Annotated in this window: 51 protein-coding genes and 1 pseudogene (1 of these 52 running past the window's edge); 17 read left to right on the top strand and 35 right to left on the bottom strand. The window is 70.1% G+C overall.

Translation table 11 applies throughout. The annotated features are described in order from the left end of the window. The 6 genes from tkt to pgl all read left to right on the top strand — a co-directional run. Window positions 1-1104, top strand: the 3' portion of a protein-coding gene (gene tkt / locus ACIHFD_RS42270) for a transketolase (protein WP_364260248.1). The gene continues 1005 nt to the left of window position 1, outside the view; only the last 1104 of its 2109 coding nucleotides appear in the window; the start codon falls outside the window, past its left edge; it ends in the stop codon at window positions 1102-1104. A 7-nt stretch (window positions 1105-1111) separates the two neighbouring features. Then, window positions 1112-2203, top strand: coding sequence for a transaldolase (gene tal, locus ACIHFD_RS42265; protein WP_397371717.1), 1092 nt, complete (start codon window positions 1112-1114; stop codon window positions 2201-2203). Further along, on the top strand, window positions 2203-3816 hold the full coding sequence (locus ACIHFD_RS42260) for a glucose-6-phosphate isomerase (RefSeq protein WP_397371779.1): 1614 nt from the start codon (window positions 2203-2205) through the stop codon (window positions 3814-3816). The genes tal and ACIHFD_RS42260 overlap by 1 nt, the downstream gene beginning before the upstream one ends. Window position 3817: 1 nt before the next feature. Continuing rightward, entirely contained in the window at window positions 3818-5413 is a 1596-nt protein-coding gene (gene zwf, locus ACIHFD_RS42255) for a glucose-6-phosphate dehydrogenase (protein WP_397371716.1), read from the top strand. A gap of 70 nt (window positions 5414-5483) precedes the next feature. After that, window positions 5484-6398, top strand: a complete 915-nt coding sequence (locus ACIHFD_RS42250; protein ID WP_355200619.1) for a glucose-6-phosphate dehydrogenase assembly protein OpcA — start codon at window positions 5484-5486, stop codon at window positions 6396-6398. 33 nt (window positions 6399-6431) lie between these two features. Next, window positions 6432-7205 carry a 6-phosphogluconolactonase gene (pgl, locus tag ACIHFD_RS42245; RefSeq protein WP_397371715.1) on the top strand — a complete coding sequence of 258 codons (774 nt, stop codon included), beginning with the start codon at window positions 6432-6434 and terminating at the stop codon, window positions 7203-7205. 79 nt (window positions 7206-7284) lie between these two features. Here the strand turns inward: pgl and add are convergent, their stop codons facing one another. Continuing rightward, window positions 7285-8310, bottom strand: a complete 1026-nt coding sequence (gene add, locus ACIHFD_RS42240) for an adenosine deaminase (RefSeq protein WP_397371714.1) — start codon at window positions 8308-8310, stop codon at window positions 7285-7287. On the opposite strand from add, the gene ACIHFD_RS42235 reads away from it, so the two are divergent. Continuing rightward, window positions 8251-9156 carry a class I SAM-dependent methyltransferase gene (locus ACIHFD_RS42235; protein ID WP_397371713.1) on the top strand — a complete coding sequence of 302 codons (906 nt, stop codon included), beginning with the start codon at window positions 8251-8253 and terminating at the stop codon, window positions 9154-9156. The genes add and ACIHFD_RS42235 overlap by 60 nt on opposite strands. Here the strand turns inward: ACIHFD_RS42235 and ACIHFD_RS42230 are convergent. The 3 genes from ACIHFD_RS42230 to ACIHFD_RS42220 all read right to left on the bottom strand — a co-directional run bounded on the left by ACIHFD_RS42230 (window position 9145) and on the right by ACIHFD_RS42220 (window position 11410). Further along, window positions 9145-9720: a TetR/AcrR family transcriptional regulator gene (locus ACIHFD_RS42230; protein ID WP_350739974.1), complete on the bottom strand. Its 576-nt coding sequence runs from the start codon at window positions 9718-9720 to the stop codon at window positions 9145-9147. The two genes, ACIHFD_RS42235 and ACIHFD_RS42230, sit on opposite strands and share 12 nt — an antisense overlap. A gap of 11 nt (window positions 9721-9731) precedes the next feature. Continuing rightward, window positions 9732-10601, bottom strand: a complete 870-nt coding sequence (locus ACIHFD_RS42225) for an oxidoreductase (RefSeq protein ID WP_397371712.1) — start codon at window positions 10599-10601, stop codon at window positions 9732-9734. Between the two features lie 62 nt (window positions 10602-10663). Next, window positions 10664-11410, bottom strand: a complete 747-nt coding sequence (locus ACIHFD_RS42220) for a hypothetical protein (RefSeq protein WP_397371711.1) — start codon at window positions 11408-11410, stop codon at window positions 10664-10666. Between the two features lie 72 nt (window positions 11411-11482). Between ACIHFD_RS42220 and ACIHFD_RS42215 the strand changes: the two are divergent. After that, a pseudogene (locus ACIHFD_RS42215) lies at window positions 11483-11899 on the top strand (Clp protease N-terminal domain-containing protein); the annotation flags it as partial. Between the two features lie 174 nt (window positions 11900-12073). Here ACIHFD_RS42215 and ACIHFD_RS42210 read toward each other — a convergent pair. After that, complete coding sequence (locus ACIHFD_RS42210; RefSeq protein ID WP_350739966.1) at window positions 12074-13093, bottom strand: GNAT family N-acetyltransferase; 1020 nt, start codon at window positions 13091-13093, stop codon at window positions 12074-12076. 262 nt (window positions 13094-13355) lie between these two features. Here ACIHFD_RS42210 and ACIHFD_RS42205 point away from each other — a divergent pair, with 262 nt between their 5' ends. Further along, on the top strand, window positions 13356-14960 hold the full coding sequence (locus ACIHFD_RS42205) for an amidohydrolase (protein ID WP_397371710.1): 1605 nt from the start codon (window positions 13356-13358) through the stop codon (window positions 14958-14960). 61 nt (window positions 14961-15021) lie between these two features. Here the strand turns inward: ACIHFD_RS42205 and ACIHFD_RS42200 are convergent, their stop codons facing one another. The 5 genes from ACIHFD_RS42200 to gap all read right to left on the bottom strand — a co-directional run bounded on the left by ACIHFD_RS42200 (window position 15022) and on the right by gap (window position 18994). Further along, entirely contained in the window at window positions 15022-15366 is a 345-nt protein-coding gene (locus ACIHFD_RS42200; RefSeq protein WP_350739960.1) for an RNA polymerase-binding protein RbpA, read from the bottom strand. Window positions 15367-15440: 74 nt separating this feature from the next. After that, window positions 15441-15671: a preprotein translocase subunit SecG gene (secG, locus tag ACIHFD_RS42195; protein WP_185076999.1), complete on the bottom strand. Its 231-nt coding sequence runs from the start codon at window positions 15669-15671 to the stop codon at window positions 15441-15443. A 99-nt stretch (window positions 15672-15770) separates the two neighbouring features. Beyond that, on the bottom strand, window positions 15771-16553 hold the full coding sequence (tpiA, locus tag ACIHFD_RS42190) for a triose-phosphate isomerase (protein WP_397371709.1): 783 nt from the start codon (window positions 16551-16553) through the stop codon (window positions 15771-15773). A gap of 7 nt (window positions 16554-16560) precedes the next feature. Continuing rightward, entirely contained in the window at window positions 16561-17760 is a 1200-nt protein-coding gene (locus ACIHFD_RS42185; protein ID WP_350739954.1) for a phosphoglycerate kinase, read from the bottom strand. A 229-nt stretch (window positions 17761-17989) separates the two neighbouring features. Further along, the gene (gap, locus tag ACIHFD_RS42180) at window positions 17990-18994 is read right to left on the bottom strand and encodes a type I glyceraldehyde-3-phosphate dehydrogenase (RefSeq protein WP_364260276.1); all 1005 of its coding nucleotides are present in this window, start codon (window positions 18992-18994) and stop codon (window positions 17990-17992) included. Between the two features lie 273 nt (window positions 18995-19267). Here gap and ACIHFD_RS42175 point away from each other — a divergent pair, with 273 nt between their 5' ends. Beyond that, complete coding sequence (locus ACIHFD_RS42175) at window positions 19268-19822, top strand: hypothetical protein (protein WP_397371708.1); 555 nt, start codon at window positions 19268-19270, stop codon at window positions 19820-19822. A gap of 701 nt (window positions 19823-20523) precedes the next feature. On the opposite strand, the gene whiA is transcribed toward ACIHFD_RS42175, so the two are convergent. The 7 genes from whiA to ACIHFD_RS42140 form a co-directional block, all read right to left on the bottom strand. Further along, entirely contained in the window at window positions 20524-21504 is a 981-nt protein-coding gene (gene whiA, locus ACIHFD_RS42170; RefSeq protein ID WP_350739945.1) for a DNA-binding protein WhiA, read from the bottom strand. A gap of 70 nt (window positions 21505-21574) precedes the next feature. After that, complete coding sequence (gene yvcK, locus ACIHFD_RS42165; RefSeq protein ID WP_397371778.1) at window positions 21575-22438, bottom strand: uridine diphosphate-N-acetylglucosamine-binding protein YvcK; 864 nt, start codon at window positions 22436-22438, stop codon at window positions 21575-21577. A 323-nt stretch (window positions 22439-22761) separates the two neighbouring features. Beyond that, entirely contained in the window at window positions 22762-23628 is an 867-nt protein-coding gene (gene rapZ, locus ACIHFD_RS42160) for an RNase adapter RapZ (protein WP_355384327.1), read from the bottom strand. A gap of 82 nt (window positions 23629-23710) precedes the next feature. Then, window positions 23711-25639, bottom strand: a complete 1929-nt coding sequence (uvrC, locus tag ACIHFD_RS42155; protein WP_397371707.1) for an excinuclease ABC subunit UvrC — start codon at window positions 25637-25639, stop codon at window positions 23711-23713. An 87-nt stretch (window positions 25640-25726) separates the two neighbouring features. Then, entirely contained in the window at window positions 25727-26173 is a 447-nt protein-coding gene (locus tag ACIHFD_RS42150) for a Rieske (2Fe-2S) protein (RefSeq protein ID WP_192785735.1), read from the bottom strand. Window positions 26174-26218: 45 nt separating this feature from the next. Continuing rightward, on the bottom strand, window positions 26219-26692 hold the full coding sequence (locus ACIHFD_RS42145; protein WP_350739937.1) for a Rieske (2Fe-2S) protein: 474 nt from the start codon (window positions 26690-26692) through the stop codon (window positions 26219-26221). A 142-nt stretch (window positions 26693-26834) separates the two neighbouring features. Beyond that, window positions 26835-27242, bottom strand: coding sequence for a Rieske (2Fe-2S) protein (locus ACIHFD_RS42140; protein ID WP_397371706.1), 408 nt, complete (start codon window positions 27240-27242; stop codon window positions 26835-26837). 526 nt (window positions 27243-27768) lie between these two features. On the opposite strand from ACIHFD_RS42140, the gene ACIHFD_RS42135 reads away from it, so the two are divergent. After that, window positions 27769-28500 (top strand): DUF2306 domain-containing protein, encoded by a 732-nt coding sequence (locus ACIHFD_RS42135; RefSeq protein ID WP_397371705.1) that lies wholly within the window; start codon window positions 27769-27771, stop codon window positions 28498-28500. A 440-nt stretch (window positions 28501-28940) separates the two neighbouring features. On the opposite strand, the gene uvrA is transcribed toward ACIHFD_RS42135, so the two are convergent. Next, entirely contained in the window at window positions 28941-31781 is a 2841-nt protein-coding gene (gene uvrA / locus ACIHFD_RS42130) for an excinuclease ABC subunit UvrA (RefSeq protein ID WP_364260285.1), read from the bottom strand. Window positions 31782-31997: 216 nt separating this feature from the next. Here uvrA and ACIHFD_RS42125 point away from each other — a divergent pair, with 216 nt between their 5' ends. Both ACIHFD_RS42125 and ACIHFD_RS42120 read left to right on the top strand, forming a co-directional pair. Further along, entirely contained in the window at window positions 31998-32792 is a 795-nt protein-coding gene (locus ACIHFD_RS42125) for a maleylpyruvate isomerase family mycothiol-dependent enzyme (protein ID WP_397371704.1), read from the top strand. Then, window positions 32789-33445 (top strand): MBL fold metallo-hydrolase, encoded by a 657-nt coding sequence (locus ACIHFD_RS42120; protein WP_350739922.1) that lies wholly within the window; start codon window positions 32789-32791, stop codon window positions 33443-33445. The genes ACIHFD_RS42125 and ACIHFD_RS42120 overlap by 4 nt, the downstream gene beginning before the upstream one ends. A 262-nt stretch (window positions 33446-33707) precedes the next feature. Here ACIHFD_RS42120 and ACIHFD_RS42115 read toward each other — a convergent pair whose 3' ends face one another. From ACIHFD_RS42115 to ACIHFD_RS42055, 13 genes are all read right to left on the bottom strand, one after another. Then, entirely contained in the window at window positions 33708-33983 is a 276-nt protein-coding gene (locus ACIHFD_RS42115) for a hypothetical protein (RefSeq protein ID WP_350739919.1), read from the bottom strand. Window positions 33984-34020: 37 nt separating this feature from the next. Continuing rightward, complete coding sequence (gene pssA, locus ACIHFD_RS42110; protein ID WP_350739917.1) at window positions 34021-34845, bottom strand: CDP-diacylglycerol--serine O-phosphatidyltransferase; 825 nt, start codon at window positions 34843-34845, stop codon at window positions 34021-34023. After that, on the bottom strand, window positions 34832-35473 hold the full coding sequence (locus ACIHFD_RS42105) for a phosphatidylserine decarboxylase (protein ID WP_350739914.1): 642 nt from the start codon (window positions 35471-35473) through the stop codon (window positions 34832-34834). Before ACIHFD_RS42105 ends, pssA begins: the two co-directional genes overlap by 14 nt. Window positions 35474-35581: 108 nt before the next feature. After that, entirely contained in the window at window positions 35582-36565 is a 984-nt protein-coding gene (locus tag ACIHFD_RS42100) for a TerC family protein (protein ID WP_397371703.1), read from the bottom strand. 177 nt (window positions 36566-36742) lie between these two features. Continuing rightward, entirely contained in the window at window positions 36743-37822 is a 1080-nt protein-coding gene (locus ACIHFD_RS42095; RefSeq protein ID WP_397371702.1) for a glycosyltransferase family 4 protein, read from the bottom strand. Between the two features lie 139 nt (window positions 37823-37961). After that, complete coding sequence (murJ, locus tag ACIHFD_RS42090) at window positions 37962-39575, bottom strand: murein biosynthesis integral membrane protein MurJ (protein WP_397371701.1); 1614 nt, start codon at window positions 39573-39575, stop codon at window positions 37962-37964. Window positions 39576-39648: 73 nt separating this feature from the next. Next, window positions 39649-40512 (bottom strand): hypothetical protein, encoded by an 864-nt coding sequence (locus tag ACIHFD_RS42085; protein ID WP_397371700.1) that lies wholly within the window; start codon window positions 40510-40512, stop codon window positions 39649-39651. A gap of 1 nt (window position 40513) precedes the next feature. Beyond that, the gene (locus ACIHFD_RS42080; protein WP_397371699.1) at window positions 40514-41491 is read right to left on the bottom strand and encodes a copper transporter; all 978 of its coding nucleotides are present in this window, start codon (window positions 41489-41491) and stop codon (window positions 40514-40516) included. Then, entirely contained in the window at window positions 41488-42684 is a 1197-nt protein-coding gene (steA, locus tag ACIHFD_RS42075; protein WP_397371698.1) for a putative cytokinetic ring protein SteA, read from the bottom strand. The genes ACIHFD_RS42080 and steA overlap by 4 nt, the downstream gene beginning before the upstream one ends. Window positions 42685-42757: 73 nt before the next feature. Continuing rightward, entirely contained in the window at window positions 42758-44467 is a 1710-nt protein-coding gene (gene recN / locus ACIHFD_RS42070) for a DNA repair protein RecN (protein WP_350739897.1), read from the bottom strand. A 105-nt stretch (window positions 44468-44572) separates the two neighbouring features. Continuing rightward, the gene (locus tag ACIHFD_RS42065; RefSeq protein ID WP_397371697.1) at window positions 44573-45472 is read right to left on the bottom strand and encodes an NAD kinase; all 900 of its coding nucleotides are present in this window, start codon (window positions 45470-45472) and stop codon (window positions 44573-44575) included. Continuing rightward, complete coding sequence (locus ACIHFD_RS42060) at window positions 45469-46281, bottom strand: TlyA family RNA methyltransferase (protein ID WP_350739891.1); 813 nt, start codon at window positions 46279-46281, stop codon at window positions 45469-45471. The genes ACIHFD_RS42065 and ACIHFD_RS42060 overlap by 4 nt, the downstream gene beginning before the upstream one ends. Further along, window positions 46278-46439 (bottom strand): hypothetical protein, encoded by a 162-nt coding sequence (locus ACIHFD_RS42055; RefSeq protein WP_397371696.1) that lies wholly within the window; start codon window positions 46437-46439, stop codon window positions 46278-46280. The genes ACIHFD_RS42060 and ACIHFD_RS42055 overlap by 4 nt, the downstream gene beginning before the upstream one ends. Before the next feature lie 128 nt (window positions 46440-46567). Here ACIHFD_RS42055 and ACIHFD_RS42050 point away from each other — a divergent pair, with 128 nt between their 5' ends. Continuing rightward, window positions 46568-46915 carry an SCP2 sterol-binding domain-containing protein gene (locus tag ACIHFD_RS42050; protein ID WP_397371695.1) on the top strand — a complete coding sequence of 116 codons (348 nt, stop codon included), beginning with the start codon at window positions 46568-46570 and terminating at the stop codon, window positions 46913-46915. A gap of 880 nt (window positions 46916-47795) precedes the next feature. Here ACIHFD_RS42050 and ACIHFD_RS42045 read toward each other — a convergent pair. After that, on the bottom strand, window positions 47796-48767 hold the full coding sequence (locus tag ACIHFD_RS42045) for an HAD-IIA family hydrolase (RefSeq protein WP_355200585.1): 972 nt from the start codon (window positions 48765-48767) through the stop codon (window positions 47796-47798). A 789-nt stretch (window positions 48768-49556) separates the two neighbouring features. Further along, window positions 49557-49979 carry a tetratricopeptide repeat protein gene (locus tag ACIHFD_RS42040; RefSeq protein WP_350739880.1) on the bottom strand — a complete coding sequence of 141 codons (423 nt, stop codon included), beginning with the start codon at window positions 49977-49979 and terminating at the stop codon, window positions 49557-49559. Between the two features lie 120 nt (window positions 49980-50099). On the opposite strand from ACIHFD_RS42040, the gene ACIHFD_RS42035 reads away from it, so the two are divergent. Beyond that, window positions 50100-51860 (top strand): DUF1015 family protein, encoded by a 1761-nt coding sequence (locus ACIHFD_RS42035; RefSeq protein WP_397371694.1) that lies wholly within the window; start codon window positions 50100-50102, stop codon window positions 51858-51860. A 431-nt stretch (window positions 51861-52291) separates the two neighbouring features. Here the strand turns inward: ACIHFD_RS42035 and ACIHFD_RS42030 are convergent, their stop codons facing one another. Further along, window positions 52292-52711: a single-stranded DNA-binding protein gene (locus tag ACIHFD_RS42030; RefSeq protein ID WP_397371693.1), complete on the bottom strand. Its 420-nt coding sequence runs from the start codon at window positions 52709-52711 to the stop codon at window positions 52292-52294. A gap of 110 nt (window positions 52712-52821) precedes the next feature. Here ACIHFD_RS42030 and ACIHFD_RS42025 point away from each other — a divergent pair, with 110 nt between their 5' ends. Next, entirely contained in the window at window positions 52822-53757 is a 936-nt protein-coding gene (locus tag ACIHFD_RS42025; protein ID WP_350739871.1) for an MBL fold metallo-hydrolase, read from the top strand. Between the two features lie 584 nt (window positions 53758-54341). On the opposite strand, the gene ACIHFD_RS42020 is transcribed toward ACIHFD_RS42025, so the two are convergent. Further along, window positions 54342-55475: a hypothetical protein gene (locus ACIHFD_RS42020; RefSeq protein ID WP_397371692.1), complete on the bottom strand. Its 1134-nt coding sequence runs from the start codon at window positions 55473-55475 to the stop codon at window positions 54342-54344. On the opposite strand from ACIHFD_RS42020, the gene ACIHFD_RS42015 reads away from it, so the two are divergent. After that, the gene (locus ACIHFD_RS42015; RefSeq protein WP_397371691.1) at window positions 55413-57152 is read left to right on the top strand and encodes a hypothetical protein; all 1740 of its coding nucleotides are present in this window, start codon (window positions 55413-55415) and stop codon (window positions 57150-57152) included. The genes ACIHFD_RS42020 and ACIHFD_RS42015 overlap by 63 nt on opposite strands. The last annotated feature ends 519 nt before the right edge of the window (window positions 57153-57671 follow it).

Raw genomic sequence — 57671 nt, 5'->3', positions numbered from 1 at the left:
TGGCGGCTGGCCAACCCCGAGCGCGCCGAGGAGTTCGACCGCATCTCCCAGCGCGAGCTGCCCAACGGCTGGGCCAGGGCGCTGCCGTCGTTCGAGACGGGCGCGTCGATCTCGACCCGCAAGGCCTCCGGCGACGTGCTCAGCGCGCTGGCGCCGGTGCTGCCGGAGCTGTGGGGCGGCTCGGCCGACCTGGCGGAGTCGAACAACACCACGATGAAGGGTGAGCCGTCCTTCATCCCCGAGGAGTTCCAGACCAAGGAGTTCCCCGGCAACCGCTACGGCCGCACGCTGCACTTCGGCATCCGCGAGCACGCCATGGGCGCCATCCTCAACGGCATCGCCCTGCACGGCGGCACCCGCCCGTACGGCGGCACCTTCCTGGTCTTCTCCGACTACATGCGCCCCTCGGTGCGCCTGGCCGCGCTGATGAAGCTGCCGGTCACGTACGTGTGGACGCACGACTCCATCGGCCTCGGCGAGGACGGCCCCACCCACCAGCCGATCGAGCACCTGTGGTCGCTGCGCGCGATCCCCGGCCTCGACGTGGTGCGCCCGGCCGACGCCAACGAGACGGCGTACGCCTGGAAGGCCGTGCTCAAGCACACCGACCGGCCCGCCGCTCTGGCTCTGACCAGGCAGAACCTGCCGGTCGTCGAGGGCACCAGCGCCGAGGGCGTGGCCCGCGGCGGTTACATCCTGCGCGAGGCCTCCGACGGCCAGCCCAAGGTCATCCTCATCGCCACCGGCAGCGAGGTGGAGATCGCACTGGCGGGCCGCGAGCTGCTGGAGGGCAAGGGCATCCCGACGCGGGTCGTGTCGATGCCGTGTGTCGAATGGTTCAAGGGGCAGGACATCGCATATAGGCAGACGGTTCTGCCTTCGTCGAACCGGGCTCGGGTCGCGATCGAGGCCGGCATCGCGCTCGGCTGGCACGAGTTCGTCGGCGAATGCGGCGAAGTGGTCGGTCTCGAACACTTCGGTGCCTCCGCCCCGTACAAGACTTTGTACGAGCTGTTCGGGCTGACGGCGGAGCGCGTGGCGGCGGCGGCACATGCGAGCCTGGCCAAGCTTGGTCAGGAAAAGGGCGAGACGACGGGAAACTGAAGAAGACATGAGCGAGATCCTCAAGAACCTGTCCGGCCAGGGCGTTGCCATCTGGCTCGACGACATCAGCCGTGAGCGACTGCGCACGGGCAACCTGGAGCAGCTGATCCGCGAGAAGAGCGTCGTCGGGGTGACCTCCAACCCGACGATCTTCGCCAACGCGCTCAGCAAGGGCGACGCCTACGCCTCCCAGCTCCACGACCTCGCCGTACGCGGCGTGGAAGTGGGCGAGGCCGTGCGCGCCATCACCACCTACGACATCCGCTGGGCCGCCGACGTGCTGCGCCCCGTCTTCGACGCCACGGGCGGCGTGGACGGCCGCGTGTCGCTGGAGGTGGACCCGCGCCTGGCCCGCGAGACCGAGAAGACGGTCGCCGAGGCCCGGGCGCTGTGGTGGATGGTCGACAGGCCCAACCTGTTCATCAAGATCCCGGCCACGGTCGAGGGTCTGCCCGCGATCACGCAGGCGCTCTCGGAGGGCATCAGCGTCAACGTCACGCTGATCTTCTCCCTCGAGCGCTACCGCGCGGTCATGGACGCCTGGCTCGCCGGCCTCGAGGCGGCGCAGGCCAAGGGTCTCAACCTCGCCACGATCGAGTCGGTGGCCTCGTTCTTCGTCAGCCGCGTCGACACCGAGATCGACAAGCGGCTCGACAAGGCGGGCAAGCCGGAGCTGAAGGGCAAGGCGGGCATCGCCAACGCGCGCCTGGCGTACGCGGCGTACGAGGACGTGATGAACTCCGAGCGCTGGCAGCGCCTGCGCTCGGCGGGCGCCCGTCCGCAGCGGCCGCTGTGGGCCTCGACCGGCGTCAAGAACCCCGACTACTCCGACACCATGTACGTCGACCAGCTCGTCGCCCCCGGCACCGTCAACACGATGCCGGAGAAGACGCTCGACGCCACGGCCGACCACGCCAACGTCACCGGCGACACGGTCCGGCCCTTCTACGAGCAGGCCTGGAACACCATGGCCGCGCTCAAGGAGGCCGGCGTCGACTACGACGACGTGGTGAAGGTGCTGGAGGACGAGGGCGTCGAGAAGTTCGAGGCGTCCTGGAACGAGCTGCTCGAGAGCGTCACCAAGAACCTGGTTCCGTGATGGAGGTGCTCTACCGCGAGGAGGGGGTGGCCTCGGCCGCTTCCTCCGTCGCGGGGCGCCTCGTCGCCGACGGCGTGCCCGCGCGGCTCGCCGCCGGCGACCCCACGCTGTGGGGTGAGGACGCCGAGCGGGAGGCGGCGGTCAGGCTCGGCTGGCTGACCCTGCCCCGCTACTCTCGCGAGCTGCTGCCCGTGCTGGGCGGGCTCGTCGAGCGGGCCCGCGCCGCGGGCCTGACCAACGTGGTGCTGGCCGGGATGGGCGGCTCGTCGCTGGCGGCGGAGGTCATCTGCGCGACCGCCGACGTGCCGCTCACCGTGCTGGACACGACCGACCCGGGGCAGGTGCGGCGCGCGCTGAGCGAGCAGCTCGACGCCACGGTGGTGGTCGTGGCCGGCAAGAGCGGCTCGACCGTGGAGACCGATTCCCTGCTGCGGATCTACGAGCGGCTGTTCACCGACGCGGGCCTGGCCCCCTCCGGCCGCGTCGTGGTCGTCACCGACCCGGGCTCGCCGCTGGAGAAGCGGGCCGTGGAGGCCGGTTACGAGCTGGTGCTCGCGCAGCCGGACGTCGGCGGCCGTTTCTCGGCGCTGTCGGCGTTCGGGCTGGTGCCCAGCGCGCTGGCGGGCGCCGACGTGGCGCGGCTGCTGGACGAGGCCGGGGAGGTGCTGCCGCTGCTGTCGCGCGACACCGGCAACCCCGGGCTCGACCTGGGTGCCGCGCTCGGCGGCGCGGCGCTGGCCGGGCGCGACAAGCTGCTGCTGGAGGACCAGCTCTCGGCCATCACCGGGCTGCCCGACTGGATCGAGCAGCTCGTGGCCGAGTCCACCGGCAAGCAGGGCAGGGGGCTGCTGCCCGTCGTGGGCGCCGACGCCAACGAGAGCGGCGACGAGCTGGTCGTCGCCATCGAGACCGACGTCGGGGACGTGCGCGTGGACGGGCCGCTGGGCGCGCAGTTCCTGGTCTGGGAGTACGCCACCGCCCTCGCGGGGCTGCTCCTGGAGATCAACCCGTTCGACCAGCCGAACGTGGCCGAGTCGAAGGCGAACACCGCGGCGCTGCTGGCCCTGCCCGACCTGCCGACCGGCGCGCCGTCGTTCGTGGACGGGCCCGTCGAGGTGTACGGCGCGGCCACGGCCCGGGACCTGCCCGGGCTGTTCGCCGAGTTGCTGAACGCGATACCGGCGGACGGCTATCTGTCGATCATGGCCTTTCTGGACCGGATGGCGGCCTTCGACGCCCCGGTGCCCGACGGGGCCGACTTCGAGCAGATGACCGACGCCTGGATGATGGCCGACCCGGCGACGCTGCGGGCGCTGCTCGCGCTGCGCACGAACCGGCCGGTGACGTTCGGGTGGGGCCCGCGCCTGCTGCACTCGACGGGGCAATACCACAAGGGCGGGCCGCAGAACGGGGTGTTCCTGCAGATCACCGGGGCGGTGGCCGAGGACGTGACGGTCCCCGGCCGGCCGTACACGCTGGGGCGGCTCCAGCTGGCCCAGGCGCTCGGCGACCTGGGGGCGCTCGAGACCCGCGGACGGCCCGCCGTACGACTGCATTTGACCGATCGCGCGGCGGGTGTCGCGCGTTTGCTCGCAGCAGCACAGGAGGCTTGACATGACTGACCCGGCAGCACCCGTGGAGGAGGCCGTCGCGGCCGCCGTCGCGGGCACGGCCACCACCGAGGAGGTGGCCGCCGCCAACCCGCTGCGCGATCCGCGCGACAAGCGGCTGCCGCGGGTTGCGGGACCCTGCGTGATGGTGTTGTTCGGCGTGACGGGTGACCTGGCCAAACGCAAGCTGTTGCCGGCGATTTACGACCTGGGCAACCGGGGGCTGCTGCCGCCCGGCTTCTCGCTGGTCGGCTTCGCCCGGCGCGATTGGAAAGACCAGGATTTCGCCCAGCTGACGCACGACGCCGTCAAGGCGCACGCCAGGACGCCCTTCCGCGAGGAGGTCTGGAAGCAGATCCGCGAGGGCATCCACTTCGTGCCCGGCGAGTTCTCCGACGACGGGGCGTTCGACGCGCTGGCCATGGCGCTGGCGGAGATCGACGAGACCCGGGGCACGGGCGGAAACTACGCGTTCTACCTGTCGGTGCCGCCGAAGTTCTTCCCCGTGGTGGTGGAGCAGCTCAAGCGGACCGGGCTGGCCGACGCGCCCGACGGGTCGTGGCGCCGCGTGGTCATCGAGAAGCCGTTCGGGCACGACCTCAAGTCGGCGCACGAGCTGAACGAGATCACCAACTCGGCCTTCCCGGAGAGCTCGATCTTCCGGATCGACCACTACCTGGGCAAGGAGACCGTCCAGAACATTCTGGCGCTGCGGTTCGCCAACAACCTCTACGAGCCCATCTGGAACCGCGGCTTCGTCGACCACGTGCAGATCACCATGGCCGAGGACATCGGCATTGGCGGGCGCGCGGGCTACTACGACGGCATCGGCGCGGCCCGCGACGTGATCCAGAACCACCTGCTCCAGCTCCTCGCGCTGGTCGCCATGGAGGACCCGACCTCGTTCGATGCCTCGGCGCTGCGGCGGGAGAAGGAGAAGGTGCTCAAGGCCGTGCGGCTGCCGGCCAACCTGGCGCTGAACACGGCGCGGGGCCAGTACTCCGCCGGCTGGCAGGGCGGCGAGAAGGTCGTCGGCTACCTGCAGGAGGAGGGCATCTCGCCCGAGTCCACGACCGAGACGTACGCGGCCGTCAAGCTGGAGATCGCCAACCGCCGCTGGGCGGGCGTGCCGTTCTACCTGCGCACCGGCAAGCGGCTGGGCCGCCGGGTGACGGAGGTGGCCGTGGTGTTCCAGCGAGCGCCGCACCTGCCGTTCAGCAAGGACGACACCGAGATCCTGGGCCAGAACGCGCTGGTGGTGCGGGTCCAGCCGGACGAGGGCATCACCGTGCGGTTCGGCTCGAAGGTGCCGGGGACCGCCATGGAGGTCCGGGACGTCTCCATGGACTTCGCCTACGGCGAGTCGTTCCTGGAGTCGTCTCCGGAGGCGTACGAGCGGCTGCTGCTCGACGTGATGATCGGCGACCCGCCGCTCTTCCCGCACCAGCGGGAGGTCGAGCTGTCGTGGACGATCCTCGACCCGATCGAGGAGTTCTGGGCCACGCAGGGCCAGCCCGAGCCTTACGAGTCCGGTTCGTGGGGGCCGCCGTCGGCGGACGCGATGATGGCCCGCGACGGCCGCGTGTGGAGGAGGCTCTAGTGATCGAGCGCAGCGAGAGAACAATCGGACACAGCACGACAGTCGTCGCGAGTCCGACGAAGGAGGACTCGTGACGACCTTCATGCTGTCGGACACGACGGCTGGGAAGATCTCGGCGCAGTTCACGCATCTGCGCCACCAGATGGGCGCGCCCGCCATCGGCATGGTGCTGACGCTCGTGGTGGTCTGCGAGGAGCGCCACCAGTACGACGCGCTGCGCGCGGCCACCGACGCGGCCCGCGAGCACCCGTCGCGCATCATCGTCGTGATCAACCGTGAGGCCGACGAGCCGATCAGGCTGGACGCGGAGCTGCGCATCGGCGAGTCCACGCCGGGCGAGGTCGTGGTCCTGCGCCTGTACGGCGAGCTGACCCAGCACGCCGACTCCGTGGTCAGCCCGCTCCTGCTGCCCGACACGCCCGTCGTGGTGTGGTGGCCGGGCGCGGCGCCCGACGTCCCGGCCAAGGACGCGGTCGGCGCCCTCGCGCAGCGCCGGATCACCGACGCCAGAGGTTTCGACGACGGCGGCGTCAAGTCGCTGGTGACCAGGGCCAAGGGATACTCCCGCGGCGACACCGACCTGTCCTGGGCCCGGCTGACGCCGTGGCGCAGCCTGCTGGCGGCCGCGTTCGACCAGCCGGTGGGCAAGGTCCGCAAGGGCGTGGTGGAGGCCTCTCCCGGCAACCCGAGCGCGCCGCTGCTGGCCGCCTGGCTGTCCGACCGGCTCGGCGCCCCGATCAAGGTCGTCGACTCCTCCGGCCCCGGGCTGACGGCCGTGCGCCTGCAGCTCAACGACGGCGACCTGGCCGTGGTGCGGCACGACGCCCGCCTGGCCACGCTGTCGCGGCCGGGCCAGCCCGACCGGAACGTGGCCCTGGCCCGGCGCCAGACCGCCGAGCTGATGGCGGAAGAGCTGCGCAGGCTCGACCCCGACGAGATCTACGAGGCCGCGGTCAAGCGGTTCGCACGCACGTACAAGGGATGACGTGGGACCGCAGTGGCTGAGAAAGTAGTACCTGTGAGCGTTCCCAGCGTGGTCGTCCACCGCGACGCCGATGTCCTGGCCAATGCCGTGGCGGCACGGATCATCACCCGCCTGGTCGACGTGCAGTCGGCCAAGGGGTCGGCCTCGATCGTGCTCACGGGCGGCACGGTCGGCATCGCCACGCTGGCGGCGATCGCCGCGACCCCCGCCCGTGACGCCGTCGACTGGCGCCGGCTGGACATCTGGTGGGGCGACGAGCGCTTCGTGCCCTCCGGCGACAAGGAACGCAACGAGACCGGCGCCCGGGAGGCCCTGCTCGACCACGTGGACGTCAACCCGGAGCGGGTCCACGTCATGCTCGGCCCCGACTCGGGCCTGACGGCCGAGGAGTCGGCCGAGTCCTACGCGGCCGAGCTGCGCAGGGCGGCCCGGCCGGAGGACCACGGTCCCGTGCCCGGCTTCGACGTGATGCTGCTCGGCATGGGGCCCGACGCGCACGTGGCGTCGCTGTTCCCGGGCATGCCCGCGCTGTACGACACGCGCGCGGTGGTGGCCGTCCACGGCGCGCCGAAACCGCCGCCGACCCGCATCTCGCTGACGCTGCCCGCCATCCAGTCCTCGCGCGAGGTCTGGGTGGTGGCGGCCGGCGAGGAGAAGTCGGGCGCCGTCCGGCTGGCGCTGTCGGAGTCGGGGCACGTCCAGGTGCCCGCTTCGGGTGCCAGAGGGCGGGCGCGCACGCTGTTCCTGCTGGACCGGGCGGCGGCGAGCAAGATCCCGCCGGAGCTCGGGCGCATCTCGTCCCCCTGAGGCCGTGATTCCGGACCCTGATTCCGGGCCCTGATTTCGGACGGGGCGGGGGCCGCGCGGTTCCCGCCCTGTGCCGTCCCTACCCGGCCAGCTGGTCGATCTCCTCGATCAGCGCCTGCTTGCGCTCCTCGGCCAGGTACGACGCCCGCACGCCGTTCCTGGCCAGCTGGGCCAGCTCGGACGTGCCGAAGCCGAAGGCGCGGGCCGCGGCCCGGTACTCGTCGGCCAGCGTCGTGGCGAACATGGGCGGGTCGTCGCTGTTCAGCGTCACGTACAGGCCCTCCTCCAGCATCCGCGGCAGCGGGTGCCCGGCGAGGTCGGCGACCTGGCCGGTGCAGACGTTCGAGGTGGGGCAGACGTCCAGCGGGAGCTGGGTGTCGCGCAGGTGGGCGACCAGGCGCGGGTCGGCGAGGCAGTTGATGCCGTGGCCGATGCGTTCGGCGCCGTAGCCCTCGATGACCTCCCAGATCGTCTCGGGGCCGGACATCTCGCCGCCGTGCGGGACGCTGTGGAGGCCGGCGGCGCGGGCTGCCGAGAACGCCGATCGGTACGCGTCCCGATATTTCGGGCGCTCCTGCTCGATGCCGCCGATCCCGAAACCTACCAGCGCGGCGGGAGGTTCCTGGAGCGCGTGCTCCACGGTCACCTTGGCGGCCTCCTCGCCATACTCGCCGGGGATGTCGAAGATGTACGCCATCTCCACCCCGTGATCGGCCAGCGAACGGGCGGCGGCCAGGTCAAGGGCCTCCGTCACCTCGCGCATGGGCATGCCGACGATGTGGTGGGCGTACGGCGTCACCTGGAGCTCCACGTAACGGGCGCCCTGCGGGGCCAGGTCGCGGGCCAGGCCTAGGACGAGGGTCGCCACGTCCTCCGGCTCCCTGACGAGCGCGTTGACGGCCCGGTACACCTGGGCGAAGTGCGGGAAGTCGCGGAAGGTGTAGAAGCGGCGCAGCTCCTCCTCGCTGGTGGGGACCGTGCTGCCGGGGTGGCGGCGGGCGAGTTCGAGCACGGTGGGGACCGAGGCCGAGCCGATCAGGTGCACGTGGAGCTCGACCTTGGGGAGCTCGTCGATGAAGGCGTCGATGGTGGCGTCGATGGTCATGGCGACGACCATACGAGCGATATTTCCCGAAAAAATAGCCTTCATGGGGAAATCTCACAGAAGAATGTCAGGATCGGCGGCTGGGATAGGGTTGAAGGCGTGACCAACGCCGAAGCGTACGATCGCGGCTTCGCCCAGCTGAGCTCCCACACCGTCGGCCCCCTCCTCGACCGGGCGTGCGCGCCCCGGCTGCTCGACATCGGCTGCGGCACCGGCGTGGTCACCTCCGCGGCGCTCGCGTTAGGCGCCGAGGTCACGGCCGTGGACGCCGATCCCGGCATGCTCGAGCTGACCGCGCGCCGCCACCCGTACGCGACGATCCGCCAGGCCACACTCCCCGAGCTCCCCTTCGACGACGGGGAATTTGACGCTATAGCCGGAAATTTCGTCATCAATCATGTGCCCGACACGGCCAGGGCTCTCAAGGAGCTCCACCGCGTGCTGCGTCCCGGCGGCACCATCGCGCTGACCTGGTGGAAGTCCGACGAGATGACCGCCACCAACGTCTTCGCCGACGCCATCGCCGCCGCCGGGGTCCCCTACGAGCCGCCGGCCCGGCCGTTCACCGGCAATGACACGCCGCGGCGCTTCACCGAGCTGCTGGAGGCGGCGGGGTTCGAGGCGGCGGCGGTCGATCCGGTGCGCTGGCACCACCGGGTCGACCTGGCCACCTGGTGGGACGACATCGTGCAGGCGGGCGGCCCGCGCTTCGCGATGATCGCCAGGCAGCCGCCGGAGACCTTCGAGCGGATCAGGGCCTGCTACACCCGGCTGGCGGCCCCGTACGAGCGGGAGGGCTTCCCCGTGTGCGCCTACCTGGCGCACGCCGCCCGGTCAGGCCTTTGACCAGGCGGTCACCAGCGGCATCAGCACCCCGTCGACCGACTCGGCCACGAATTCCGGCCCGAACGGCGGCCCCGCGAAGATCATCCGATGCCAGACCAGCGCCTCGGCGAGCGTGAAGAGCCGCCCGGCGTCGACCGGCCCGGACAGCTCCCCGCGCTCGGCGGCCCGCTCCAGCAGGGCCTGCACATCGTCGAGATCCTTGGTGGGCATGTGCGCGCGCAGGGTGCGCGCCAGCTCCTGGTTGGACACCAGCGTCGAGGACAGGCCGATGACGAGCGTGTGCTTGCGCTCCACCGTCTGGCACAGCCCGCGGAAGATGGAGACCAGGTCGCCGCGGAGCGACCCGGTGTCCTCGCCCGCGGGCGCGTCCATGTCGAAGCGCCGGCAGATGACGTCGACCACCAGCTCGGGCTTGCCCGACCAGCGCCGGTAGATGGTGGCCTTGCTGGCCCTGGCCCGTTTGGCGATCTGGTCGACCGACATCCGGTCGTAGCCGACCTCCGACAACAGCTCCATCGTGGCGTCGAGAATGGCCCTGTCGCGATCAGGGTCTAGTGGAGCCACGCACACGTCCTTCAGCTGTAGGCGATTTCATCGAATCGTACGCCCGTCAGTTCCGTCGACACGTCCCAGAGCCGCCTGGCGTCCGCTTCCGAGCGCGCCCTTTCCGACGGCGTGAGGCGCTTGAGCTTGGGGCCGATGAACTCGCCGCCGCGGACGTCGGGCGAGGTCGCGGCGTAGAGCGAGGGCACCGCCCCGGCCGCCGCCGACTTGAAGAACACGCCCATGAGGGGCTGTAGTGGCCCGAGCTTGACGATGTTCGTGGCGGTGGTGCCCGGGTGGGTGGCGACGCTGATGAGGGCCGTGCCGGCCCTCTCAGCGCGCCGTTGGAGCTCCAGGGTGAAGAGCAGGTTGGCGAGCTTGGAGCGTCCGTACGCGCCGAAGCGGCTGTATCCGCGCTCCAGGCCGAGGTTGTCGAAGTCGATCCTGCCCATGGCGTGGGCGTCGCTGGAGACGTTCACCACGCGGGCGGCGGGGGCGGCCAGCAGGAGCGGCAGCAGCAGGCCCGTGAGCGCGAAGTGGCCCAGGTGGTTGGTGCCGAACTGCATCTCGAAGCCGTCCCTGGTCTCCTGCCGCGCGATCATGCCGATGCCCGCGTTGTTGACCAGCAGGTCGAGCCGGTCGACGCCCTCGGCGAACCGCCTGACCGAGGCCAGGTCCGCGAGATCGAGCCGGCCGTACTCGACCTCGCCGCCGGGCACCGCCCGCAGGATGTCCTCCACGGTCGCCTCGCCCTTCTCGGGCGAGCGCGCGGCGACGATGACGCGGGCGCCGTGCCTGGCCAGCTCCAGCACGGTGGGCCGGCCGATGCCGCTGTTGGCGCCGGTCACGATGGCGGTCTTGCCGGTCAGGTCGGGGATGGAGTCAGGGGTCCAGCCAGTCATCGCCACTCCTCGGTCTGGGCGTTGGCTCATTGGTGTACGAAACCGTTTCGTACACCGTCACCTTAGCCCAATCTCTGCCGCGCGTGCCGCTCCTCGCGCCGGGCGACTTCCAGCCGCTGCTCGCTCTCGGTGAGCCTCTTGCGGGCCTTGGCCAGCTTCCGCTCCAGCAGCGCCACCCGCTCGGCGCGCTCGGCGCGCTCCCGCACGGCGGACTCCAGCGCCGCCTGCCACTCCCGGTGCGCGGCCTCGGCCTCCTCGCGTTCCCTGGCCCTCCTGGCCTCGGCCTCCTCGCGCTTCTTCGCCTCGTCCTCGGGGGACGGCCGCCTGGCGGGCCGCTCGCGCGGGACGGGGGCGGGGGCGAAGCCGCTGTAGCTGAGCGGCTTGACCAGGCAGCCCCGGCGCACCTGCGCGGCCGCGCCGGCGTCCACGATGGCGGACTCCAGCGTCTGGCCCACCTCGGCGGCCGCCGCGGGTGACAGGCCGCCCGCCTGCCTGACGAGCCTGCCCACCTTGCCCATGACGCCGGCGCGGCGCCGGGTCAGCTCGGCCAGCGCGTCGGCGTCCTGCTCCTGCCAGGCCGCGCGCAGCCGCTCCCCCACGTCGAGCAGTTCGGCGAGCTCGTCGGGACGCTCGCGGACGACCCGGTTCACGGCCCAGGCGGACACCGTGGGCTTGCGGAGCTTCGCTATCTCACGGGCGAGCCCCGCCTCACCCGCGTCCTTGGCCGCGCGGGCCTCGGCCTCGCGCGCGGCGGTGAACTCGGACGGCGGCAGCGCATAGAGCCGGCCGGCCACCTCGTCAAGATCCACACAGGACAAATACCCCACATCCGCTGGTTTGTAGCGCATAGTGGAGGCAGTGGCAGTCGAACGGAGGCCCCCGTGTTCGAACGCTTCACCGACCGTGCGCGACGGGTCGTCGTCCTCGCCCAGGAGGAGGCGCGGATGATGAGCCACAACTACATCGGCACGGAGCACATCCTGCTCGGCCTGATCCACGAGGGCGAGGGGCTGGCCTCGCTGGTGCTCGACGGCTGTGGCGTGGAGCTCGACCACGTGCGCGCCTTCGTCGAACGCGAGGTGGGCCACGGCACCAAGTCGCCCAGCGGGCACATTCCCTTCACGCCGCGCGCCAAGAAGGTCCTGGAGCTGTCACTGCGCGAGGCCCTGCAGCTGCGCCACAATTACATCGGCACCGAGCACATCCTGCTCGGGCTGATCAGGGAGGGCGAGGGGCTGGCGGCCCAGGCGCTCGTGGATGCGGGCGCGGACCTGGCGGACGTACGGCAGCGCCTGCTCGACCGCGTGGGCCGCGGCTCCAAGGAGCGACCCACCGAGATGTTCTTCGCCGGCGGCTCCGTGCTGGGCGAGCGGCTCACCCGCATCGAGGAGAGCCTGGAGCGCATCGAACGCCACCTGGGCATCCGGCCGCAGGCCGACAAGCGGCCGGAAGAGCCGCCGCGCGAAGAGGGCCTAGGCTGAGACCATCGTGCCGACCGGCAGCCTGCCCTCCATCACCCCGGGGTCCTCGGTGTAGCCGAGCGTGGCGCCCAAGGAGATCAGCAGCCTGCGCATCCTGGCGTTGTCGGACAGCATGGTGGCCTTGACCTCGGCGTACCCCAGGTCGCGGGCGCTCCGCACGAGCATCCTGGCCATCGCCGTGCCCAGGCCACGCCCCTGCCAGCGGTCCTCGACCAGGAAGGCCATCTCCGCGATGCCCGGGTCGGGGGTGAACATGAGGTTGGCCATCGCCACGACCTGCCCGTCATGCCCGGCGACCAGCGAGAATCCCCTGCTCCTGTCGCACAGCCGGTCGAACGTGCGCGCCGGCAGCGCGGGCATCGAGGTGAAGTAGCGGAACCGGCGCGACTCGGGCGAGCACCTGTCGTGCAGGTCGCGCACGGCCTCGCGGTAGATCGAGGTGAGCGGCCGGACCGTGACCTCGACGCCGTCGGAGAGCTTGATCGCGCGCTCGGCGGCGCTCGTCTCCGCGGGTTGGGCGAGCCTGGCGAAGGAGGCCGCCCTGGCCGCCTCGGTCAGCGTGAACGGCAGCTCCGCGCGGCGCAGCCGGACCGCCCGCCTGGGGGCCACGGGGACGACGAGCTGGGTCGGGTCGGGAAGATCACTCACCGCTTCACCATAGATCCACCTGGCGTCGTCCGCGCGCAGCAGCTCGGCCAGGAGCTCGGGCAGCCGCCAGGGCATGGAACGCAGCCTGGAGGCCAGCAGCAGCGCCCTGGTGGGCTCGTCGGTCAGTTCGTGGGCGGTGGCGGGGACCACCTGGACGCGGCGGCCGCCGGCCGCCTCCAGCGCCTCGCGCACCGTCTCGGGGTTGGCGGGGATGTCGGCGACGAACTCGTCGACGGTGCCGTCCGCGTCGGACTGCACGCTCAGGCCGAGGATGTTGCCGCCCCTGGCCGCCAGGGCCGCGGCGAGTGAGGCCAGCCGGCCGGGTCGCTCGTCCACCGTGGTGCGGATGCGCAAGAATCCCATGGCTTGAGCATGCCTGGAGGCTGTTACACGACCGCTAACGATGTGTTTCATCGCGTATTTCATCGCTAGATCGTGCGATTTATCCCCATATTTCCCTCCATCGCCCCATCCGCACCCGCCGCTCCCCGAGCGCGGCGAGGGCGCCGTCACGGGCCCGTCAGAGCCCGGGGCCGCCCCGCTTGTCGCAGGTCACCGGGCCGGGCGGGAAGATGTACGGCGGGCTCGGAGCGCGCGAGCCGGATCCACCACAGAAAGGAACCCCATGAACATCCTCTTCCGAGGGGGCCGCGTCTTCACGCCGGGCGGCGTGCGGGACGAGGCCGTGCTGGTGAGCGACGGCGTGATCGCCGCGGTGGGTCCGGAGGGCGAGCTGGCCCGCCAGGCGCCGTCCCACGAGACGGTGGATCTGGAGGGTGGCCTGCTGGTGCCCGGCTTCACGGATGCGCACATGCACCCGGTCCAGGCGGGCCTCGAACGGGCTAAGTGCGACTTGTCAGAAGATTTCGGACTTGACGCCTACATAGCCGTGATAGCCGACTATGCCGCGAAAAATCCGGCTAAAGAGTGGATCGATGGCGGCGGCTGGGACATGGCGGCGTTCCCCGGCGGCCTCCCCCACCGCGACCAGCTCGACTTCCTCGACCGTCCCGCGTACCTCATCCAGCGCGACCACCACGCCGCCTGGGTCAACACGCGGGCCCTCCAGCTGGCCGGCATCACCAAGGACACGCCGGACCCCGCCGACGGCCGCATAGAGCGCGACGCCGCGGGCGAGCCCACCGGCGTGCTGCACGAGGGCGCGATGGACCTCGTCGGCCTGCTCACCCCGCGCCCGACCGCCCAGGACCTGGACGACGCGCTGGAGGACGCGCAGCGGCACCTGTTCTCGCTGGGCATCACCGGCTGGCAGGACGCCATCGTGGGCTCCTACGCGGGCTCCCAGGACCAACTGCCCACCTACCTGTCCGCGGCCCGCTCAGGCAGGCTCAGGGCGCGTGTGGTGGGCGCGCTGTGGTGGGACAGGACGCGCGGCCTGGACCAGATCGAGGAGCTGGTCGAACGCCGTGCCGCCGCCGAAGGGCTCGACCGGTTCAGGGCCACCTCGGTCAAGATCATGCAGGACGGCATCACCGAGAACTTCACGGCGGCCACCCTGGAGCCGTACTGCCTCTGCGGCGGCACGGGCCTGTCGTACGTGGACCCGTACAAGCTCAAGGAGTACGTCGCCGAGCTGGACCGGCTCGGCTTCCAGGTGCACTTCCACGCCATCGGCGAGCGGGCCGTGCGCGAGGCCCTGGACAGCTTCGAGGGCACCGACCCCGCCAACCGCCACCACATCGCCCACCTGCAGATCATCGAGCCGTCGGACGTGCCGCGCTTCGCCGCCCTGGGCGTCACGGCCAACCTGCAGCCGCTGTGGGCCACGCACCACGCCCAGATGGACGAGCTGACGCTGCCCTACCTCGGGGAGCCGCGCTCGTCGTGGCAGTACCCGTTCGCGGACCTGCTGGCGCACGGCACCCGCTTCTGCGCGGGCAGCGACTGGCCGGTCTCCAACGCCGACCCGCTGCAGGGCATGCACGTCGCGGTCAACCGCACGGAGCCCGGCGGCTCGGTGCACGCCGGATACCCGACCGCTCAGACCCCGTTCCTGCCCGGCCAGCGCATCGATTTGGCCGCCGCCATGACCGCGTACACGGCGGGCTCGGCCTGGATCAACCGCTCCCCGGCCGGTGCCGTCGAGCCGGGCCGCCCGGCCGACCTGGTGGTCTTGGACCGCGACCCGTTCGAGCTCGCGCCGGGCGAGATCTGGACGACGCGGGCGCGCCTGACGTTCGTGGACGGCGACCCCGTCCACGAAAGCTGAGCGGCCGCGGAAACGGCGAAAGGGCCTCGGAGAACCGAGACCCTTTCGCCGAACCCAGCCACTACCAGGGGGACTTGTTGTTCCTCAGGCGCTCCAGTGCCTCCTCGAGGATCGCCTTGCCGTCCTTGTCGCTCCTGCGCTCCTTCACATAGGCAAGATGCGTCTTGTACGGCTCGTTCTTCGGTGGGGCAGGCGGGGCCGACTCGTCCTGTCCGGCAGGGAGGCCGCAACGTGGGCAGTCCCAATGTTCGGGAACCGCCGCGTCGCTGGCGAAACTGGGGCGCGTCTCGTGCATGTTGGCGCACCAGAACGAGACCCGCACTCTCGGAGCTGCCTCGCCGCGCTCGGCCTCCCCCATAGGGCCGGCGCCGACTCGGCTGCCACGGATCGCGTTGCCACTACCCACGGATGAACTCCTCGCTCGATCGCCCCGCGCGCAGGCACGGGGGGAGAATCACTGTCACGCGTTAACTTGTTTGCTCAGGGCTTCATGAGAAGGCCGAGAGCGATGATGCAGACGAACCAAATCGTGCCGGTGATGATCGTCAGCCGGTCGAGGTTGCGCTCCACCACCGAGGAACCACCGAAGTTCGACGAGAAACCGCCGCCGAACATGTCAGACAAGCCGCCACCCTTGCCCTTGTGGAGCAGCACGAGCAGGATCATGAGACCGCTCGCCAGGATGAGGGCGATGGAGATTCCGATTTCCACGGTATGCCTGTTCCTTCAATGCTTTGTTACGCGTGACGATTCAGACTTGCCTTCTGAGGGTACGGCCTGTTGTCAAGTCGCACCCCCAGAACGACTCAGTTAGCCTGGCATATCGGAGAAACGGCAGATCTTCGCGAACTCCCCGGCGTCGATGCTGGCACCGCCCACGAGCGCGCCATCGACATCGGGTTGAGCCATGATCCCCGCGATATTGCCCGACTTGACCGAGCCTCCGTAAAGGATACGGATCCCGGCGGCCACTTCGGAGTCGTAGAGCTCCGCGAGTCTGACTCGCAGCGCGCCACAAACCTCCTGGGCGTCCTCCGGGGTGGCCACCTCACCGGTGCCGATCGCCCACACCGGTTCGTAGGCCACCACTATCGATTTTGCCTGCTCGGCGCTGATTTTGCGCAGCGCGCCGTCGAGTTGTCCAAGACTGTGCGCGATGTGGCCGCCCTCTTGACGCACGGACAGGCCCTCCCCGACGCACAGGATCGGGGTGAGCGAGTGCCGGTAGGCGGCCTGCACCTTGGCGTTGACCAGGTCGTCGTCCTCGTGGTGGTACTGCCGCCGCTCCGAGTGGCCGATCACCACGTAGGTGCAGCCGAGCTTGGCCAGCATGGTGCCCGAGATCTCACCGGTGTAGGCGCCGCCCTCGTGCTGCGACAGGTCCTGGGCGCCGTACACGATCCTCAGCTTGTCGCCGTCGACCAGCGTCTGCACGCTGCGCAGGTCGGTGTACGGCGGCAGGACGGCGACCTCGGCCTTGTCGAAGTCCTTGTCGTTGAGTGCGAAGGCCAGCTTCTGGACCAGCGCGATGGCCTCGAGGTGGTTGAGGTTCATCTTCCAGTTGCCGGCGATGAGCGGCTTGCGCGTGCTCATGAGTAGCTCAGTCCTCCAGGGCCGCGAGTCCGGGGAGGGCCTTGCCCTCAAGGTATTCGAGGCTGGCCCCGCCACCGGTGGAGATGTGCGAGAAACCGTCCTCGGGGAGCTCCAGCTTCCGTACGGCCGCCGCCGAGTCGCCGCCGCCCACCACGGTGAAGGCCCCTTCGGCGCTGGTACGGGCGATCAGCGCCTCGGCCACCGCCCTGGTGCCGCCGGAGAACGCGTCGAACTCGAACACGCCCATGGGGCCGTTCCAGAAGACGGTCCTGGCGTCGGCCAGCTTCGAGGCGAACAGCTCGCGCGTCCTGGGCCCGATGTCGAGCCCCTCCCGGTCCGCCGGGATCTCGGTGGCCGCGACCACGTCGTGCTCGGCGTCCGGCCCGAACGTGACCGCCGCCAGCACGTCGACCGGCAGCACGAGGTCGACGCCGCGCTCGGCGGCCGTGTTGAGGAAGCCGCGCACCTGGTCGAGCTGGTCCTCCTGGAGCAGCGACTTGCCGACCTCGTAGCCCTGGGCCTTGAGGAACGTGTACGCCATCCCGCCGCCGATCAGCAGCCGGTCGACCTTGGTCAGCAGGTTGGCGATGACACCGAGCTTGTCGGAGACCTTGGCGCCGCCCAGCACCACCACATAGGGCCGCTCGGGGCTCTCGGTCAGCTTCTTCAGCACCTCGACCTCGGCCACGACCAGCCCGCCCGCCGCGTGCGGCAGCAGCCTGGGCACGTCGTAGACGCTGGCGTGCTTGCGGTGCACCGCGCCGAACCCGTCGCCCACGTAGAGCTCGGCCAGCCCCGCCAGCTTCCCGGCGAACGCGGCCCGCTCGGCGTCGTCCTTGGACTCCTCGCCCGGCTCGTAGCGCAGGTTCTCCAGCAGCGCGACCTCGCCGCCCTGGAGCGTTTCAACCGTGCCATGGGCGCTGTCGCCGACCACGTCGGTCGCGAACGCCACCTCCTGGCCCAGCAGCTCGCCCAGCCGCCTGGCCACCGGCCTGAGTGAGTATTTCGGGTCGGCCTTGCCCTTGGGCCTGCCCAGATGGGCACAGACGACGACCTTGGCGCCCCGTTCCACCAGCGCCTTGATCGTCGGCACCGACGCCCGGATGCGGCCGTCGTCGGTGATCGTCTCCCCGTCGAGGGGGACGTTGAGGTCGACGCGCACAAGCACGCGCCGCCCCTTCACGTCGAGCTCGTCGAGCGTGCGCATGCTCATGCTCCTGTTCATTGCCTCCGCTCCGCGGAGGCGGGCTCGGTCGCTTCGAGCCGTCGCCTTCCCTCGTCGCTCCGGTCGCTTCGCTCCCTGCGCTCCTCGGTCCAGGCGACGGCGCTCCCTCGCGAACACATGGGCCCCACCCCACGGCGGCGGCTTGTTCGCTCTGAGCCGTTGCCCTCCCTCACCGGGCAAGGCAACGGCGTTCCCCCACGGACTCGGTGGGTCAGAGGTCGCGGCCGACCAGCTCGATCAGGTCGGCGAGGCGGTTGGAGTAGCCCCACTCGTTGTCGTACCAGCCGACGACCTTGACCTGGTTGCCGATGACCTTGGTCAGGCCGGCGTCGAAGATGCACGAGTGCGGGTCGGTGACGATGTCGGAGGAGACGATCTGGTCCTCGGTGTAGCTGAGGATGCCCTTGAGCGGCCCCTCGGCGGCGGCCTTGACCGCGGCGTTGACCTCCTCGACGGTGACCTCGCGGCTGACGTCGACGGTGAGGTCGGTGGCCGAGCCGGTGGGGATCGGCACGCGCATGGCGAAGCCGTCGAGCTTGCCCTTGAGCTCCGGCAGCACCAGGCCGATGGCCTTGGCGGCGCCGGTGGAGGTGGGCACCACATTGAGCGCGGCGGCGCGGGCGCGGCGCAGGTCGCCGTGCGGGCCGTCCTGGAGGTTCTGGTCCTGCGTGTACGCGTGGATGGTGGTCATCAGACCCTTCTCGATGGTGAAGGTGTCGTGAATGACCTTGGCCATCGGCGCCAGGCAGTTGGTCGTGCAGGAGGCGTTGGAGATGATCGTGTGGCTGGACGGGTCGTAGTTCTTCTCGTTGACGCCCATCACGATCGTGACGTCCTCGTTCTTCGCCGGAGCGGAGATGATGACCTTCTTCGCGCCGTTCTCGGCGTGCACCTTGGCCTTCGTGGCGTCGGTGAACAGGCCCGTCGACTCCACGACCACGTCCACACCGAGGTCGCCCCAGGGCAGCTTGCCCGGGTCGCGCTCGGCGAAGACCTTGATCGCCTTGCCGTCGACCGCGATCTCGTCGCTCGTGGCCTTCACCTCGTAAGGCAGGCGGCCCAGGATGCTGTCGTACTTCAGCAGGTGGGCGAGCGTCGCGTTGTCGGTCAGGTCGTTGACCGCGACGATCTCGATGTCCTTGCCGCTGGCGGCGACAGCGCGCCAGAAGTTGCGACCGATGCGGCCGAAGCCGTTGACTCCTACGCGGATGCTCACGGGAACCGATCTCCTCGAAACCAGATGGCGGGCTGAAACCTCAACCACGAACCTTATCGGACCTAAATTGGTTTAGACCACTGCAGGTCCCCGCATGTGAATCAGCGTTCCGGAGGCACGTTTTGCGAGGTTCGAGTAAAGTGCCCGACTCATCGATGTAAATTCGTGCATTCTCTGGGGGCTGAGATGTCACACAAGCGGTCCGGCCTGCTGCCCGGACTCATTGTAGGCGTACTATCTGCGCTGGTCAGCGCGGCAGTGCTGGGGGCGGCCGTGCTGTTCCAGACCCGCTTGCCCGCCGCCGTGATCACCTTCGGCAACGGCCATCCGCTGTCGCTGGCCTCGTCTCTCGTGGTCGCCCTGATCGTCGCCCTGGCGATGGGCGCGGTACGGCCCCGCAACATCCTCCTGATCCCCGTGGCCGCGCTGTACGCGGGCGGCGCCATGGCCGCGGGTCAGATCGCCGGCTCGTCGATCATGATCGGCTCCACCCTGCACACCCCGCCCGCCGAGCGCGGCCCCGCCGACCTGTCCGACATCACGCTGGACAACTTCTCCGCCGGCCTCCCCTACGCGCCCGCGCTCTACCGGGATCCGCTCTCGGTGTCGTGGGCGGCCTGGCTCTACATCGCCGTGGCCGCCCTCGCCGCGCTGCTCCTGCTGACTTTGCGCGTGGTACGGGTCCGCCGCGCCCAGAGGGCCCAGGCCGCCCAGGCCGAGTCGGAGTCGGCGGAGCCGGAGTACCGCGCCCCGTTCGAGCCCGCCCAGGCCCCCACCCCGAAGCCGACAACGGACCTGTTCACCCCCCGCAACCCCACCAAGGACTGACCACCCCCACCCCACCAGCCCCGGGCCCCACCCCCGCCCCACTGACAGGCACACCGCGACCGCCTGCCGGCCCACCGACAGGGCACACCCAGCCACTCCGCACCCCACCGACCGGCGCTCCCGACCGCTCGTCAGCCCACCCACCGGACGCCGGCTCACCGGGCGCCGACCCACCCAAGTCCCCAGCCAGCGCCCAACCCCGGCCAACGCCCAACCCGGCGCCAACCAGCCAAGTGCTCCAACCAGCCGGTGGACCGCCTACGCACCCCGAACATCCGCCGACCGACCACCGGCACCCAACGAGCCAGCACGTCGCCTCTGGGCCCCCCTGCGCCGCGCACAGCCCCCGTGAACCCACGGCTCACGAGCCACCGGCACCCGGACCACCAACGCTGCAGCCGCTGGCCGCACACCAGGCACTCCAGCCACCAGCCGTCCACGCAACGCACCAGCCATCGGCCCCGGCCAAGCCGACCACGGAGCCGGCCCAGAATGCGCGTCGTCACGGCGAGCAACCCGTGAGCCTTCACGACCGGCCATGACAGACGGCCACCCACGTCGGCGCGTGCGGCCCACCGTGCGCAGCCGTAAAAGCTGGGCCTGAAGACCGGCGCAGCCGTAAGAGACGGGCTTGAAGCGCACACCGCAGCAGGTGACCGGGCCCCACCAGGCACAGCCGCGGCATCTGGAGATCTAAAAAGTCACGGGGCCAGCATGTCGACGGTGAGGTTGGCCTCGGTGTTGGGGATGCCCATGTCGGAGGCGCGCTTGTCGGCCATGGCCAGCAGCCGCCGGATCCGCCCTGCGATGGCGTCCTTGGTCAACGGCGGGTCGGCGATCTGCCCCAGCTCCTCCAGAGACGCCTGCTTGTGCTCCACCCGCAGCCGCCCCGCCACCACCAGATGATCGGGCGCCTCGTCCCCGAGGATCTCCAGAGCGCGCTGCACCCGCGCCCCCGCCGCCACCGCCGCCCGCGCCGACCGCCGCAGGTTGGCGTCGTCGAAGTTGGCCAGCCGGTTGGCGGTGGCCCGGACCTCGCGGCGCATCCGGCGCTCCTCCCAGGCCAGCACGCTGTCGTGCGCCCCCAGGCGGGTGAGCAGCGCGCTGATGGCGTCGCCGTCGCGCACCACGACGCGGTCGACGCCGCGCACCTCGCGCGCCTTGGCGTGGATCTTGAGCCGCCGCGCCGAGCCCACCAGGGCGAGCGCCGCCTCCGGACCCGGGCAGGTGACCTCGAGCGACATCGAACGCCCCGGCTCGGTGAGGGAGCCGTGCGCGAGGAACGCGCCCCGCCAGGCGGCCTCGGCGTCGCAGGCGGCCCCCGCCACCACCTGGCGGGGCAGGCCGCGCACCGGGCGGCCGTGGTTGTCGATGAGGCCCGTCTGGCGCGCGAGCGCCTCGCCGTCGCGGTAGACCCGCACGACGTAGCGCGAGCCCTTGCGCAGGCCGGCGGGCGCGAGCACCAGCACCTCGGCCTTGTGCCCGAACACCTCGCCGATGTCCTTGATCAGTCGCCGTGCGGTGGCGTTCGTGTCGAGCTCGGCCTCGATCACGATCCGTCCGCCCACCAGGTGCAGGCCGCTGGCGAATCGCAGCAGCGTGGAAACCTCCGCCTTGCGGCAGCACGGCTTCAGCACCGGCAGGCGGCTCAGTTCGTCTTTCACCACACCTGTCATGGCCATGCGTTAGTCCTCTCCCCCATCAGACCGGCTCTCAGCAGTCTCTCGCACCTTCGCGCCACGCCGACCAGGATCAACGCTTCTGGAGGAAAATCTCGTCCAGGACGGAGGCAAGACGTCGTGGGTCATGCCTCGGCGAGCCGTCCGCGGCGGCCACGTCGGCCATCACGAGCCGTGCGCCGAGCGCCGCAGCGGCCTTGTCCAGCGCGCCGGGGTCGTCCACCACTCCGGTGTCGGCGAGCACGACGTCGATCGACAGGTCGGGAGCGTGCTGCCTGAGCACCTCCAGGTGTTGCTGGGGGGAGAAATCGTCCGTCTCACCCGGCTGGGGCGCCAGGTTGAGGGTCACGAGCCGCTTGGCCTTGGTCGAGTGCAGGGCCCTGGCCAGCTCGGGCACCTTGAGATGCGGCAGCACGCTGGTGAACCACGATCCCGGCCCGAACACCACCCAGTCGGCCTCCTGCACCGCCTCGACCGCCTCGGGCCGCGCGGGCGGGTCCTCGGGCACGAGCGAGATCGCCTGCACCCGTCCAGGCGTCAGCGCGCACGCCACCTGCCCGCGCACGGTCGATCTGACGCCGTCGAGCTCCACCTCGGCCACGATGTCGAGCGGCACCGACGCCATCGGCAGCACCCGGCCGTGGGCGCCCAGCAGGCGTCCGACCCAGTCGAGCCCGGCCACGGGGTCGCCGAGCAGCTCCCACAGGGCCACGATGAGCAGGTTGCCGACGGCGTGCCCGTGCAGCTCGCCCTCGCTGCGGAAGCGGTGCTGCACCACCTCGCTCCAGGTGCTGCCCCACTCGTCGTCGCCGCACAGCGCGGCGAGCGCCATCCGCAGGTCGCCGGGGGGCAGCACGCCGAGCTCGCGCCTCAGCCGCCCGCTGGACCCGCCGTCGTCGGCGACGGTCACCACGGCGGTCAACCGGTCGGTCACCATCCGTAATGCGGACAGTGACGCGTAAAGCCCGTGCCCGCCGCCCAGCGCCACGACGTGCGGCCCGAACCCCGAGAACGTCCGCGTGTACGTCCCGCGCTCCGGCACCGGGTTGCCCGCGGCCGGCCGCGCGAGCCGCACCGGGCACACGTCACTCTCCGAGGCCGGGTCCGGGTTCTCCTCGCGCCCCACACCGGCCCCCTCGGAACCCGTACTCTCAGCACGCCCTTCAGAGCCTGGATCCACCGCGTCCGAGCGGGTCACGGCGCCGGGAAGATCACCGTCCGCCGACCGCGACGAACCTGCTGCTGCGAAGTCTTCATCGGTCACTCCCGCCCCACATCCCGATGGCTCACCTGGACCTCCATCCCGCGGTCGCGCAGGCGGGCGCCGACCTGTTCGGCCATGGCCACGCTACGGTGCTTGCCGCCCGTGCAGCCCACCGCGAGCGTCGCGTAACTCTTGCCCTCGCGCGCGTATCCGGCCGCGACCACCTGCAGGACCTCCTCGTACGCGTCGAGGAACTCCTTGGCCCCCGGCTGCCCGAGGACGTAGTCGCGCACGGGCGCGTCGAGCCCGTTCATCGGCCGCAGGTCCGGCACCCAGTGCGGATTGGGCAGGAACCGGCAGTCGACCACCAGGTCGGCGTCCACCGGCAGCCCGTACTTGAACCCGAAGGACACGACGTTGAGCCGCAGCCCCGGCCGGTCCTCACCGCCGAAGTACGCGACGATCTTGTTGCGCAGGTCGTGGACGTTGTGCGACGAGGTGTCGATCACCAGGTCGGCGTTGGCCCTGACCTCCCGCAGGATCCCCCGCTCACGGGTGATCCCGTCGACCAGGCGCCCCTCTCCCTGGAGGGGATGTGGCCTGCGGACGTTCTCGAACCTGCGCACCAGCTCCTCGTCGCTGGCCTCCAGGAACACCACCCGCACCCGCACACCGCGCCCCTCGAGCTCCTCGATGGCCGCGTTGAGGTCGGTGGTGAAGGCCAGGCTGCGCACGTCGACGACGGCCGCCACCTTGTCGGCCGCCAGCTTGACCTTGCCCGCCTCCTCCGCCATCGCGAACAGCAGCCCGGGCGGCAGGTTGTCGATGACGAACCAGCCCAGGTCCTCGAGCGCTTTGGCGGCTGTGCTGCGCCCCGCCCCGGACATGCCGGTGACGATGACGAACGCCGGCTCGGTGCTCATTGCCTCTCTCCGTCCCGCACGCCCTGCCCGGGCGCGCCACCATGGCGGAGGCACCCGGACACGCCGTGGCATCCTGGCGAGATCATGGTGACTCTCCCTTCAGTGTCGACACGATGACCTCGGCGATGGACGGGCCGATGCCGGGAACCTCGCACATTTCCGCGGCAGTGGCCTCGCGTAGCTTCTTCACGGAGCCGAAGTGTTTGAGCAGCGCCTGCCTGCGCGCCGGCCCGAGGCCGGGCACGCCGTCGAGCGCGCTCTCCTTCACCGTCTTGGACCTCTTGGAACGATGGTAGGTGATGGCGAACCTGTGTGCCTCGTCCCGCACGCGTTGCAGCAGGTAGAGACCCTCGCTTGAACGAGGCATGATCACCGGCTGGTCATCGCCGGGCAACCACACCTCCTCCAGCCGCTTGGCCAGCCCGCACACGGACACGTCGTCGATGCCGAGCTCGTCGAGCGCCCGCTGCGCGGCGGCCGCCTGGGGACCCGCGCCGTCGACGACGACGAGGTTGGGCGGATAGGCGAACTTGCGCGGTTTGCCGGTCTCAGGGTCGATGGGGCCGTGGCCGGTGTCGTCGTCGGCGGCCAGCTCGCCGGTGGCCGAGCGTTCCTCCAGGTAGCGGCGGAAGCGGCGCATGATCACCTCGTAGATCGAGGCGACGTCGCCCTCCTTGGTCTTGACGGCGAAGCGCCGGTATTCGCTCTTGCGCGCCAGCCCGTCCTCGAAGACGACCATCGACGCCACGACGTTCTCGCCCTGCAGGTGGGAGACGTCGTAGCACTCGACGCGCAGCGGCGCCTGGTCGAGGTCGAGCGCGTCGGCGATCTCCTGCAGCGCCTTGCTGCGGGTGGTCAGATCGCTGGCGCGGCGGATCTTGTGCTGCGCCAGCGACTCCTTGGCGTTGCGCTCGACGGTCTCCATCAGCGACTTCTTGTCGCCGCGCTGCGGCACGCGCACCTCGACACGGGCCCGGCGCTGCTCGGTCAGCAGCTCGGCGACCGCGTCGTTGTCGGGCGGCAGCGCGGGCACGAGCACCTCGCGCGGCATCGAGTCGGGGCTCGCCTCGGCATACATCTGGAGCAGGAACTGCTCGACCAGCTCGCCGGGGGAGGCCTCCTCGACCTTGTCGACCACCCAGCCGCGCTGGCCGCGGATGCGGCCGCCGCGCACGTAGAAGACCTGAACGGCGGCTTCGAGCGGGTCCTCGGCCAGCGCGATCACGTCGGCGTCGGTGCCCTCGCCGAGCACCACGGCCTGCTTCTCCAGCGCCCGCTGCAACGCCTGGATGTCGTCGCGCAGCCGCGCGGCGCGCTCGTACTCCTGCTCGCCGGCGGCCTCGCGCATCTCCTTCTCGAGGCGCTTGATGAAGCGGCTGGTGTTGCCCGCCATGAAGTCGCAGAAGTCCTCGGCCAGCTCGCGGTGCTCCTCCGGGGTGACCCGGCCGACGCACGGCGCCGAGCACTTGTCGATGTAGCCGAGCAGGCACGGGCGGCCGATCTGGCCGGCCCGCTTGAACACCCCCGCCGTGCACGTCCGCACCGGGAAGACCCGCAGCAGCAGGTCGACGGTCTCGCGGATGGCCCACGCGTGCGAATAGGGGCCGAAGTAGCGCGTGCCCTTGCGCTTGGCCCCGCGCATGACCTGCACCCGCGGGAAGTCCTCGCCCATGGTGACCGCGAGGTAGGGGTACGACTTGTCGTCGCGGTATTTCACGTTGAAGCGCGGGTCGAACTCCTTGATCCAGGAGTATTCGAGCTGCAGCGCCTCGACCTCGGTGCCGACGACGGTCCAGTCGACGTCGGCGGCCGTGGTCAGCATCGTCTGGGTCCGCGGGTGCAGCGCGGAGAAGTCGGCGAAGTACGAATTGAGCCGCTGGCGCAGGCTCTTGGCCTTGCCGACGTAGATCACCCGGCCGTGCGCGTCCCTGAACCGGTAGACCCCCGGGGAATCGGGAATCGAACCCGGCTTGGGCCGGAAACTCAAGGGGGTGCCCGCTGATCTCGCCACATTCAAAGACTAGTAGCCCCCACCGACAAGGTTGCCCGCCGCGCCTTCCCACCAGGCGCGGCGGGCCCTCCCTGAAAAGGGGCCCGCCTACGCGAGCGTGATCTGGTCGCCCTCGACCTTGATCTGCTGCGCGGGCAGCGGCTTGTCGGCCGGTCCGTCCTTGACCGAGCCGTCCGCGATGGCGAACTTGCTGTTGTGACACGGGCAGACGATCACCCCGTCCGAGACGCTGCCGACCGTGCACCCGTTGTGCGTGCACACGGCGCTGAACGCCTTGAACTCGCCCGAAGTGGGCTGCGTCACCACGATCTTCTGGTCCTTGAAGATCGTCCCGCCGCCGACGGGGATGTCGGCGGTCTTGGCCAGCGCCCCACCGGCTTGCGGCGCGCCGGACTGCGGGGCGCTCGACTCGGAGGCGGTGCCGGCGGACTGTGCGGTGTCGGTGCCGCCGCCGCAGGCGGTGAGCGCCAGCGCGAGGCCGCCCGCACCGACGCTCGCGAACACTGCACGGCGACTCTGAAGGTCATCTCCCATGCGCTCACCCAACCGCACCTAGGTGAGAAATTCATGAGACGCGATCTACGCGAGCTTGATCTTGTCTCCGTCCACGGTGATCTTCTTCTCCTCAAGCGGCTCGCTCGCGGGCCCGTCCTTGACGGAGCCGTCGCTGATGTTGAACTTGCTGCCGTGACAAGGGCAGTTGATCGTTTTGTTCGCGACGGTGGCGACCGTGCAGCCCGCGTGGGTGCAGACCGCCGTGAACGCCTTGAACTCCCCGGCAGTCGGCTGCGTGACCACGATCTTCTCGTTCTCGAAGACCTTCCCACCGCCTTCGGGGATATCGGCCGTGTCAGCCAGCGCCTTGCCGCCGCCGCTCTTCGCCTCGGCCTTTTTCTTCTTCGGCGACGACGACTCCTCGGCGGGCTCCTCCGCCGGTGGCTCCGCACTCGCCTCCGTCGTCGGCGAGCCGTAGCTCGCACACGCCGTCAGAACCGCCGCGAGCCCGGCGCCGCCGGCGCCGAGCATCATCGCCCGGCGAGTCGTTTCCGTCATGGTGTGTTCCTCCCAGATTGGCTTTCACTTCAGGTACGGCCAGCGCCCTCGCGCCGGTTCAGCGTGCCCGAGCCCAATCCGGTTCTCTACGCATAAGTACGCGCTCAGCAGGCCACTTCACGCCGCCACTTCACCCGCCACTTCAGGCGACCACGATGCCGTCACCCTCGACCCTGACCTTGTAGGACGTCAACGGGGCGCTCGCGGGCCCCTTGGTGGCCTTGCCACTGTCGGCGGCGAACTCGCTGCCGTGGCAGGCACACCTGATGACGTTCTCCTTGGGGGTGCTGACCGCGCAGCCCTTGTGCGTGCAGATCGAGCTGAACGCCATGAAGACCCCCTGAGTGGGCTGGGTCACCACGACCTGCAGGTCCTCGATCACCTTGCCCCCGCCCACGGGCACGTCGGCGACCTTGGCGATGACCTTGCCCTTGAGACTCGGCTGGGCCTTGGCATCTCCCCCGCCACACCCCGCCAACGCCAGCGCACACGCCGCGACCCCGGCCACCCCCAGCACCTTGCGCCGCCCGAACCCCGCTTCAGACCCCACTTCAGGCCCCGTTTCAGGCACGGCTGCGCCCCGCTCCGTAACCGTCATGAACTGCCGACCCTCCGCGTCGCCGCTGACCCCCTGCAGGTCAAGCCGTTACCATCACCCAACCTTATTGCCGCCACCCCTCGGTCCCCCCGCCGGGTAGCACCCCACCCCCACCGCTCAGCCGGCCACTCCACCCCACCACAGCCACCACCGCGCCGCACGGCCGCCAGCACCTCACCAACCCCCAACCATCGACCCCGACGACCGGCCCAGCCGCTTCCAGCCACCCTCACCGACGAGAAGACCCACCAATCCCCAGCCACCCGACCAGCAAGGCGACCCAACAACCCCAACCGCTCCAGCACCGACGCAGCCCGACACTCCCCAACCACCCCCACCAGCGAAACGGCCCAAAAACCCCACAACCGTCGGCATCCCGGCGGTCGGCTGCCGTGGCAAGAACCCGACTACCGCCCGGCGTGATCGACGGTCAGCGGGTGGTAGGCCGACGGTCAGCGCCGACGCCCACCCTGCCCATATGACTCTCACGACAGAACGCCCGACCACACCCCCCGTCCGACCCCGCTGGTGGCGGCGTCCCTGGGTGGCCCCTCTGGCGGTGGTGGCGATCGCGTTCGTCGCCTTCTCGCTGCCGCCCTACCTGTCCATGAACCCGGCCCAGTCCCGCGTGCCCGCCCCCGACTTCTTCCCACCCCACTTCGCGGTGCTGTCCCTGCACGTGATCTTCGGCTCGACCGCGATGATCACGTGCTGCCTGCAGATCTGGCCGTGGTTCCGCCAGCGCTATCCCCGCGCGCACCGCCGGATCGGCCGCGTGTACGTCTTCGGCGGCTGCCTGCCCAGCGGCGTGCTGGGCCTGATCGTGTCGGTGACCACGCCGTACTTCGGCCCGGTGACGGCGGCCAGCGGCGTTGTACTCGCAACCCTCTGGGTGGCCTGCACGCTGGCGGGCTGGCGGATGGCCAGGCAGCGCAGGTTCGTCGACCACCGCCGGTGGATGGTCCGCAGCTTCGCCCTGACCCTGTCCATCATCACGAACCGCCTCTGGGGCTCCGTGTTCACCATTGCCCTGTCGCCCGAACTGGAGACAACCTTCCATGGCGACGAGACGCTGCTGGCGAGCATGGTAAGCGCGCTGAGCGCGTGGCTGGGCTGGGTGCTGCCGCTGCTGTTCGCCGAGTGGTGGCTGGAGCGCGGCGACGCCGCCAAGCGCCGCGCCCGCGCCGCCGCAAGCCGCCAAGCAGCCTGAACGCACACTTCGCCCGCTACCGCCCCGTGCACAACTACGGACACCGCCCAGCGCCACCGCGCACAACTACGAACGCTGCCCACGCCACCGCGCATGAGCACCCACGTCCGCCCAACACCCGCTCGTGTGGACACCGGCATCACCACTTCGCGCGTAAGCACGAATATCGCCAGGCACCAGCACTGCGTGCCCAACCTCATCCAGCACGACCACCCCACGTGGGCGCTGTCCCCCACCAGCAACGCCCACGCGGACACCCCGCGTCCGGCCGGCCGTCCCGGTGCGCCCCGGACCGCTGCGCCCGCACCGGGGTGCCGCAGCGGTCCGCACCGGAGCCGCCCGCCACCCGGGCACTCCGATCAGCCACCCCGCCAGATCTGCCGCCCGCACGAGGACACCCCCGTGCGGGACTCAGGCACGAGGACACCCCCGGGCGCGACTCAGAAGGAGAGAATCTTCCGCAGGAAGCGGCCCGTGTGGCTCTCGTCCACCAGCGCCACCTCCTCAGGCGTCCCACTGGCGACCAGCGTCCCGCCCCGGGACCCACCCTCAGGCCCCATGTCGATGATCCAGTCAGCGGTCTTGATCACATCGAGGTTGTGCTCGATCACGATCACCGTGTTTCCGCCGTCGACCAGCCGCCCGAGCACCCCCAGCAGTCGCCGGATGTCCTCGAAGTGCAGCCCGGTCGTCGGCTCGTCCAGCACGTAGATCGTCCGCCCCGTCTGCCGCCGCTGGAGCTCCGAAGCGAGCTTGACGCGCTGCGCCTCGCCACCGGACAGCGTGGTCGCGGGCTGCCCGAGCCGTACGTAGCCCAGACCCACGTCGTTGAGCGTCTGCAGGTGGCGCTTGATCGCCGGGATCGCCTCGAAGAAGCCCAGGGCCTCCTCGATCGGCATGTCGAGCACCTCGGAGATCGTCTTGCCCTTGTAGTGGACCTCCAGCGTCTCCCTGTTGTAGCGGGCGCCGTGGCAGACCTCGCAGGGGACGTAGACGTCCGGCAGGAAGTTCATCTCGATCTTGATGGTGCCGTCGCCCGCGCACGCCTCGCAGCGCCCGCCCTTGACGTTGAAGCTGAAGCGCCCGGGCTGGTAGCCGCGCACCTTCGCCTCGGCCGTGGCCGCGAACAGCTTGCGGACGTGGTCGAACACGCCCGTGTACGTGGCCGGGTTGGAACGCGGCGTGCGCCCGATCGGCGACTGGTCGACGTGGACGACCTTGTCCACGTGGTCCATGCCGTTGATCCGCGAGTGCCGCCCCGGCACCGTGCGGGCGCCGTTGAGCTCCTTGGCCAGCGCGTTGTAGAGGATGTCGTTGACCAGCGTCGACTTGCCGGACCCCGACACGCCCGTGACCGCCGTGAACACGCCCAGCGGGAAGTCGATGTCGACACCCTTGAGGTTGTGCTCGCGCGCCCCCTTGACCGTGATCTGCCGCTTCCTGTCGCGCTTGCGGCGCTTGGCCGGGATCGCGATGCTCTTGCGGCCGGACAGGTACTGGCCGGTCAGCGACTCCTCGCTGCTCAGGAGGTCCTGGACGGTGCCGGACACGACGACCTGGCCGCCGTGTTCGCCGGCGCCGGGGCCGATGTCGACCACCCAGTCGGCCGCCGCGATCGTGTCCTCGTCGTGCTCGACCACGATCAGCGTGTTGCCCATGTCGCGCAGCCGGACGAGGGTGTCGAGCAGCCGCATGTTGTCACGCTGGTGCAGGCCGATGGACGGCTCGTCGAGCACGTACAGGACGCCGACCAGGCCGGAGCCGATCTGCGTGGCCAGCCTGATGCGCTGGGCCTCGCCACCCGCCAGGGTGGCGGCGGCGCGGTCCATGGTCAGGTAGTCGAGGCCGACGTCGAGCAGGAAGCCCATGCGGGCGTTGATCTCCTTGACCACCCGCTCGGCGATGTGCATGTCGCGGTCGGACAGCTTGAGCCCGGCCAGGAACTTCGCGCACTCGCCGATCGACATGGCCGCGACCTCGGCGATCGACTTGTCGGCGACGGTGACCGCCAGCGTGACCGGCTTGAGCCTGGCGCCCTTGCAGGCCGGGCACGGGATCTCCCGCATGTAGCCCTCGAACCGCTCGCGGGTCGAGTCGCTCTCCGCCTCGGCGTGCCGGCGCTGCACCCACGGGATGACGCCGTCGTAGGTGGTGTAGTAGGAGCGCTGGCGGCCGTAGCGGTTGCTGTAGCGTACGTGGACCTGCTCGTCGTGGCCGTACAGCAGCGACTTCTGCGCCTTCTTCGGCAGCTTCTCCCACGGCGTGTCGAGGGTGAACCCGACCGTGTGGCCGAGCGCCTCGATCAGCCTGACGAAGTATTCGCTCGTGTGGCCGCCGGACCAGGGGTGGAGCGCGCCGTCGCCGAGCGTGCGCTCGGGGTCGGGCACCACCAGGTCGGGGTCCACCTCCATCTTCGTGCCGAGGCCCGTGCACTCGGGGCAGGCGCCGAACGGGGAGTTGAACGAGAACGAGCGCGGCTCCAGCTCCTCGAACGACAGGTCGTCGTAGGGGCAGTAGAGGTGCTCGGAGTAGAACCGCTCCCGGTTGGGGTCGTCCTCCGGCAGGTCGACGAACTCGAGCGTGATCGTGCCGCCGGACAGCTGCAGCGCGGTCTCGACCGAGTCGTTGAGCCGGCGCCGCGCCGACTCCTTGACCGACAGGCGGTCGACGATGACCTCGATGTCGTGCTTCTCGTACTTCTTCAGCTTCGGCGGCTCCTCCAGCCGCACGACCGTGCCGTCGACCCTGGCCCTGGCGAAACCCTTGGTCTGCAGCTCGCGGAACAGCTCGGCGTATTCGCCCTTGCGGCCCCTGATGACCGGCGCGAGCACCTGGAAGCGGGTGCCCTCCTCCAGGTCCATCACGCGATCGACGATCTGCTCGGGCGTCTGCCTGGCGATCGGCCGCGCGCACACCGGGCAGTGCGGCTTGCCGATGCGCGCCCACAGCAGCCTCAGATAGTCGTAGACCTCGGTGATCGTGCCGACGGTCGAGCGCGGGTTCTTGCTGGTGGCCTTCTGGTCGATCGACACCGCGGGCGACAGGCCCTCGATGAAGTCGACGTCGGGCTTGTCCATCTGGCCGAGGAACTGGCGGGCGTACGCCGACAGCGACTCGACGTAGCGCCGCTGGCCCTCAGCGAAGATCGTGTCAAAAGCCAGACTCGACTTCCCGGAGCCGGACAGGCCGGTGAAGACGATCAGCGAGTCTCGCGGCAGGTCGAGCGAGACGTCCTTGAGGTTGTGTTCTCGTGCACCACGCACGATCAGGCGGTCTGCCACGGCGATCCCGGAGGTCAAAAGGCGGATAGGTCCACGGGGGATGGTAGACGGAGGCTCCGACAATTTCGGCGGACCGTTGCCCGGCCCCCGAAAATCCGTCCCTCACAGGTTACGACCATCTCCCACCCCGGCAGGAGCCCTTCCAGATTCAACCAGCTGACCTGCGGCTTTATGCCGGGCGCCAGCCCACGCCCCCAACTGATGAAATATCCAGACATGACCGTCCTACTCGCGCTGCAGGCCGAGCTGGCCTCGGCCACCGGCCGGCTGCTGGCCACGGCCGCGTCCCTGTCCGACGCCGACCTCGCCGAGCCCTCCCTCCTGCCCGGCTGGACCAGAGGACACGTGCTCGCCCACGTCGCGCAGAACGCCGACTCCCACCTCAACCTCCTGACCTGGGCGAAGACGGGCGTCAAAGTCCCACAGTACGCCTCCCACGAGGCCAGAACCGCCGCGATCGAGGTCGCTTCCACTTACCCAGCCGCCCGGCACCTGGCCGACCTCGAGGAAGGCGCGGCCCGCCTGGCCGCCGCCGTCCGCGACCTGCCCCAGGACCGCTGGTCGGCCCGGGTGGAGGGCATGCGCCCGCCCGAGCACCCCGCCTGGTACCTCCTGGTACGCCGCCTGCGCGAGATCGGCCTCCACCACGTGGACCTGGCCGCCGGGTACGGCCCCGCCGACTGGCCCGCACCATTCGTCCTGCGCGAACTCCACGACTGCCGCGCCTGCTGGCCGCACGCCGGCGGCACGGTGAGCGAGATCATGCTCAAGAACCCGTCGGGCGAGATCGCCGCCAGGTGGCCCGGCCTCGGCCCCGGCCCCGCGGTCGAGGGCGCGCCGGCCGACATGCTGGCCTGGCTGACCGGCCGGTCGAGGGGTGAGGGCGTTACCCTGGTGCCAGTGGGGCAGTCGTTCACGCCCGCGGGCGAGGGCCTTCCGGAGCCGCCGCCGTGGCTGACGATGCCGGCCCCCGCTGATCTGCCCACGACACCCCCGAAGGACTACCCATGACCTACACAGGTGACGTCCAGGTCGGCGGCCCCGCCGACGTGCGCGAGCTGCCCGCGCTCACGATCTACAAGCTCGCCGTCGGCCCGTTCGACAACAACGCGTACCTGCTGCGTTGCTCGGAGACCGGCGACGGGCTGCTGATCGACGCGGCCGCCGACGCCGATCGGCTGCTCGCCCTGATCTCCGACCGGCCGGTCGGAGAGATCGTCACGACCCACCAGCACGGCGACCACTGGCAGGCTCTTGAACAGCTGACCAAGGTCACCGGCGCCGAGGTGATCGCCCACCCGCTCGACGCGCCCGCCCTGCCCGTGCCGGTGGACCGCACGGTCGAGCACGGCGACACGATCACCGTCGGCGCCGTCACGCTGGAGGTCATCCACCTGCGCGGCCACACGCCGGGCTCGATCGCCCTGCTGTACGACGGCGGCGAGGCGGGACACCACCTGTTCACGGGCGACTCGCTGTTCCCCGGCGGCGTCGGCAACACCCAGAAGGACCCGCAGCGCTTCACCCAGCTCTACAACGACGTGGTGGAGCGCATCTTCGACCGCCTCCCCGACGAGACCTGGGTCTACCCGGGCCACGGCAAGGACACCACCCTCGCCACCGAACGCCCGTCCCTCCCCGAATGGAAGTCTCGCGGCTGGTGATCTAAGCGCCATTTGGGCGGGCCGCGCTGTTTGGGACGGACTTGCGCGGCCTGCCACTTGGGGACGACCGTCTGAGAGCAAGCAACGCCTCTTCCGCGAGGGCGCCGCGCTCTCGATGCCGTCGTGGTCAGACTCACCACGGAATCGGCCCAGAACGCGCGTCGTCACGGCGAGCAACCCGTGAGCCTTCACGACCGGCCATGACAGACGGCCACAGACGTCGGCGCGTGCGGCCCACCGTGCGCAGCCGTAAAAGCTGGGCCTAGGGATGGGTGGAGAGGACGTGGAGGATGCGGTCGGCGGCGAGGGCGGGGTCGTCGGCCAGGCCGACGACCTCGCCCCACGACCACCGATAGAACCATCCCTCGGACATCGGCACGCAGTCGACGGTCTCCGCCAGCAGCGCCGTGTCGGGATCGCTGATCCGCAACGCGGGCGGGTAAGGCCGGAGCGTGGCCGTCAGCCCGCGTTGCTCCAGCTCCGTGGCCAGCTTGCCGAGATAGTACGTGCGCGTGTGCTCGCGCGGCGTAGCCGACATGGCTCCATCAAAGCCGAAGTAAGACGAAAAATCCCGGTCAGTTGTTAATACGTTCGGCCTCGCGGCGCTGCTCCCGCTTGTAGACCAGCACCCGCAGAGGGATCGCCGCCACGAGCGCGATCTGCATGCTCGCGCCGATCTTGATCGGCATGTCGCCGCCCTCGGGCCAGGCCACCCAGAAGGTCAGGAACGCCACGTTCACCATGATCCAGCCCAGGACGCCCGCCAGGAGCTGGCCCTTCGGCTTGGGGTACTCGATCCGGCTGACCATCAGCCACGCCACGGCGAGCACGGCCAGCAGGGACCAGACGCTCGGCTGGAACAGCAGCACGATGGAGATCACGGTCATGGCCCCCATGGGGATGGGCAGGCCCATGAAGTCGCCGCTCTTGGTCTTGACGCAGGCGAACCTGGCCAGGCGTACGACGCCGGCCACCAGCACGGCCGCCGCCGCCCCGACCACCATCGGGAACGGCACCTCTTTGGTGAACCCGCCCCAGATCACGACCATGAACGCGGGCGCGAACCCGAAGCTGATGACGTCGGCCAGGTTGTCGAGCTCGGCGCCCATCGCGGAGGCTCGGAAACGCCGCGCCACGAGGCCGTCGAACAGGTCGCACGTCGCGCCGATGAGCAGCAGCACGATGGCGGTGGCGAAAGAGCTGGGAACGGGCGTGAAATGACCGCCGGCGACCGTCAGCTGCTGGATCGCGGAGTAGGCCAGCACGCACACCGCGAGGAACCCGCAGACCGCGTTGCCCAGCGAGAGGGAGTCCGCGGCGGACAGGCGGAACGCCTTGCCGACGGGACCACGAGGTTCTTCCTCATCCGCCTGCCAACTGCCGGCGTCAGCCGCGGTCAATTCTGGTCACCCCCGCAACCGTCTTCTCACCCACGGACACCGCGGGAGAGATCCCTTCGGGAAGGTAGATGTCGACGCGCGAACCGAACCTGATGAGCCCGATCCGCTCGGCCTGCGCCACCTTCGCACCGCTGCTCACGTATGGCACGATCCTGCGCGCCACCGCGCCCGCGATCTGCACCATCTCGATGTCGCCCAGCGTGGTCTCGAAATGCCACACCACGCGTTCGTTCTGGTCGCTGTCCTTGTTGAACGCCGGCAGAAACCCACCTGCCACATGCTGCACGGAGGTGACATTTCCCGCAAGAGGGGCCCGATTGACGTGTACGTTCAGCGGGCTCATGAAGATCGCGACCCTCGTGCGGCCGTCCGGCCACGGGTCGATGCTCTGCACCACGCCGTCGGCGGGCGACAGGACGCGTCCCTCGCCGGGAGTGCGGTCAGGGTCGCGGAAGAACCAGAGCATACCGCCGGTGAGCGCGCTCAGCGGCACCGCCGCGAGCGCCCAGCGCCGGTCTCGGCGCGTCAGCAGCGCGGTGGCGGCCGCCGCGGCCACCGTCGGGAGGAGCCACGGGGAGACCCCGCGTGCGAGCCTGACGCGGCTCGACTTGGCAGAATCGTCTGACACGTACAACCTTTGATGGTGACTGGATTGGGCGCTTTGCCGTGATGTTACAGAACTAGCAACTATTACACGGCACAACTACACAAGCAAAGCGCCTCGAAGCCCTTTTCGCTAGACCTGCTCCGGGTGCGGTTCCTCGCCCTTGCGCGCGTCGATGCGGGCCTTGATCAGGCTGGCCACGGTGGTGATGACCATGGTGGCGCCGATGACCGAGAGCGACACCCAGATGGGAATTTCGGGCGCCCAGGAGACATGGCTGGCGTGCAACGCCTCCAATATCAGCTTAACCCCGATGAACCCCAGGATGAACGCCAAACCATAGCTGATGTAGACCAGTCGCTGCAGCAGCCCGCCCAGCAGGAAGTAGAGCTGACGCAATCCCATCAGGGCGAACGCGTTGGCCGTGAAGACGATGAACGGGTCCTTGGTGAGCCCGAAGATCGCCGGAATCGAGTCGAGCGCGAAGAGCAGGTCGGTGCTTCCGATCGCGACCATCACGATGAGCATCGGGGTCACCATGCGCCGGCCGTCGATCTTGACGGTGACCTTGGAGCCGACGTACCCGTCGGTGGTGGGGAAGGCCCTGCGCACCCACCTCAGCACGACGTTCTCGTTGAACTCCTCTTCCTCGCCCTTGAGGTGCTGGCGGACGAGGTTGATCGCGGTGTAGACGAGGAAGGCGCCGAACACGTAGAAGAGCCAGCTGAAGCGCTCCAGGGCGGCGGCCCCGAGCGCGATGAAGATACCGCGCATCACCAGCGCGAGCAGGATGCCCACGAGCAGCACCTTGTGCTGGTATTGGCGTGGCACGGCGAATCTGCTCATGATGATGAAGAAGATGAAGAGGTTGTCGACGCTCAAGCTGTATTCGGTGATGTAGCCGGCGAAGAACTCACCGGCCTTGTCTCCTCCGACAGTGGCCCACAGGAGCACTCCGAACACAACGGCGAGGGCGACATAGAAGGTCACCCAGTATCCGGCCTGCCGCATGGAGAACTCTCGGGCTTCTCCACGGTCGACTATCCACAAGTCAATGGCGAGGACGACAAGGAGACCGCCGATCACGGCGATCCAGGCCCACACGGGTACAGTCACGTCAAGACCCTCCGGCATGCACGACTCATTGCCGGAGGTCTCTCCCGCCCGCTGAAAACCGCGGACCGGCAGCCCCGGGGGCCCCGTGGAGCGGGGCTGCACCGTGATGACGAGGCTGTCGCGAAGGGATACTCCCCTCCCTAACCCAGGCAGTATATGAGAACCGTTCGGCGCGGCCTAATCATCCTTTGGATCTTGACCACCGTAAACGGCCAGCACGCTCTCGACGGCGTCGTCATCCCCGGGCATCTCCAGCCCCCGCCGCGCGGCCGCCGCAGCCAGTGTTTCCGCAGCTCCGGGAGCTATGAGCGCCTGTACGGCCCGGCGCAGCGCCGCAACATCCCCGGGTGGAACCAAGATCCCAGCATCCCCCAAAATTTCTGGAATTCCACCCACATCGGATGCGATTGCCGGTGTTCCCGACATGAGCGCCTCGCGGAGGGTCAGCGGCTGGCCCTCCCACCGGCTCGGCATCACCAGCACGACGGCGGCCCCGAGCAGGTCGGGCACGTCGTCCCGGTTGCCGAGCAGCACCACGGGCAGGCTCTCGGCCTGGATCCTGCTCTGCAACTCCCCGCTCAGCGGCCCGTCCCCCGCGACCACGAACAACGGCTGCTCGGACGGCCACGGCCCGGCGGCGACGTCGAGCAGCGTCTCGAGCCCCTTCTGCTGGGCCAGCCGGGCGATCGTCAGGAGCACCGGCCGGTCGCCCGCGCCCAGCTCGTCCCGGACCTGCCGCGGCGTGCGTGCCGCCGGTCGGAGCCCGGGCGCGGGCACCACGGCGGCCCGCACGTCGCGGGCCCCGAGCCGGGCCATGCCCGTGCCGAGATCCGGCGAGACGACGAGCACGTGATCGGCCCGCCGCGCCACGATGCGCTCCAGGACCCCGTAGACGAGCCCGACGAACCCTCCGGCGGTCAGCGCGTTGTGCAGGGTGACCACCAGTCGCGGCCCGCCCCGCTTCCCGAGGGCGGCCAGCGCCCCGGCCCGCAGCCCGTGGGCGTGCACGACGTCGGCGTCCCGGGTCAACCGCCTGATGGCGAGCGCGGTGCGCAGGTCGTTCGCGGGGTGCGGCCGGTCCGAGACGGCCACCGCCGCGAACCGCGCCCCGGCACGACTGTAGGAGAACTGCTCCTCGACGCTGCGCGGCCCGATGACGGCCACCTGATGCCCGCGCCGCACCAGCCCTTCGACCAGCATCCGGACATACCTCCCGGTGCCGCCGGACGTGGTGCCCAGCACGAAAGCCACCCGCACAACCCGCTCCTTCCTCGCCGCTCCCGACCGCCGGGCCACGGAGCGGCCCGCTCAACCCGGCCCCGCTCAACCCGGCCCGCTCAACCCGGCCCGCTCAACCCGGCTTGCTCAACCCCCGCCCGCTAAGCCCAGCCCGCTCTCAACCTCGTCCGCCCCGGCGCAGCAGCCCGGCCACGACATCGGCGTCGGCCCGATCGACCAGGGCCACGACCACGGCCCCCGCCACCAGCGCGACGGCGGCGGCCAGGACGGTGGCCCCCACGTTGGGCCAGATGCCGCTCGCCCCGACCAGCCCCACCACACCGGTCCCTGCCAGGTAACCCAGGAAACCGCCCCCGGCCGCCGCGACCGCCGCCCGGGGCAGGCCCGCCACCGCCGCGCTCCCCCGGGCGCGGACCACGGAGCCGAGCAGCAGCGCCCCGCCCACGCTCATGCCGACGCTCATCCCGAGCGCCAAGCCACCGATCTTCCACCCCCCGGGCAGTGCCAGCGCGAAGACCGCCTGAGCAACCGTCGCCACCACCCACGCCGCCACGGTCCCGGTGGCGACCTCCCGGCCGCGGCCGGCCGCGTAGAGGACCCGGCTCAGGTGAGCGATCAGCCCGTATCCGACCAGGCCCGGCGCGAACAGCGCGATGGCGTGGGCCAGCTCGGACGGGTCCACCTCGGTCTTGATCCCGAGGAACACCACCGCTCCCGGCCCCGACGCGGCGGCCAGCACCCCGGCGGCCAGCCCGGACACCAGCACCACGGCCCGCGTGGTGCGCGCCGCCAGCTCGGCGAACGCCCGCGGCTCGCCGGCCTGCGCGGACAGCCGGGGAAACGCGCTGGTGGCGATGGGCACGGCCAGCACCGCGTACGGCACCAGGTAGATCGCCCACGCGTAGTTGTAGACGACGATGGCGCCGTTGCCGATCGCGTGATTGGACAGCACCAACACCATGATCGTGGCGGCCTGCTGGGCGAGGAGCGCGGCGATCCCGGCGAAGGCGAGCCGGCGCACCTGCCCGGCCACCCCGTCGGGGAATCGCAGGGTGGGCCGCCACCTCAACCCCAGCCGGGCCGTGGGCCCGATCACGGCCAGCACTAGAGACAGCACCCCCAGGCTGGTCCCCAGCGACAGCGCCAGTTCGGCCGGGCCCAACAGTGACTCAGGGTTGCTGTCGCCACCGCTGAGCGGCACGAACAGCAGGTAGGCCACGATGACCACGATGCTGGACACGAGGGGCGCGGCCGCGGGCCCGGCGAAGCGCTTGTGCGCCTGCAGCACGCCGTAGAGCACGACGGCGACGCCGTAAAGCGGGATCTGGGGTGCGAAGACGATCAGCATCCGGGTGGCGACCGCCGTCACCGCGCTCATGTCGCACCCTTTGATCGGGGAGCCGAAGAACAGCCCGATGACCGGCCCGGCGAACAGCGCGGTGAGCACGGCCAGCGGGACGAGCACCACGACCACCCACGTCAGCAGCGCCGAGCTGATCCGCCCCACCCGCTCGCCGGTCTCCCGGTCGTCGTCCGAGGCCCGGGCGGCGAGCACCGGGACGACCATCCCGGCCAGGGCCCCGCCGACGACCACCTCGAACACGATGTTGGGGATCTGGTTGGCCGTCATGTAGGCGGTCGAGAGGCAGTTGGTCCCCACCGTCTGGGCGAAGGCGTACTGCTTGGCGAACCCGGCGACGCGTGCCAGCACCGTGATGGCCCCGATGAGCATGGCGCCGCCCGCGACCCCTCGCGCCGTCACCACTGCCACCCGGCCTCCCCAGCCCCGCGCCCGATCGCGCCGACGCAGAACATCCTGGCAGGTCGTGCCGACAAACGAGCGGTCACACAGGGTCGACCGGACGGCGGCCGAGCATGTCGAGCCGGTTGAGCACGGGGTTGCCGGCGATGACCTTGGTGAAGCTGACCTTCTCCGCGGCGGCGGTCAGCGCCACCACGGTGCCCAGCAGGACATAGCGTCCCGGACGGCCCAGCTTGGTGACGGCGGCGAGCCCGAGCAGGGCGCCCAGGGAGTTGGCCCCGGCGTCACCGAGCATGGCGCGCTCGCCCAGGTCGTCCGGCAGCAGCGCCGCGGCGGCCCCCAGCGGCACGGCGGCCAGCGCCGCGGCGGCGGGCGAGTCGCGGAAGAGGGAGGCGGCCAGCAGCGGGCCGCCGGTCAGCAGGCCCACCTTGATGGCCCGGCCGGGGCGCAGGTCGAAGAGGTTGGCGAGGTTGGCGGCGCCGGCGATGGCGGCGCCGTTGACCAGGGTGTCGACCGGTCCCTGCGAGACGAGGGCGGCGGCGCCGAGCCCGGTGGCGCCGATGCCGAGGATCTTGACGGCGCCGCTGGTGACCTCGCCCCGGGCGAGCGCGGTCAGGTGGCCCTTGAAGCCCTTGGACGACGTGGTGCCGTACAGGTCGTCGTAGGCGCCGAGCGCGCCGCTGCCCGCGCCCGCGACGAGCGCGGCCAGGCGCAACCGCCCCGGCAGGCCAGGCGCGAGCGCGGCCGCCGTGCTCGCACCGGCCACGAACGCGGGGCCTTCGAGCAGCGTGATGGGCTCGCCGCGGTGGTTCTTGCGCGTCCAGCGGCCGCTCAGGTCGACCGGCTTGTTGCGGGTGAACGCGGCGTACGCGACGCGGGCGGCCGCGGCGCCGATCGCGGCACCGGCGAGTGCGTAGAGGAGGCCACGGGCCTGGGTGGCAGGCATGTCAGCTCCCTGACTGGGTGGTGGGGGACGGAGTGGCGGTCGTCACCGTGGGCAGCATCGCCGAGGCGCCCTTGCCGATGCCGTACTGGCCGGCACGCCCGTTGAGCTGCTCCCGGAGAGAGTAGACGATCGCGACCCGGCCCGCGGGCATGTCGGCGGTATCGATCGAGCTGACCCTCTTGGAGACCTCGCCGTCGTCGCGCAGGGCGGCGATCGGGTCGCCGGGCGCGGCGGGGGTCGCGACGGTCCCGGCCAGCACCGTGCCCTTGCCCGCCAGGTCGAGCCCGCCGGCCACGGAGACGAGCGCGCCCGCCTGGACCTCGGCGCTCTCGCCCTCGTACGGCTTCTCCGGCGCGAGCATGACGGCGAGCGTGGCCCGCTTGACCGGGTCGCCGTCGGTGGTGAGCAGCCCGCCCGTCTCGAAGGAGCTGACGACCTCGGCGGTGGCCGGGTTGGGAGTGCTGGCCTGTGCCTGGTCGGGGGTGACGAAGGCGGCCGACAGCAGCATGGCGGCCCGGTCCCAGGAGGTGGCCGTGGCCGGGAAGATCATGTTGGCCGGCTTGAGCTGGTTGACCAGGCCGTCCAGCACGCCGACGCCCTTGGGGTCGAAGAACTTCTCCGTCAGCGAGGCCCGCCCGGAGATCTCCGCGCCCGCCTGCGTGAGCACCTGCTGCGCGGCCTCGCGAACGGTGGTGCTGGAGCCGGGCGTCTCGACGAGGAGCACCCGCTGGCCCGTCAGGTCACCCGTCACCAGGTCCGGCGTCAGGGCGGTGATGAGCGCGTCGTTGCCGGCCTCGCGGCCCTGGAGCGCGTCGAGCTGCGTCCGCAGCTCCTCTTTCGACTTGGTGAGCTGGGCGGCCACCTCCTGCGCCGACTTGACCGCGGGCTCCTGCAGCAGCGTGGTGCCCAGCACGATTCCCACCGCGAGCGCCAGGAAGATCGCGACGATGGAGACGAGGTGGTAGCGAAAATCGATCACGAGAAGAGTCCGACCAACCAGAAGATGAAGGCGTTCCAGGCATCTTGCAGACCGTTCAGCCAGGTCTGGCCGATCGGTGAGAGGAAGAGCGCGACGCTCATCACGATGAGCGCCGTGATCACGAGCAGGAGCAGCTGCGGGGTGGAGATGCGGCTGCGGTAGAGCCTGCTCACGCCCTTGGCGTCGATGAGCTTGCTGCCGATGATCAGCCGGGTGAGGAACGTGCTGGCCATGCCGGGGCGTCCCTTGTCGAGGAACTCCTCCAGCGTCCCGTGGGTGCCGACGGCCACGATCAGCTCGGCGCCCTTGTCGTCGGCCAGGAGCATCGCGATGTCCTCGCTGGTGCCGGTGGCGGGGAAGATCACCGCCTCGCGGCCGAGCTGGTGGACGCGCTCCAGGCCCGGCGCCCTGCCGTCGCGGTAGGCGTGTACGACGAGCTCGGCGCCGCAGGTCAGGGCCTTGGTGGAGACGGAGTCGAAGTCTCCCACGATCACGTCGGGCAGGTAGCCGGCGTCCATGAGCGCGTCGGCCCCGCCGTCGACGCCGACGAGGACGGGACGGTATTCGCGGATGTAGGGGCGGAGGGTGGCGATGTCTTCTTTGTAGTGATACCCGCGCACCACGATGAGGACATGCCTGCCCTCCATCGGGGTGCGGATCTCAGGTACGCCGACTCCGTCGATGAGCAGCTTGCCCTCACCACGGACGTACTCCATGGTGTTGACGGCGAAGGCCTCGATCTGCACGGCGAGCCCGGCGCGGGCCTCCGCCATGGCCGACTCGACGGCCTCGACGGTCTGCTCACTGCCCTTGCCGACGATGTCGTCGTCGAGGTAGACCACGCCGTCGCTGACGCGTACGACGTCGCCGTCCTTGACGCGTTCGAACAGCTCCTGATTGACGTTGTCGACGAACGGCACGCCCGCTTCGAGCAGAATCTGGGGCCCCAGGTTGGGGTAGCGGCCGCTGATGCCGCAGGCGACGTTCACCACCGCCGCGGCACCGCATGCGACGAGCGCCTCCGCGCTGACCCGGTCAACGTCAACGTGGTCGATAATCGCAATTTCCCCGGGCTGGAGGCGCTTTGTCAGCCTCTTGGTCCGCCGGTCGATTCTCGCCACTGCCGTTACACCTGGAAGGTCTCCGACCTTCCGGCCGCGGAGGCCCGGCATCTTGCTTCCCGGAACCTTCATCAAGACCATCCTGCCAGAGCGAAACAGCGCAGAGGCCACGCATGACGCGGCGTGTCCGCTATGTCACCCAGGATCACCTGTCTGCCGCGGCCAGCCCCAGGAGTTCTTCCGCGTGGGCTCTGCCCAATTCGGAGTCCTCCAAGCCCGCCAACATGCGGGAGAGCTCGCGTACCCTGCCCTCGTGGTCGAGCGTGACCACGCCGCTGCGCACGACGCTGCCGTCGCTCGCCTTCTCGACCACCAGATGCTGGTCGGCGAACGCGGCGACCTGCGGCAGGTGGGTGACCACGATCACCTGCGCGGTGCGGGCGAGCCTGGCCAGCCGGCGCCCGATCTCGACCGCGGCCTTGCCGCCGACCCCCGCGTCCACCTCGTCGAACACGAACGTCGGCACCGGGTCCGCCCCCGCGAACACCACCTCGATCGCGAGCATGACCCGGCTCAGCTCACCGCCGGAGGCGCCCTTGTTGAGCGGCAGCGGCGGCGCGGCGGGATGGGCGGCCATCCGGAGCTCCACCTCGTCGCGGCCCTCGGGGCCGAACTCCTCGCTCTGGCTGAGCTGCACCACGACCCTGGCATGGGGCATGGCCAGCGCCGTCAGCTCCTCGGTCACGGCCTGACCGAACCGCTCGGCGGCGCTCTGGCGCACCCTGGTGAGCTCGGCGGCCAGGTCGGTGAGCCGCGCGGTCAGCTCCTCGTGCTCGCGGGTCAGCTCCTCGATGCGCTCGTCGTCGCCCTCCAGCTCGGCCAGCCGCGTGGCGGCCTGCTGCGCCCAGGCCAGGACGCCCGCGCTGTCCTCCGCGTATTTCCTGATCAGCCCGGACAGCACGGAGCGGCGCTCCTGCACCGCCGCCAGCCGCGCCGGATCCGCCTCGATCGACTCCGCGTAGGCCGCCAGGTCGGTGGCCACGTCGGAGATCAGGTAGCCGGCCTCGGCCAGCCGGTCGGCCACGGAGGCGAGCTGGGGGTCGAAGTCGCGTACGGCCTCCACGGCCGTACGCGCCTCGCCGAGCAGCGAGACCACGTCGTGGGGGCTTCCCGCCGCCTCCATGGGGTCGCCGAGCAGCGCGGTGTGCGCGGTGGTGGCGGCGCTGCGCAGCGCGTCGGCGTGCGAGAGCCGCTCCTCCTCACCGCGCAGCTCGGTGTCCTCGCCCGGCTTGGGTTCGACCTTCTCGATCTCCTCCAGACCGAACCGCAGCCGGTCGGCCTCCTGCGTGCGCTCCCTGGCCCTGGTGGTCAGCTCCTCGAGCAGCGCGCCGACCTGCTTGTGCCGCTTGTACGCCTGTGAGTACGCCCGCAGCGGCTTGACCAGCTCGTTTCCGGCATAACGGTCGAGCGCCGCGCGCTGCCTGGCCGGCTGGAGCAGCCGCTGCTGGTCCATCTGCCCGTGCACGGCCACCAGGTCGTCGGCGAGGTAGGTCAGGGTGCCGACGGGCACCGTGCGCCCGCCGAGCCAGGCTCTGGATCTGCCCTCGGCCGAGACGGTGCGCGAGATGATCAGCTCGCCGTCCTCGACCTCGCCGCCGATGTCCTCGACCTGCTGGGAGACGCGCCCGGCCGGCTTGATGACCAGCGTGCCCTCGACGCGCGCCCGATCGGCCCCCGGACGGATGCGCGAGGGGTCGGCCCGGCCGCCGAACAGCAGCCCGAGCCCGGTCACGACCATCGTCTTGCCCGCGCCGGTCTCGCCGGTGACCACGTTGAAGCCCGGCGAAAGCTCGAGCACGGCCTCGTCGATGACGCCGAGCCCCTGGATGCGGACCTCCTCGACCCTTGGTCGCACTGCCCACTCCCGTTCACTGCCGTGTCTGATGGTCACCCGCGTCGTCTCCGAACACGTGTGCCAACGTGTGCCCAGGCGATCCTACGCGGTCCCGCCTCCATTGACTCAGGGTCGCACCCTTCCGCGCCAGCCCTGAACAGGAAGCTCGAACTTGGCGACCAATCTGTCGGTGAACGGCGCGCCGCTGTTCTCCACGCCGTGCAGCCGCGCCAGGCGTACGGGCTCGGCGCCTCTGCGCACCTCGACCCGCGAGCCCGACGGCAACTCGAAGCGGCGCCGCCCGTCGCACCACAGGACGCCGCCCGGCGTCTCGGGCAGGATCTCGACGGCCAGCGTGGAACGCGGCGAGACCACCAACGGCCTGGCGAACAGCGCGTGCGCGCTGATGGGCACCATGAGCAGCGCCTCCACCTCCGGCCACACGACGGGTCCGCCCGCCGAGAAAGCATAGGCCGTCGAGCCCGTCGGGGTGGCGCAGATCACGCCGTCGCACCCCCACCGCGACAGGGGGCGGCCGTCGATCTCGGCGACCACCTCGAGCATGCGCTCCTGCTTCTCCACGGTCACCTCGTTGAGCGCCCACGTGTCGGCGATCACCCGGCCGTTCTGCCTGGCGAGAACGTCGATGGTCATGCGCTCCTCGACGTCGTAGCGACCCGCCACGACGCTGTCGACCGCCTCAGCCAGGTCGGCGACCTCCGCCTCGGCCAGGAACCCGACATGTCCGAGATTGACCCCCAGCAGCGGCGTGCCCGCCGGCTTGGTCAGCTCGGCCGCACGCAGCAGCGTGCCGTCGCCACCGAGCACGATCATGACCTCGGCGTCCTTGACCGCGGCCGGGTCTCCGGGCACCGTCTCCACGCCGCCGCAGCCGACCTCGGCGTACTCGGTCTCGAGCACCCTCACGTTGATTCCGGCGTCCACCAGCCGGTTGATGACCAGGCGAGCGCTCTCGACTGCGGCGTCACGCCCGGTGTGTACGGCGACCAGCACGGTCCGTTTCATTGCGGCCCTTCCGCGACGGCACGTTGGATCTCGGCTTCGAGGTCGGCGACAGCCGGCTCGCCCTCCCCTTTGCCCAGCCAGAGCAGATATTCGACATTTCCCGATGGTCCCGGCAAGGGGCTGGCGGTCACACCCCGCACGGTCAGCCCCAGCTCCCGGGCCTTGGCGGCGGCATCGCTCACCGAACGCCTGCGCAACTCGGGATCGCGCACGACGCCCCCCGCCCCGACGAGGTCCTTGCCCACCTCGAACTGCGGTTTGACCAGCATCACGAAATCGGCCCGCGGCGCGGCGACCGAGGCCAGAGCGGGCAGCACCAGCCGCAGCGAGATGAACGACAGGTCGCCCACGACCAGCGTGGGCGGCTCGCCGACCATCTCGGGGGTCAGGTCGCGTACATTGACGCGCTCCATCACCGTCACCCGCTCATCGGTACGCAGCGACCACGCCAGCTGGCCGTATCCCACGTCCACGGCGAGCACGTGGCCGGCGCCGCGGCGCAGCAGCACGTCCGTGAACCCGCCGGTGGAGGCGCCCGCGTCGAGGCAGCGCCGGCCCTCCACACTCAGGTTCTCGAACGCCTCGAGCGCGCCGAGCAGTTTGTGCGCTCCTCGCGAAACGTAGTCGGGCCCGTCCTCCGACTCGGCCACCACGATGGCGGAGGCGGTCTCGACCTGGGTGGCGGGCTTGCGCGCCGCCTGGCCCCCGACGCTGACCCGGCCGGCCTCGATGAGCTGGGCGGCCTGCTCGCGCGACCTGGCCAGGCCCCGGCGTACCAGCTCGCTGTCGAGGCGGATCCGCCGGCTCACTGCTCTTCCACTGCGGTGGCCAGCGTGGACTCGAGCCCGGAGAACGCCTCGGCGAAGACCTGAACGTGCTCACTCACCGGCAGCTCGCCAAGGCGGCCCAGACCGGCCACGATGGCATCGACCCGCTCGTTGCCGGTCTCCTCCGGCAGCTCACTCATGACTCGACCGTAACGCCTCCCGCGAGCGCCCGGGACCTTGGCAGGCGTGTCACGCGTTGAAGCTCATACGGGGGTGCTACTGATGTGGAACGCTACCGTCCGCAAAGGGAAATGAAAGGATGCGCATCATGGCAAGCGTCGAGGAGTGCCGGGCGGCACTGGTGAAGCTCGTCGCCCAGTTCGACGAGATCGACGAGCAGGATCGTGCCAAGCACGTGGTCGAGCGGACGGTCAGCTGCCGGGTTCCCGACCTCGACGTGATCTTCTACGGCCGACTGCACCACGGAGGGCTCGACCCGTTCACCGAACGTCCACCATCGGACGGCAAGCCGGCGGACGTCAAGCTCACGATCTCGAGCGACGACCTGATCGCCCTGGTGGACGGGGAGCTGGACCTCGCTCGCGCGCTCCTCGGGGGACGAGTGAAGGTCGATGCCAGCTTCGGCGACCTCCTCCGCCTCCGCAGACTCCTCTAACGGAACCCACCCCACCCAACAAACCCATCACCCCACCTCAACAAGCCCATCACTCCACCCCAATGAACCCATTGGCTTACCCCAGCGAACCCGCCAACCCAACCAACGAACCAGCCACCCTGCCCAACTGACCCGCTGCCCTGCCCCTCGGGCCCGCGCACCACCCCAACCCTCCCCAGCCGCCCCAAAAGGGCGGCTCACCACTCACCGCCCCTGAGCCCCCTGCCCGCCCTCCCTCCGTCTGCCTGCTCTCCCTCCGAACGGGCCAGACCATCTGACGACCGCGACCGGCATGGTCGCCACGATGGCACCACCTGCTGCCGGCCCACCCCTGACGCCAAACCCGCCAAACTCACCCCGCGCGCCCCAACCCCAGCAACACCGCGCAGCCGAGACATCAGGTCGCCAACACCGGCCCGTCCAGCAGCGGGGCAGGCACCACCAACCAGCCCCCGAGCAGACTCACCGCCGCCCTGCCCGCAACCCCAGCAGGCAGCACACACCCCCAACGCCAACCAGCCCCTGAGCAGATTCACCGGCTCTTTGCCCGCAACCCCCGCAGGCCGTACACGCCCCCAAACGCCAACCAGCCCCACACCCACCGCCGTCACCCCAATCCCGACACCACGCAGCGGGGGCATCCGAGCCCACCCACCCGTCCAGCGGCGGCGACCATAGCAGCGGCGACGGCGATCACCGCAGCGACCACAGCAACGGCGGGTCCGGGAACCACAGCAGCGGCAGCGGCGACAGCAGGGGCGGCAGCGAGAGGCAGCGCCAACACCCGACATCCCTGCGCCAGATTCACCGACCTGCCTCTACCCGGCAACACTTCAGTGAGACCGGCGAACCCTCAAGGGTGGCCCAGCCCTCGCGAACCTCAGCCCAACCGATCCAGCACGGGCTTCACGGCGTCCTCCTCGACCCGCCCCTCCCCAGCCACGGCCCACGCCGCGTCGCAGGCGGCCCGCAGCCCGTCAATTCGGCTCCCGTCACCATCGAGCCGCAGCACGCCGTCCTGCCACCTGGCCCGCCACCCCCCGCAAGCCCCATCCCGCACCTCGGGATAAGACTCCAGCAACGTACGCAAATCCGCACCGACATAGGTGGGCCGATGACGCGGTCCCGCCGTCAGCACATCGACAGCCGTAGCCACCCCGGTCAGCACCAGCAGGCTCTCGACCCCCGCGTTGGAGGCCCCCTCGATATCGGTGTCCAGCCGATCCCCCACAACCAACGGCCGCCGCGCCCCCGTACGGATCATGGACTCCCGATGCAACGGCGGATCAGGCTTGCCCGCATAAACCGGCTCAACCCCGGTAGCAGCCGCGATCACCCGAACCATCGCCCCGTTCCCCGGCAACTCCCCTCGCCCGGTAGGCATCGTGCTGTCCCCGTTGGAGGCCACGAACAACGCCCCCTGCCGCACCGCCAGCGCCCCTTCCGACAGCAGCCCATACGACAGCCCTGGGGCGATCCCCTGCACCACGGCAACAGGTGACTCGGCGGCGGTAGAAACAGGCCGAAGCCCACGATCCCGTAGGGCCAGCCGCAACCCGGACCCTCCGACGACGAGCACGTTCGACCCAGGCGGCACCCTTTCGGCGACCAACCGAGCAGCGGCCTGAGCCGAAGTCACCACGTCGTCAGCCGAGGCCGGTGCCCCAAGCTCGCGAAGGTGAGTGGCGATGGCAGCAGGCGTACGAGAGGCGTTGTTGGTGACGTACGCCAGCCGCACCCCACGCCGCTGAGCCTCCTCCAACGCCGCCGGCGCCCCCGGCACCGCATGGCTGCCCAGATAGACCACACCGTCGAGGTCGAGCAGCAGGGTGTCATAGCCGTCGATCAGCACAGTGCCTCTCCCCGTTTGACTCTCACGCCGCGTGCGACTCTAGCGCCGCCGCAACCCTCACCCACACAAGGGCCGACCATTTCCACGCCCACCGCCGATGCGCGTGGACACCCACCTCCACACCACGCGCACACGCAGAGACACCCACCCCTACATGCGCAAAGCGCCCACCCCTACATACGCAGAGCGCCCAACTTCACATCCCACGCCCACACCAACCAACGCCCCTCATCAGCCGCCGCCGCATTCACGGTCGCCATGTCGAGCCGACTGACCCAGCGGCCGTTCCCTCGCGCCCCAAACGCATTACGGCCCGCCTGGGCTCCACAACCCACCCTGGCTACATCGCCGGTCTCCTCACCCTTGTCGGCACCAGAGCACCCTGCACGCCTGAGCTCCACACCGCCAATCGCGCGGGCGGCACCGACACCCACCAGCCCCAGCTTTCAAACCGGAGCAATCTTCACCCGCGCCCGTGCGCCCTGAGATCACTCAATACCAAACCTCACGCCCCCGCCCCGCCCGCGCTCGGGCCACAGGACACGGCCCACGCCAACCGCCGAACAGCGCGACGCCATTACCGACCACTCGATCCCGCACGATGACAACAAGAACGCCGCCTACCGCCCACTCACACACCAGGCGGACTCAAGCACTGAACCCCTCGCCGGAACGACGCAAGGCATCGCTCAACACGCATCCCACACCCAGAACCACATAGCTCAAGACAGCCAAAGAAGACGACCACAAGAGACCAGGGCGACCCACCCGACGCCCTACGTCCTCCGACTACATTTCGCGACGAGCTCGCAAGGTAGCGCGAACACTCTTCAAAGCCGACACATAATGGCGCTCATCCGGCCGCATGGCCACCGCGATGGCCAGAGGCTCCTGGGCCCCCTCCACATCCCCGGTCCGCCACAGCGACAGCCCCAACCCAAAGTAGGCATAATCCTCGGCCGGATTAGCATTCACGATCTGCCGGAAACTAGCGGCAGCCTCCGCGTACTGCCGTGAATTGAACTGCGCCCGAGCCAACGCCTCCAGAATGCTCCGCGATGCGGGTTCGGCCGCGGCAGCGCGCTCCAGCAACGCGGCAGCGGCAGCCGGGCTGCCCTCTTTCAGCAATCTCACCCCACGCTGATACCAATCGTAAACACCGCCCCCGGGAGCACCTGAGTTCTCGTTCTGAACGTTTCCATCGTGGGCCATGCGTGGGGACTCCTTCATCGCTGAACGACGGACCCGCTTCGCCCTGCTACGGAAAGGGCACGGGCTGCAACCATGGGGCGACTTCCGGGAGGGACAAGCATTTATGGGAGCATGCCCGGTATGGGGACTCCTGAACTGCCGATGCCGGACGGGCTGGTGCTGCGACCCTTCCGAGGGGTACGTTTCGCCGTCGAAGATCCCGCCAAGGTGACCTCCCCGCCATACGACCTGATCTCCGACGCCGACGTGGACGCCCTCCTGGACTCCCATCCGAACAACGTCGTCCGACTCATCCTTCCCCGCTCCCCCCGAGGCGATTCCTCCGTCAAACCACCAGCCCCCCATCGGCAACAGGAACCAAACCAAACACCCAGCACCGCGCCCCACCGCCCGTCGGCTGACGGCGAGCCGACCACCACGCAGCAGCAGGCGTCCGTTCCTCCCACACCGTCCGACGCCGGGCTTGAAACCCGCTATGCCAAGGCGCGGGACACGCTGAGGGCCTGGCTGGACACGGGTGTCCTGGTGCCGGACGACGTTCCAGCGCTCTACGTGTACGAGCAGAGCGGGCCGAACGTGCTGCAACGCGGCTTGATCGGCGACGTGGGCCTGGCCGATCCTGGGCAGCGCATCATCCTCCCCCACGAGGACGTCATGCCGGGCCCCATCACCGACCGGCTCGCCCTCATGAGCACCACGCAGGCCAACCTCGAACCCATCTTCCTCCTCTACAACGGCGACAACGGCACGGCCACTCGCCTGGTGGACGAGGTGGCCTCGGAACGGCGCCCCCTCGTGTCCGCCCACACCGAGGATGGCCTCACGCACCGCCTGTGGGCCATCACGGACGTATCCGAGATCAACGCGATAAACGCCGATCTCCACGACCGCCAAGCCCTGATCGCAGACGGCCACCACCGGTACGCGACGTACCGCGTCCTCCAACGCCAGGAGCACGCCACCCACCGCTCGGCCCAGCCCGAGCAGCCGCTCACCACCACCACGAGACCGGAACCACCCGACATCCCACAGACGCCGCCACCGCTGCACACCGCCACGTCAGAAGCTCGACCCGACGCCACGTCTGAGGCCCCGTCGTCTTCCTCTGACGTCGAACCAGCGGCTCAACCACCTCATCCCGCCATCCCTTCGGAATCACAGACGTCTTCCCCCAGCGGGAACATCGACCTGGATGGGAAGCCGTCGATCCCTGACATCCCCCAGGCCTCCCAGGTCTCCGGGACCGATGGTGTCGCCGGCAAGGCCGGATCCGTGCCCTCAGGCGGCGGCCGCTCGACACCAGAACCCGTGGTCGGGCCGTGGGACTTCGGGCTGGCCCTGCTCGTCGACTCCACCGCGTACCCGCCCAATCTGCAGGCCATCCACCGCGTGATCCCCGGGCTCCCCCTCGCCGAGGCGGTCGCCAAGGCCCGAGGCGCGTGGCGCGTTCACGACTTCGACGACTTGGCGCAGGGCCTGGCCGCCCTGGAGGAGGCTCAAGAGCCGGCCTTCCTGCTCGGCGGGGAGGGTGGCACGCACCTGCTCACCAACCCCGACCCGGTGCAGCTCGCCCGCGCCATGCCGCCCGACCACTCCGAGCGCTGGAACTCCCTCAACACCTCCGTCCTCACGGAGTTCGTCCTGCCCAAGGTGTGGGGCATGCGCGATGACGAGCAGGCCGTACGCATCGTCCACCACGACACGGACGCCGCGGTGCGACTGGCCATCCGCACCGGCGGCACCGCGGTACTCCTCAAGCCGCTCGCGGTTGACGACGTACTGGCCGTCGCTGCGGGCGGCGAACGAGTCCCCCGCAAGTCCACCTCCTTCGGTCCGAAGCCCAGGACCGGCCTGGTCCTCCGTACGTTCGCCATCGACTGACGCAGCCGTCTCCCCTCAATCGCGGCGCAGGATTCTTCACGATCGCCGACGTCCGCCGTCTGCGCGGCGATCGTACGGACGTCCCCGCCGTCCATAAAGCGCTGCACGGCGGCTCCTGCGAGAACCACCCGTGGGCTGCGGGACTCACGGAACGGTGCAACACCCAGCACGACCGCCCAGCCGCGGACAGCCCCGATCGAATGGCCGGCCCAGCCACCCGCCAGCGAGCGCTGCCTGGCCGAGCGACTCCACGTGATGACCGCGAGCACTACCGCTGACCGCGGCGGCCGGTTATGTGCTCTCGGTCGACGGACGGCCGAGGAAATCCACGCCCTCGACCGGCCGACCCACCACCCCACGAGAGGGCGCTGTCCACGACCGGGCGAGGCCCCAGCGCTCTCCGCGCACGCCAACACTCCACAACCGGTGGGTCAGCTTGCTGGGGCGAGGTAGACCACTTGGCGGGGGATCAGGGCGGCGAGGCTTCCGTGAGAGCTGTGGGTGGGGCCGTCCGGAAGGTCGCTGGGGAGGGGAACGTCGGCTTCGTACGGTCTGGCGGAGCTCACCTCCACCTCGTACCGCCAGATCTTGGCCGCGGACGGGCCGAAGACGCGGCAGCGGAAGGATCCGGTCACCTCCATGTAGTCGCGGGGATTGAGGCCGCGGACTGTGGCCGCCGTCTCCGGGTCGAAGGTGACGCACGGGATGCTGTCGGTCAGGGCGGCTCCGCGTCGGTTGCGGCGGCGGCGCACGATGATGCGCCACTTCGCCACGGTGTCGCCGCTGGGCAAGGAGTGCTCCTCGACCCCCGCCGACAGCCGGCCTACCAGCAGGACTTCGTTTCGGTCCACTGTCGTCCTCCTATCGGTGCTCTGGTGGAGATCACTATCTACGATGAGGAGGAGGCCGGATCGGCTGGAATGCCGTTCTGGGGACAGCTGCTGGAGGCTCGGGAGTTCCTGTGGAAAACATCACCGCGTTGGGTGGCGACGTCTATGAGATCGACACCAAAATGGCTGGATACACGGGTATCACGGCCGGCTATCTGATTTTGGGGGATCGGCCGTGCCTCGTGGAGACGGGCACCTCGACCTCGGCCCCTGTGGTGCGCGATGCGCTGGCCTCGCTCGGTGTCGGCCCGGAGGACCTGGCCACCGTCGTGGTGACGCACATTCATCTGGATCACGCCGGTGGCGTGGGCGACATCGCCAAGTTCTTCCCGTCCGCGCAGGTCGTCGTACACGAGAAGGGTGCCCGCCATCTGGCTGACCCGTCACGGTTGATGGCCAGTGCACGGATGGTGTGGGGTGACAAGCTCGACACACTATTTGGTGAACTGTCGCCCACCGAGGCCGAACGCATCGTGGCCCTCGGCGACACCGGAGCCGTCGACCTGGGCAACGGACGCACGCTGAACAGCCACTACTCCCCTGGGCACGCGAAACACCACGTGGGACTGATCGACTCCGCCACCGGAGACCTGTACGTCGGCGACGCGGCCGGCGTCTACCTCCCCGAAACAGGCGATCTCCGTCCCGCGACGCCGCCGCCGGACTTCGACCTGGAGACGGCGCTCGATTCGATCGCGTTGTTCGAGGCGCTTGGGCCGCAACGGCTGCTGTTCAGCCACTATGGGCCGGTCGATGCCGTACAGGAGACTTTGGAGCGGTCTGCGGAGGAGCTTCGCATCTGGGTTGATCTCACTCGGCGGGCTCATGCTGAGGGGATGGATCTGGACCACGCCGTCGCCATGGTCAGGGATCGCACCAAGGATCGCTATCGGGCGTTGGAGGCTGCTGGCGGGGAGGATGGGGCGGCTGAGCAACTCGAGCTGTTGAGTGGTGCTCCGTCAAACGTGGCGGGGATCCTCCACTGGCTCAACCGCGTCTCACCGTAGTCGCGCATTGTGGGAGGGGGCGGGCGGATGTCCCCGTCGTCGCCTGGCCGGTATCCGCTTTCCTCGCCTGGCCAATGAATCTCGCCGCAGAAGCCGTGCGTGAGGGGGTCATGCGTGTGTCAGGGGGCGTCGTGCTCCCGTGTGTGGCGGTTCTTGGCGTCATACGGGTCAGGGGGCGTCGTGCCGTTGCACGTGCGCCGACGTCGTCGACGTCAGATTCCCCTGGGTCACGCGTGTACTGGGCTTCTCGCGGATCAACGCTTTGCAGGATTTCTCGCGGTCGAAGGCCAGCGGGGTTTCTCGCATGAAGACGGGAACTTCACGCGGTCAGATGCGTGTGGGATTTCAGGGCCGATGGACGTGAGCTGGGTTCCTCGGCACCGTACGAGGAGCCGAGTTCCTCGCCATCAATCGCGCGGGGGATTCTCACGCTCATGCCGTACAGAATCCACCGGCGGGGCGGATGGGCGGGCGTTCGTCATCGAATGAGACCGTGAGCGGTCGCCCACCCGTCCCCGCCGTACCGGACCGGCTTGACCGTCGGATGGCGACGGTATCGGTCCGGGTACGGCGGGGACGTGGCGTCAGTCGTCGGACTTGCGCTTGACGTCCGAGGCAGGCTCGTCGGACTCGTCGTTGAGCGTGTCTCCGAAGTTGGGCTCGATGAACGCCGGCGTGATGCTCGGCGCCTCGGCCTGCTTCGGGGCCTCCTGAGCAGGCCGCTCAGTCTGCTCCTCGGCAGCGTCGGCGGGACCGGACTGCTCGGGCGCGTCGGCCGGGGCAGCCTCCTGCCCACGATCCGATGCATCCGCGGGGGCAGCTTCTCGCGACTCCCCATCCCGTACGTCTGCCGAGGCCGCCGCCTGCGGCTCCTCGTCCAGAACGTCCGCCGGCTGCTCTTCCAGGACGTCGGCCGGCGCCGCTTCCCGCGGCTCCTCCTCGGCCGGGGCCGTTTCCGGGGACTCCTCATCGACTACGTCGGCGGACGCCTCGTCCGAGACGCTCCCCGGGGAGGCCAAGAGGTCGCCCGCTTCGGCCAGGGCCGTGGCGTCATCCACGTCCTCGGCCGCCTCAGCTGCCTCGGCCGCGCCGGCGTCGTCGAAGTCGTCCTCGTAGTCGAACTCCTCCTCGACGTCTTCGATGACGGACCCGGTCAGCTCGGCGTAACGTTCGGCCGCTTCCGTCTCCCCGTCCTCGTCGAACGCCATCGCCCGCCCGAACCAGTCCGTAGCCGCCTCCTGGTGCCCGGCCTCGGCCAGAGCGTCCGCATACGCGAACGCCAGCCGCGCCGACCACGGCCTGGGCTGCGGGTCACGCAGCTCGGGGAGGCGCTGCAGGGTGATCACGGCGGCGTCGTGCTGGCCCAGGTCGCGGCGGGCGCCGGACTCGACGATGGTCAGCTCGATGCGTCCGGCGCGGTCGAGGCGTTCGGCCTCTGGCGAACGTACGAGGTCAAGCGCCCGCTCCGGACGACCGAGACCGCGCTCGCAGTCGGCCATGACCGGCAGGTACGCGTCAGAGCCCGTCATCCTCCTGGCCGCGCGCAGATCGCTCAGCGCTTCGGAGAAGTGTCCCGCGCGGTAGGCGACGATGCCCGCGGCCTCCCGTACGACACCGATCCTGGCCGCGAACCTGCGTGCCACCTTCGTGTGCTCGTGCGCCCGGTCGGGGTCGTCGTCCTCGAGCGCCCGTTCGGCGGCGACGAGGTGCCGGCCCACCAGCTCGGCGAGGTCGCCGGGCAGGGAGCGCAGCTCCTCGCGGACTTCCTTGTCGAGCTCGTCCGCGGTGATGTCGGGCGCGACCTCGGGCAGCTTCTCGCGCTGCGGGGCCTCGGCGTCGCGGTCGGACCTGCCGTACCTGGCGCGGGTGCCCGAGGAGTCGGGGCGCTCGCCGCGGTCGTCCCGCGAGAACGGCCGCGAGTCCCGGCGGGGACCGAAGCCACCTTCGCGACGGTCGCCGCCGCCACGCGGGCCGCGGTCGCCCTCGCGCCTGCCACCGAATCCGCCTTCACGGCGCGGACCCCGATCCTCCCGGAACCCGCCCTCGCGGCGGTCGCCGTAGCCGCCTTCCCTGCGGGGGGCACGGTCGTCCCTCGAGAACGGACGCGAGCCTTCGCGCCGGGGGCCGCCTCCACTCTCACGCCGGTCACCGTAGCCGCCCTCGCGACGGGGGCCGCGATCATCCCGATCCCGGAACGAACGACGCTCCTCACCCTCACGACCCGGTCCTCGGTCGTCGCGGAACCCGCCCTCACGACGCGGGCCCCGATCGTCACGGAACCCGCCTTCGCGACGCGGGCCACGGTCGTCACGGAACCCGCCTTCGCGACGCGGACCCCGATCGTCACGGAACCCGCCCTCACGACGCGGACCCCGATCATCGCGGAAGCCACCTTCGCGGCGCGGACCCCGATCGTCACGAGACCCGCCCTCACGGCGGTCGCCGAAGCCGCCCTCGCGGCGCGGGCCACGGTCCTCACGGAAGCCGCCCTCACGACGGTCCCCGTACCTGCCCTCGCGCCGCTCGCCGAACCCGCCCTCACGACGAGGACCGCGATCATCCCGATCCCGGAACGGACGACGCTCGTCACCCTCACGACGGGGGCCGCGATCGTCGCGATCCCGGTAGGTACGACGATCGTCACCCCGGGGTCCGCGATCATCACCCTCACGTCGAGGGCCACGGCTGTCGCCGAAGCCGCCCTCACGACGCGGGCCACGGTCCTCACGGAACCCGCCTTCGCGACGCGGGCCACGATCGTCACGGAACCCGCCCTCGCGACGCGGACCCCGATCGTCACGGAACCCGCCCTCACGACGCGGGCCACGATCGTCACGGAACCCGCCCTCGCGACGCGGACCCCGATCGTCACGGAACCCGCCCTCACGACGCGGACCCCGATCATCGCGGAAGCCACCTTCGCGGCGCGGACCCCGATCGTCACGAGACCCGCCCTCACGGCGGTCGCCGTACCGGCGCTCGCCGAAGCCACCTTCGCGGCGCGGGCCACGGTCCTCACGGAAGCCGCCCTCACGACGGTCCCCGTACCTGCCCTCGCGCCGCTCGCCGAACCCGCCCTCACGACGAGGCCCACGGTCATCCCGGTCCCCGAACGAACGACGCTCGTCACCCTCACGACGCGGGCCGCGATCATCTCTGTATCCGTCGTCGCGCCGCGGCGTCCTGTCTCCACGACCGTAGGAGCGCGACCTGTCGTCGGAACGGAACGGACGGTCGCCGCCGGAGTCTCGCCCACGAGAACCGTACCCGCCGCTCCTGCCGCCTCCGCTGGAGCGCCTGTCCCCATAGTCGCCGCGCCCGCGCTGTCCGCCGTCCGATCCGTTATCACTGTTCACTTCTGGTCCATTTCGTTGGCTCACTCAGCGGACTCATAACGACGGTCCACCGTGGCTGGTCGCCGCCTCTCGGGCCTTACGCGACGAAGGCCACCCGTGGGGTGGCCCGGTTCCTTCCAGCCTAGCAAGCCCCAGTACGTCCATGAGCCCGGACGCAAGCCATATATCGGCGCGACCAGAAACGCACGGTCAGCGAGAGCGTTCGCACCGTCACCACGCCTCGCGGAAAATCTTGATCCGCGAACGGGATTCGGCCGAAGTTGCCACTCTGCCATCGGGGGGTCAACGCCCGTCGTCGTTAACGAAGGCGCTCGAATTGCGGAACTGCGCACAGCTGTGCCGTTAGCGGAACGTCACAGCTACAGAAATGTGGCCTCGGACGCCGATCTGGCCAGTGAGTGGAAGGGCGGGCAGCCGGCCGCGCGAGGGAACGCCTCACAGCTCTCATCACAGCCGGCACAGCACACAAAAAAAAGGGGGTCCGACGCCCAAGGCGTCGAACCCCCTCAAAGATTGTCCGGCGGCGACCTACTCTCCCACACCCTCCCGAGTGCAGTA

The sequence above is a fragment of the Nonomuraea sp. NPDC051941 genome (assembly GCF_044593615.1).
The sequence above is the reverse complement of the archived record's forward strand: the minus strand, read 5'-3'. Positions and strand labels throughout refer to the sequence as shown.

Bases quoted from the DNA above. Each gene is read 5' to 3' on its own strand.
- ACIHFD_RS42145 (WP_350739937.1), bottom strand. From the start codon at position 26,692: ATGACGGAAACGACTCGCCGGGCGATGATGCTCGGCGCCGGCGGCGCC.
- ACIHFD_RS42205 (WP_397371710.1), top strand. From the start codon at position 13,356: ATGAACATCCTCTTCCGAGGGGGCCGCGTCTTCACGCCGGGCGGCGTG.
- steA (WP_397371698.1), bottom strand. From the start codon at position 42,684: ATGAAGGTTCCGGGAAGCAAGATGCCGGGCCTCCGCGGCCGGAAGGTC.
- ACIHFD_RS42210 (WP_350739966.1), bottom strand. From the start codon at position 13,093: ATGGGATTCTTGCGCATCCGCACCACGGTGGACGAGCGACCCGGCCGG.
- ACIHFD_RS42135 (WP_397371705.1), top strand. From the start codon at position 27,769: ATGACTCTCACGACAGAACGCCCGACCACACCCCCCGTCCGACCCCGC.
- ACIHFD_RS42035 (WP_397371694.1), top strand. From the start codon at position 50,100: ATGGGGACTCCTGAACTGCCGATGCCGGACGGGCTGGTGCTGCGACCC.
- ACIHFD_RS42120 (WP_350739922.1), top strand. From the start codon at position 32,789: ATGACCTACACAGGTGACGTCCAGGTCGGCGGCCCCGCCGACGTGCGC.
- ACIHFD_RS42260 (WP_397371779.1), top strand. From the start codon at position 2,203: ATGGAGGTGCTCTACCGCGAGGAGGGGGTGGCCTCGGCCGCTTCCTCC.
- whiA (WP_350739945.1), bottom strand. From the start codon at position 21,504: ATGGCCATGACAGGTGTGGTGAAAGACGAACTGAGCCGCCTGCCGGTG.
- add (WP_397371714.1), bottom strand. From the start codon at position 8,310: ATGACCATCGACGCCACCATCGACGCCTTCATCGACGAGCTCCCCAAG.
- ACIHFD_RS42085 (WP_397371700.1), bottom strand. From the start codon at position 40,512: ATGCCTGCCACCCAGGCCCGTGGCCTCCTCTACGCACTCGCCGGTGCC.
- ACIHFD_RS42125 (WP_397371704.1), top strand. From the start codon at position 31,998: ATGACCGTCCTACTCGCGCTGCAGGCCGAGCTGGCCTCGGCCACCGGC.
- tpiA (WP_397371709.1), bottom strand. From the start codon at position 16,553: ATGAGCACGCGCAAGCCGCTCATCGCCGGCAACTGGAAGATGAACCTC.
- ACIHFD_RS42185 (WP_350739954.1), bottom strand. From the start codon at position 17,760: ATGCGCACGCTCGACGAGCTCGACGTGAAGGGGCGGCGCGTGCTTGTG.
- zwf (WP_397371716.1), top strand. From the start codon at position 3,818: ATGACTGACCCGGCAGCACCCGTGGAGGAGGCCGTCGCGGCCGCCGTC.
- ACIHFD_RS42050 (WP_397371695.1), top strand. From the start codon at position 46,568: ATGGCAAGCGTCGAGGAGTGCCGGGCGGCACTGGTGAAGCTCGTCGCC.
- ACIHFD_RS42055 (WP_397371696.1), bottom strand. From the start codon at position 46,439: ATGAGTGAGCTGCCGGAGGAGACCGGCAACGAGCGGGTCGATGCCATC.
- tal (WP_397371717.1), top strand. From the start codon at position 1,112: ATGAGCGAGATCCTCAAGAACCTGTCCGGCCAGGGCGTTGCCATCTGG.
- ACIHFD_RS42225 (WP_397371712.1), bottom strand. From the start codon at position 10,601: ATGACTGGCTGGACCCCTGACTCCATCCCCGACCTGACCGGCAAGACC.
- ACIHFD_RS42040 (WP_350739880.1), bottom strand. From the start codon at position 49,979: ATGGCCCACGATGGAAACGTTCAGAACGAGAACTCAGGTGCTCCCGGG.
- yvcK (WP_397371778.1), bottom strand. From the start codon at position 22,438: ATGGTGACCGACCGGTTGACCGCCGTGGTGACCGTCGCCGACGACGGC.
- ACIHFD_RS42065 (WP_397371697.1), bottom strand. From the start codon at position 45,472: ATGAAACGGACCGTGCTGGTCGCCGTACACACCGGGCGTGACGCCGCA.
- ACIHFD_RS42150 (WP_192785735.1), bottom strand. From the start codon at position 26,173: ATGGGAGATGACCTTCAGAGTCGCCGTGCAGTGTTCGCGAGCGTCGGT.
- ACIHFD_RS42115 (WP_350739919.1), bottom strand. From the start codon at position 33,983: ATGTCGGCTACGCCGCGCGAGCACACGCGCACGTACTATCTCGGCAAG.
- rapZ (WP_355384327.1), bottom strand. From the start codon at position 23,628: ATGAGCACCGAGCCGGCGTTCGTCATCGTCACCGGCATGTCCGGGGCG.